48 protein-coding genes, 1 pseudogene and 1 riboswitch (2 of these 50 only partly in view) are annotated in these 57,671 nt (G+C 63.4%); of the genes and pseudogenes, 12 read left to right on the forward strand and 37 right to left on the reverse strand.

The annotated features are described in order from the left end of the window. From V7R84_RS04315 to V7R84_RS04330, 4 genes are all read left to right on the forward strand, one after another. Nucleotides 1-632: the end of a phospho-sugar mutase gene (locus V7R84_RS04315; RefSeq protein WP_338572398.1), read on the forward strand. Its footprint begins 1,015 nt before the window's first position; only the last 632 of its 1,647 coding nucleotides appear in the window; the start codon falls outside the window, past its left edge; the stop codon is at nucleotides 630-632. A gap of 61 nt (nucleotides 633-693) precedes the next feature. Then, complete coding sequence (locus V7R84_RS04320) at nucleotides 694-2,535, forward strand: DUF2207 domain-containing protein (protein WP_338572400.1); 1,842 nt, start codon at nucleotides 694-696, stop codon at nucleotides 2,533-2,535. Between the two features lie 19 nt (nucleotides 2,536-2,554). Beyond that, nucleotides 2,555-4,414 carry a DUF2207 domain-containing protein gene (locus V7R84_RS04325; protein ID WP_338572401.1) on the forward strand — a complete coding sequence of 620 codons (1,860 nt, stop codon included), beginning with the start codon at nucleotides 2,555-2,557 and terminating at the stop codon, nucleotides 4,412-4,414. A gap of 99 nt (nucleotides 4,415-4,513) precedes the next feature. Next, nucleotides 4,514-6,388 (forward strand): DUF2207 domain-containing protein, encoded by a 1,875-nt coding sequence (locus V7R84_RS04330; protein WP_338572402.1) that lies wholly within the window; start codon nucleotides 4,514-4,516, stop codon nucleotides 6,386-6,388. Between the two features lie 113 nt (nucleotides 6,389-6,501). Here the strand turns inward: V7R84_RS04330 and metG are convergent, their stop codons facing one another. The 15 genes and pseudogenes from metG to purU all read right to left on the reverse strand — a co-directional run bounded on the left by metG (nucleotide 6,502) and on the right by purU (nucleotide 23,985). Next, a complete protein-coding gene (metG, locus tag V7R84_RS04335) occupies nucleotides 6,502-8,292 on the reverse strand; it encodes a methionine--tRNA ligase (protein ID WP_338572404.1) in 1,791 nt (596 codons plus the stop codon). Between the two features lie 41 nt (nucleotides 8,293-8,333). Next, a complete protein-coding gene (locus tag V7R84_RS04340) occupies nucleotides 8,334-8,933 on the reverse strand; it encodes a hypothetical protein (RefSeq protein WP_338572406.1) in 600 nt (199 codons plus the stop codon). A gap of 2 nt (nucleotides 8,934-8,935) precedes the next feature. Further along, nucleotides 8,936-9,802 (reverse strand): ATP-binding cassette domain-containing protein, encoded by an 867-nt coding sequence (locus V7R84_RS04345; protein ID WP_338572409.1) that lies wholly within the window; start codon nucleotides 9,800-9,802, stop codon nucleotides 8,936-8,938. Then, a complete protein-coding gene (locus V7R84_RS04350) occupies nucleotides 9,792-11,852 on the reverse strand; it encodes a S9 family peptidase (RefSeq protein ID WP_338572410.1) in 2,061 nt (686 codons plus the stop codon). The genes V7R84_RS04345 and V7R84_RS04350 overlap by 11 nt, the downstream gene beginning before the upstream one ends. Before the next feature lie 17 nt (nucleotides 11,853-11,869). Continuing rightward, complete coding sequence (locus V7R84_RS04355) at nucleotides 11,870-13,186, reverse strand: threonine/serine ThrE exporter family protein (protein ID WP_338572411.1); 1,317 nt, start codon at nucleotides 13,184-13,186, stop codon at nucleotides 11,870-11,872. Further along, a pseudogene (locus V7R84_RS04360) lies at nucleotides 13,186-13,731 on the reverse strand (ribonuclease H family protein); the annotation flags it as partial. The gene V7R84_RS04355 and the pseudogene V7R84_RS04360, both read right to left, overlap by 1 nt. After that, nucleotides 13,728-14,819, reverse strand: a complete 1,092-nt coding sequence (locus V7R84_RS04365; protein ID WP_338572413.1) for an adenosine deaminase — start codon at nucleotides 14,817-14,819, stop codon at nucleotides 13,728-13,730. The gene V7R84_RS04365 and the pseudogene V7R84_RS04360, both read right to left, overlap by 4 nt. A gap of 28 nt (nucleotides 14,820-14,847) precedes the next feature. Continuing rightward, nucleotides 14,848-15,246, reverse strand: coding sequence for a cytidine deaminase (locus tag V7R84_RS04370; protein WP_338572414.1), 399 nt, complete (start codon nucleotides 15,244-15,246; stop codon nucleotides 14,848-14,850). Nucleotide 15,247: 1 nt separating this feature from the next. Further along, entirely contained in the window at nucleotides 15,248-16,573 is a 1,326-nt protein-coding gene (locus V7R84_RS04375) for an ABC transporter permease (protein ID WP_338572416.1), read from the reverse strand. Continuing rightward, nucleotides 16,570-17,748, reverse strand: a complete 1,179-nt coding sequence (locus V7R84_RS04380) for an ABC transporter permease (RefSeq protein ID WP_338572418.1) — start codon at nucleotides 17,746-17,748, stop codon at nucleotides 16,570-16,572. The genes V7R84_RS04375 and V7R84_RS04380 overlap by 4 nt, the downstream gene beginning before the upstream one ends. Beyond that, nucleotides 17,745-19,298 carry an ABC transporter ATP-binding protein gene (locus V7R84_RS04385; protein WP_338572421.1) on the reverse strand — a complete coding sequence of 518 codons (1,554 nt, stop codon included), beginning with the start codon at nucleotides 19,296-19,298 and terminating at the stop codon, nucleotides 17,745-17,747. Before V7R84_RS04385 ends, V7R84_RS04380 begins: the two co-directional genes overlap by 4 nt. A 102-nt stretch (nucleotides 19,299-19,400) precedes the next feature. Next, complete coding sequence (locus V7R84_RS04390; protein ID WP_338572424.1) at nucleotides 19,401-20,519, reverse strand: BMP family ABC transporter substrate-binding protein; 1,119 nt, start codon at nucleotides 20,517-20,519, stop codon at nucleotides 19,401-19,403. An 88-nt stretch (nucleotides 20,520-20,607) separates the two neighbouring features. Next, complete coding sequence (locus V7R84_RS04395) at nucleotides 20,608-21,813, reverse strand: phosphotransferase (RefSeq protein ID WP_412728085.1); 1,206 nt, start codon at nucleotides 21,811-21,813, stop codon at nucleotides 20,608-20,610. Next, nucleotides 21,806-23,140 carry a hemolysin family protein gene (locus tag V7R84_RS04400; protein ID WP_412728103.1) on the reverse strand — a complete coding sequence of 445 codons (1,335 nt, stop codon included), beginning with the start codon at nucleotides 23,138-23,140 and terminating at the stop codon, nucleotides 21,806-21,808. The genes V7R84_RS04395 and V7R84_RS04400 overlap by 8 nt, the downstream gene beginning before the upstream one ends. Then, on the reverse strand, nucleotides 23,137-23,985 hold the full coding sequence (gene purU, locus V7R84_RS04405) for a formyltetrahydrofolate deformylase (RefSeq protein ID WP_412728104.1): 849 nt from the start codon (nucleotides 23,983-23,985) through the stop codon (nucleotides 23,137-23,139). The genes V7R84_RS04400 and purU overlap by 4 nt, the downstream gene beginning before the upstream one ends. A gap of 43 nt (nucleotides 23,986-24,028) precedes the next feature. Continuing rightward, nucleotides 24,029-24,162, forward strand: a riboswitch (cobalamin riboswitch). A 27-nt stretch (nucleotides 24,163-24,189) separates the two neighbouring features. Here purU and cobN point away from each other — a divergent pair. Further along, nucleotides 24,190-27,855, forward strand: a complete 3,666-nt coding sequence (gene cobN, locus V7R84_RS04410) for a cobaltochelatase subunit CobN (protein WP_338572431.1) — start codon at nucleotides 24,190-24,192, stop codon at nucleotides 27,853-27,855. A 434-nt stretch (nucleotides 27,856-28,289) separates the two neighbouring features. On the opposite strand, the gene V7R84_RS04415 is transcribed toward cobN, so the two are convergent. The 14 genes from V7R84_RS04415 to rpsB all read right to left on the reverse strand — a co-directional run bounded on the left by V7R84_RS04415 (nucleotide 28,290) and on the right by rpsB (nucleotide 42,178). Beyond that, a complete protein-coding gene (locus tag V7R84_RS04415; protein WP_338572433.1) occupies nucleotides 28,290-29,723 on the reverse strand; it encodes a cobyric acid synthase in 1,434 nt (477 codons plus the stop codon). Continuing rightward, nucleotides 29,720-30,667, reverse strand: coding sequence for a cobalamin biosynthesis protein (locus V7R84_RS04420; protein ID WP_338572435.1), 948 nt, complete (start codon nucleotides 30,665-30,667; stop codon nucleotides 29,720-29,722). Before V7R84_RS04420 ends, V7R84_RS04415 begins: the two co-directional genes overlap by 4 nt. Continuing rightward, nucleotides 30,664-31,455, reverse strand: coding sequence for an adenosylcobinamide-GDP ribazoletransferase (locus V7R84_RS04425; protein WP_338572437.1), 792 nt, complete (start codon nucleotides 31,453-31,455; stop codon nucleotides 30,664-30,666). Before V7R84_RS04425 ends, V7R84_RS04420 begins: the two co-directional genes overlap by 4 nt. Further along, nucleotides 31,455-31,991, reverse strand: a complete 537-nt coding sequence (gene cobU, locus V7R84_RS04430; RefSeq protein ID WP_338572439.1) for a bifunctional adenosylcobinamide kinase/adenosylcobinamide-phosphate guanylyltransferase — start codon at nucleotides 31,989-31,991, stop codon at nucleotides 31,455-31,457. The genes V7R84_RS04425 and cobU overlap by 1 nt, the downstream gene beginning before the upstream one ends. Then, the gene (cobT, locus tag V7R84_RS04435) at nucleotides 31,988-33,058 is read right to left on the reverse strand and encodes a nicotinate-nucleotide--dimethylbenzimidazole phosphoribosyltransferase (RefSeq protein ID WP_338572441.1); all 1,071 of its coding nucleotides are present in this window, start codon (nucleotides 33,056-33,058) and stop codon (nucleotides 31,988-31,990) included. Before cobT ends, cobU begins: the two co-directional genes overlap by 4 nt. Nucleotides 33,059-33,151: 93 nt before the next feature. Continuing rightward, the gene (locus V7R84_RS04440; RefSeq protein WP_338572443.1) at nucleotides 33,152-34,438 is read right to left on the reverse strand and encodes a site-2 protease family protein; all 1,287 of its coding nucleotides are present in this window, start codon (nucleotides 34,436-34,438) and stop codon (nucleotides 33,152-33,154) included. Next, complete coding sequence (dxr, locus tag V7R84_RS04445; RefSeq protein WP_338572445.1) at nucleotides 34,435-35,610, reverse strand: 1-deoxy-D-xylulose-5-phosphate reductoisomerase; 1,176 nt, start codon at nucleotides 35,608-35,610, stop codon at nucleotides 34,435-34,437. Before dxr ends, V7R84_RS04440 begins: the two co-directional genes overlap by 4 nt. Before the next feature lie 82 nt (nucleotides 35,611-35,692). Further along, complete coding sequence (gdhA, locus tag V7R84_RS04450) at nucleotides 35,693-37,030, reverse strand: NADP-specific glutamate dehydrogenase (RefSeq protein ID WP_338572448.1); 1,338 nt, start codon at nucleotides 37,028-37,030, stop codon at nucleotides 35,693-35,695. Between the two features lie 89 nt (nucleotides 37,031-37,119). Further along, nucleotides 37,120-38,244, reverse strand: coding sequence for a 23S rRNA (adenine(2503)-C(2))-methyltransferase RlmN (gene rlmN, locus V7R84_RS04455; RefSeq protein WP_338572450.1), 1,125 nt, complete (start codon nucleotides 38,242-38,244; stop codon nucleotides 37,120-37,122). A 1-nt stretch (nucleotide 38,245) separates the two neighbouring features. Further along, nucleotides 38,246-39,115, reverse strand: a complete 870-nt coding sequence (locus V7R84_RS04460; RefSeq protein ID WP_412728105.1) for a phosphatidate cytidylyltransferase — start codon at nucleotides 39,113-39,115, stop codon at nucleotides 38,246-38,248. Beyond that, on the reverse strand, nucleotides 39,112-39,669 hold the full coding sequence (gene frr, locus V7R84_RS04465; RefSeq protein ID WP_412728086.1) for a ribosome recycling factor: 558 nt from the start codon (nucleotides 39,667-39,669) through the stop codon (nucleotides 39,112-39,114). Before frr ends, V7R84_RS04460 begins: the two co-directional genes overlap by 4 nt. Nucleotides 39,670-39,697: 28 nt before the next feature. After that, nucleotides 39,698-40,411: a UMP kinase gene (gene pyrH / locus V7R84_RS04470; RefSeq protein ID WP_338572455.1), complete on the reverse strand. Its 714-nt coding sequence runs from the start codon at nucleotides 40,409-40,411 to the stop codon at nucleotides 39,698-39,700. Nucleotides 40,412-40,516: 105 nt separating this feature from the next. After that, nucleotides 40,517-41,326, reverse strand: coding sequence for a translation elongation factor Ts (tsf, locus tag V7R84_RS04475; RefSeq protein ID WP_338572457.1), 810 nt, complete (start codon nucleotides 41,324-41,326; stop codon nucleotides 40,517-40,519). A 27-nt stretch (nucleotides 41,327-41,353) separates the two neighbouring features. Continuing rightward, nucleotides 41,354-42,178, reverse strand: a complete 825-nt coding sequence (rpsB, locus tag V7R84_RS04480) for a 30S ribosomal protein S2 (protein ID WP_412728106.1) — start codon at nucleotides 42,176-42,178, stop codon at nucleotides 41,354-41,356. Nucleotides 42,179-42,480: 302 nt separating this feature from the next. On the opposite strand from rpsB, the gene V7R84_RS04485 reads away from it, so the two are divergent. Further along, nucleotides 42,481-43,392 (forward strand): peptidoglycan DD-metalloendopeptidase family protein, encoded by a 912-nt coding sequence (locus V7R84_RS04485; protein WP_338572460.1) that lies wholly within the window; start codon nucleotides 42,481-42,483, stop codon nucleotides 43,390-43,392. 5 nt (nucleotides 43,393-43,397) lie between these two features. On the opposite strand, the gene V7R84_RS04490 is transcribed toward V7R84_RS04485, so the two are convergent. Beyond that, the gene (locus tag V7R84_RS04490) at nucleotides 43,398-44,288 is read right to left on the reverse strand and encodes a tyrosine recombinase XerC (RefSeq protein WP_338572462.1); all 891 of its coding nucleotides are present in this window, start codon (nucleotides 44,286-44,288) and stop codon (nucleotides 43,398-43,400) included. A gap of 64 nt (nucleotides 44,289-44,352) precedes the next feature. On the opposite strand from V7R84_RS04490, the gene def reads away from it, so the two are divergent. After that, entirely contained in the window at nucleotides 44,353-44,952 is a 600-nt protein-coding gene (gene def / locus V7R84_RS04495) for a peptide deformylase (protein ID WP_338572464.1), read from the forward strand. A 115-nt stretch (nucleotides 44,953-45,067) separates the two neighbouring features. Beyond that, complete coding sequence (locus V7R84_RS04500) at nucleotides 45,068-46,915, forward strand: ExeM/NucH family extracellular endonuclease (RefSeq protein ID WP_338572466.1); 1,848 nt, start codon at nucleotides 45,068-45,070, stop codon at nucleotides 46,913-46,915. Here V7R84_RS04500 and V7R84_RS04505 read toward each other — a convergent pair whose 3' ends face one another. The 3 genes from V7R84_RS04505 to V7R84_RS04515 all read right to left on the reverse strand — a co-directional run bounded on the left by V7R84_RS04505 (nucleotide 46,916) and on the right by V7R84_RS04515 (nucleotide 49,162). Continuing rightward, a complete protein-coding gene (locus tag V7R84_RS04505) occupies nucleotides 46,916-47,707 on the reverse strand; it encodes an RNA methyltransferase (protein ID WP_338572468.1) in 792 nt (263 codons plus the stop codon). A gap of 657 nt (nucleotides 47,708-48,364) precedes the next feature. After that, complete coding sequence (locus V7R84_RS04510) at nucleotides 48,365-48,910, reverse strand: hypothetical protein (protein ID WP_338572469.1); 546 nt, start codon at nucleotides 48,908-48,910, stop codon at nucleotides 48,365-48,367. 12 nt (nucleotides 48,911-48,922) lie between these two features. Continuing rightward, the gene (locus tag V7R84_RS04515) at nucleotides 48,923-49,162 is read right to left on the reverse strand and encodes a DUF6199 family natural product biosynthesis protein (RefSeq protein WP_338572471.1); all 240 of its coding nucleotides are present in this window, start codon (nucleotides 49,160-49,162) and stop codon (nucleotides 48,923-48,925) included. Between the two features lie 259 nt (nucleotides 49,163-49,421). Between V7R84_RS04515 and V7R84_RS04520 the strand changes: the two genes are divergently transcribed. Then, nucleotides 49,422-50,594, forward strand: coding sequence for a hypothetical protein (locus V7R84_RS04520; RefSeq protein WP_338572472.1), 1,173 nt, complete (start codon nucleotides 49,422-49,424; stop codon nucleotides 50,592-50,594). Between the two features lie 67 nt (nucleotides 50,595-50,661). Beyond that, nucleotides 50,662-51,627 carry a bile acid:sodium symporter family protein gene (locus V7R84_RS04525; protein ID WP_338572474.1) on the forward strand — a complete coding sequence of 322 codons (966 nt, stop codon included), beginning with the start codon at nucleotides 50,662-50,664 and terminating at the stop codon, nucleotides 51,625-51,627. Nucleotides 51,628-51,866: 239 nt separating this feature from the next. On the opposite strand, the gene fumC is transcribed toward V7R84_RS04525, so the two are convergent. The 4 genes from fumC to fabG form a co-directional block, all read right to left on the reverse strand. After that, nucleotides 51,867-53,279, reverse strand: coding sequence for a class II fumarate hydratase (gene fumC, locus V7R84_RS04530; RefSeq protein WP_338572476.1), 1,413 nt, complete (start codon nucleotides 53,277-53,279; stop codon nucleotides 51,867-51,869). A 96-nt stretch (nucleotides 53,280-53,375) separates the two neighbouring features. Beyond that, nucleotides 53,376-54,176: an ABC transporter ATP-binding protein gene (locus tag V7R84_RS04535; RefSeq protein WP_338572479.1), complete on the reverse strand. Its 801-nt coding sequence runs from the start codon at nucleotides 54,174-54,176 to the stop codon at nucleotides 53,376-53,378. A gap of 72 nt (nucleotides 54,177-54,248) precedes the next feature. Next, nucleotides 54,249-55,022 carry an enoyl-ACP reductase FabI gene (fabI, locus tag V7R84_RS04540; RefSeq protein ID WP_338572482.1) on the reverse strand — a complete coding sequence of 258 codons (774 nt, stop codon included), beginning with the start codon at nucleotides 55,020-55,022 and terminating at the stop codon, nucleotides 54,249-54,251. A gap of 21 nt (nucleotides 55,023-55,043) precedes the next feature. Further along, nucleotides 55,044-55,751 (reverse strand): 3-oxoacyl-ACP reductase FabG, encoded by a 708-nt coding sequence (gene fabG, locus V7R84_RS04545; RefSeq protein WP_338572483.1) that lies wholly within the window; start codon nucleotides 55,749-55,751, stop codon nucleotides 55,044-55,046. A 24-nt stretch (nucleotides 55,752-55,775) separates the two neighbouring features. Here fabG and V7R84_RS04550 point away from each other — a divergent pair, with 24 nt between their 5' ends. Continuing rightward, complete coding sequence (locus tag V7R84_RS04550; protein ID WP_338572486.1) at nucleotides 55,776-56,603, forward strand: putative RNA methyltransferase; 828 nt, start codon at nucleotides 55,776-55,778, stop codon at nucleotides 56,601-56,603. A 191-nt stretch (nucleotides 56,604-56,794) separates the two neighbouring features. Further along, nucleotides 56,795-57,671, forward strand: the 5' portion of a protein-coding gene (locus V7R84_RS04555) for an O-antigen ligase family protein (protein ID WP_338572489.1). The gene runs 521 nt beyond the window's last position; 877 of the gene's 1,398 nt are visible here — the first part of the coding sequence; the start codon lies at nucleotides 56,795-56,797; its stop codon lies off the right edge, out of view.

The raw sequence follows: 57,671 nt of genomic DNA on the forward strand, positions 1-57,671 counted from the left end.
TGCTGGCCAGTTCGGTGGTCTCCTCCGGTGCCCTCACCGCGCTGGCCGCCGCGAGAGGACGAGATCACGTCACCACCCTCACCGGTTTCAAGTGGATCGGAAGGGTTCCGGATCTGGCCTTCGGCTACGAGGAGGCCATCGGCTACTGCTGCGATCCCGGAACGGTCCCGGACAAGGACGGCCTGACCGCGGCTCTCATGGTTCTCGAACTTGCCGCCGGATTGCGGGCCGAGGGCCTCACCCTGGCTGACCGGTTGGATGAACTGACCGCCGAACTGGGGATCCACGCCACGTCCCAGATAGCGATCCGCGTCAGTGATCTCTCCCTGATCACCGATGCCATGGCCAGACTGCGCCAGAATCCACCCACATCCCTCCTGCATGCGCCCGTCACCTACCGCGACCTGGCTGAGGGCACATCCGGCCTTCCCCCGACCGACGCGGTGGAGCTGTCCGGTGACGAGGTGCACGTAGTGGTGCGTCCATCCGGGACCGAGCCGAAGCTGAAGTGCTACCTGGAGGTGCGGCTGACTCCCGAGAAGTCCCGGGTCGGCGCAACAGCAAGATTGGTTGTCGAACCCCGGTTGATGGCGCTTCGAGAACAGATGCAGTCCGTCCTCGGACTGGGCTGAAGGATTCCACGAAACTCGGGGCACGGTCCACCTGCACCTGACGACCTCTACCCTGGAAATCATGTGTAGGCTTTTCAAAGGGTTGTTCCTCGTCATCACGGTGGTTCTCGTGGGATTGGCGAACAGCCCACGAGCTTGGGCCGACGACGCCGCGCCCGTGAACCGGTGGAAAACCACCGTCAATCTTTCCAGCGACGGGATTGCCCACATCGAGTATGAGTTCGAGATGGATTTCTCCAAGGTCGAAGGACGTGGACCTGTCATCGCTTTCCCTGAAAGGCAACGAACCAACATTGAGCGAGAGTGGTTGAACTTTGGGATTTCCAACATTGACGTGAGTTCTCCCAGTGGCGCCAATTCCGAGACAAAGATCAGCCACGAGGACGGAAACGTCAGCATCCGAGTGGGAGAAAAGAACACGGTCTACCACGTCCCTCAGACCTATCGAATCAGCTATGACATCACTGGGTTGATCGCCACAAACAACTCCCAGAGCGGTTTGGATGAGTTCAGTTGGAACCCCATCGCAGGTGGAAAATCAGAAATCCGGAATTTCCAGGTGATAATCACCGGCCCAGCAGACATCTCGAAGACCGCCTGCTGGCGTACCAGAGACCTGAAAACCCCTTGCACGTCCAGCGCCAGCGGCACCACAGCGTCGTACTCCGTGGACACGATCCCGAGCGACGAGCCGATTCAAGTGGTGGCTGGCTTCCCGGCAGGCACCTTCCCCGGGGTTACCCAGAACGTGACGAAGGACCCCACTCTTGTGGAGCTTGCCTCAGAGGCTTATTCGCTGAATCCGGTGACGGGCGCCACCACTGCAGCGCTGGGAGCAGGGGCCGTGGCGGGGTTGTTGGCAATACGGAACCGGAAGGCCCGGGACGAGGTGTTCATTAATCTCACTCCAGGACTGGCCCCAGCCGATGGCGAGACAGCCCGAGTGGGGAAACGCCGGGGCAAGGCGAACGTGGCTGTCGCCTTCCAACCGCCCCAAGGTACCCGCCCCGGAGAGATCGGCACCCTGATGGACGCCACCGCCAACTCCGTGGACATCTCTGCAACCATCATCGACCTGGCCGTCCGTGGTTACCTCACGCTAGCCCCCCTCCCCAAGAAGGGCCACGTACTGAAACGCACCGACAAAAGCAGCACACACGAGCTGGCCGACTATGAACGGCGACTCCTCCGCAGCATCTTCAAAGCCGGGAAAAGCGTCACCCTCAAGGAGCTGAGAAGTGAGCAATACGGTGATGTGCAGAGCAGGACGAAGAAGAATCTCTACGCCCAGGTGATGTCGCTCGGATGGTTCCGCGATGATCCACGAAAGGCGCGCAACTCTGCGCTGGCCCTGGGGATTGTCCTGGCCGTTGCAGGCTTGGCTGGCAGCCTGTTCCTGGGGCTGGTATTCGGCTGGGGTCTGATTCCCCTACCGATCGCTTTGTTCGGCATCGGGTTGATTTTCCTTTCCCGCCGTTTCGGGAGCCGTACGGCCCAAGGATCGGCGGTGCTCGAGCAGGCGCGAGGTTTCGAGCTGTACCTGCGTACCGCGGAAAAGGACCAACTCAAATTCGAAGAAGGTATCGATGTCTTCAGCCGCTACCTGCCTTACGCCATGATCTTCGGCGTCACCGAACGCTGGACCAAACTATTCGCCCAGCTCGGCGCCGAGGGCTGCTACCAAGCTGACACTTCCTGGTACCACGGCACGGATCTTTACCACTCCACAGGCCTTTTCTACGCAGGCCTCAACAGCTTCTCCCAGGATTTCTCGCACTCACTGTCACAGGCCACAGCCGCTGCGGCCGCAGCGCAGGCAGCCTCAAGCAGTTCTTCCGGAGACTCGGGATTTTCCGGAGGAGGCGGATTTTCCGGCGGGGGTGCCAGCGTGGGTTCATGGTGATGGAAAGGAACAGTTACGGGTGAAACGACACGGACTGCAGGGACTACTGGCGCTGATCATCATCCTGTTGACCGCTTTCCTGGCCGCCCCTCGGGCGTGGGCCGACGAATCGGCTCCGATCAACCACTGGAACGTGGACGTCGACCTGTCTCGGGAGGGGGTGGCGCATGTGAACGCCGAACTCGAGATGGACTTCTCCGACACCCGAGGGCGAGGCCCGGTTTTCGTCCTGCCTACCCGGCAACCGGGCGGAGAGGATGGCCAGTTCTACCGCTACAAGATCTCCGGCATCCAGGTCAGCTCCTCCACAGCCCCGGACCAGACCCAGACCACCGAGGACAAGGAAGGCAACATCCAGGTTCGGGTCGGCGACGCGTCCCGATATCTCCATGAGAAACACACCTATCAGATCAGCTATACCGTGACCGGATTGATCGCTCCCGACCATCCGAAGAGCCACCTCGACGAGTTCAACTGGAACGTCATCGGCAACTGGCGGGGCAAAATCAACAATCTCACGGTGAAGGTCACCGGTCCCGAGAACATCTCAAAGACAGCCTGCTGGACTGGAAGCAACTACACGCAGTCCTGCGCATCCAACCGCAGCGGGAAAACAGCCACCTACCGCCTGCCCTCGATCAATCCCGGAACACCCGTTCAGGTAGTGGCGGGATTCTCTGCGGGTACCTTCCCCGGGGTGAAGCAAGATGTGGAATACCGGCGAACCCTCGGCAACTCTTTCTCCTTGACTCCGATCACGGGGGCAGCGACGCTGGTGACGACCGCTGGGGCTGCTTTCGCCATCGTCAAGTTCCGCAACCGGTACGCACGGGACGAGGCCTACCTCGGCGTGACCCCTGGTTTGAGCCCACGCGCCGGTCAAAAAGAACACATCGGTTTTCTCCCGGAAGACCTGAACATCGCGGTCCAATTCCATCCCCCAAAGAACGCCACCCCGGGTGAGATCGGCACCCTGATAGACGCGAATGCCGACTTCATTGATGTCTCCGCCTCGATCATCGACCTTGCTGTTCGCGGCTATTTGGTGATCACCGCCCAGAAGGACGGAGATCACCTGCTCACTCGAACCAAGAAGAACCAGGAGGAACTCGCCGACTACGAGAAGAAGCTGCTGTCAAAGCTCTTCCAGTCGGGCGATAAGGTCGCACTGAAGGAGCTTGGCGACGAGAAATACGACGGCCTGGATTCCGAGATCCGGGATATGCTCTATCTGCGGGTAGCGGAACTCGGTTGGTTTCGTGAAAGCCCGAGTTCCATGCGCTGGACCGGGAAAGCCATCGGCTTTTTCACCATCGTCATGGGAAGCTTGCTCTCTGGAGTCTTCGGGTACGGTCTCGGGTGGGGCTTAGTGTTCCTTCCCGTCGTGGCGGTCGGTATCGCGGTGCTCATGATGTCCGGCAAGTTCGGGAAACGCACGGCCAAAGGATCAGCTGCCCTGGTCCAGGCACGTGGTTTCGAACTCTATCTGCGCACCGCTGAAGCGGATAAATTGCGTTTCGAGGAAGGCATTGACATTTTCAGCCGCTATCTTCCCTACGCCATGATCTTCGGCGTGGCGCAGCGGTGGACAGAACTGTTCGCCCAGCTCAAACAGACGAACCGTTTCGAGGCCGACACGTCTTGGTATCGAGGGGTCAATCTCCATACCTCGAACAACGCTTTTTACACCAGGTTCAACAATTTCTGCTACGACTTCTCCGATGCCATGGTCACGGCCCATGAAGCAGCAAGAGCGAGCAGCTACAGTTCGAGTTCCTTCTCCTCATCCAGCTACACCTCCTCCGGATCCTCGGGAGGTTCCGGTTTTTCAGGTGGCGGCGGGTTCTCTGGAGGCGGTTTCAGCGGCGGATCGTGGTAAAGGAAACCGATCCGCGGATCCGGCCCCCGGGGGTCGGCGCGTTCCACCGGGATGCAGGCCGCTCCCCATCCGCCTTTGTGAGGTTCTACTCTGGGCACCATGCGCAGATTGTCCACAGGGCTGTTCGTCGCCATCATCGTGATGCTCGGCGGGTTGGCAAACAGCCCGCAAGCACGCGCGGACGACGCGGCTCCCGTCAATTGGTGGCGAACCACCGTCAAGCTCACCAGTGACGGGATGGCTCAGGTTGAGCACGAGTTCGAGATGGATTTCTCCAGGGTCGAAGGTCACGGACCCGTCATTGCACTACCTACGCGGCAACGAACCAAGAACGAGGATGAGTGGCTGAATTACGGAATCTCCAACATCCGCACGAGCTCACCCAGCAGCGCCCGGTCCGACACGAAAGTCATCGAGCAGAAAGAATACGGTACCATTTCTATCCAAGTGGGAAGCAATGGCGTCACGTATTCCACCCCGCAGACCTATAGAATCGGTTTTTACATAACCGGAGCGATCTCTCCCACCAATACCGAGAGTGGACTGGATGAATTCAACTGGAATCCGATCTCCCCCGGCACCAAATCAGAGATTGCAGACTTTCAAGCAACAATTACCGGCCCTGCAGATGTCTCGCAGGCTTCCTGCTGGCACACCAAGGAAATGAAAACCCCCTGCGATTCCGAGCTCAACGGTTCCAGCGCCTCCTACACCGTGGGCAGAATCCCAGCCGGAAACCCGGTCCAGGTGGCTGCTGGTTTCCCTGCCGGCACCTTCCCCGGGGTCACCCAGAACATCACGAAAAACCCAAAACCCCTCACCGGCGCGTATTCCTTGTCCCTCACTTCCGGGATCGCCATCGCTGTATTAGGCATGGGGGCAGTGGCAGGTTTGATCCTGATATGGCACCGGAGGACCCGTGACGAGGTGTTTCTCGGCCTTGCCCCCGGGCTGACGCCAACCACCGGGGCAACTGCCGCAGTGGGTAAGCGCCGGGGCAGGACGAACGTGACCGTCGCCTTCCAGCCACCCTCGGGCACCCGTCCCGGGGAGATCGGCACCCTGATGGACACCACCGCCGACTCCGTGAACATCTCCGCAACCATCATCGACCTGGCTGTCCGCGGATACCTCACCCTGGCCCCACTCCCCAACGGTGATCACCTATTGGCCCGTCGCCCCAGTCAGGACACAAAAGCGCTGGCCACCTACGAGTGGCAGCTTCTGTGCAGCATCTTCAGCGCAGGCGACGAGGTCACTCTCACACAATTACGTGACGAAAGGTACGGACAGCTACAGCGAAGATTCCGTGATGAACTCTACGACCAGACGGTCTCACTCGGCTGGTTTCACGGCAACTCGAGAGAAGCACGTAAAAAAGCGCACAGCATGGGGTGCACTCTCGCGATGTGCGGATTCCTGGGAAGCCTTCCGCTGGGAGTGATGATCGCTCTACTTCTCCAAGAAAAAGGCTGGGGGCTGGTTCCTCTGCCCATTGCACTGTTCGGCATCGGCTTGATCCTCCTGTCCCGCAGGTTTACAACTCGCACGGCACAAGGATCAGCAGTCCTCGAACAGGCAAAGGGTTTCGAACTGTACCTACGCACCGCAGAAAAAGATCAACTCAAATTCGAGGAGGGCACCGATATCTTCAGTCGCTACCTCCCCTATGCCATGATCTTCGGCGTCACCGAACACTGGACCAAACTATTCGCCCAACTCGGAGCAGAAGGCCGCTACCAACCCGACACCTCCTGGTACCACGGCGCAGACATCGATAACTCAGCGAGCCTGTTCACCACCACGTTTTCCAGCTTCTCCGGTGACTTCTCACTATCGCTGTCGCAGGCCACCTCCCAGGCCACAGCGGCCGCTGTGGAAGCTCAAGCGGCCTCGAGCGGATCCTCCGGAGATTCCGGCTTCTCCGGAGGCGGAGGATTCTCCGGCGGCAGTGCCAGCGTGAGCTCATGGTGACCGGGCCGGAAAGGCAACACACGAGCACAGGCTGCCCGGGTTGTCGGCATTGACCGCAATCCCGTCGTGGCACTGCCAGACGGATCACTTCCAGTCGGTGTGAGTTCTTTGTCTCACTCCTTCCGGATCGGAGCCCAGCTCGGACCCTCCGTCGCCAGCTTCTCGTCGAGTTTGCGGAACAACGGGCTGGGTTTCGCCAGCGGGGTGCCAGCGATGATGGGGCGGCGTTCCCACACCGCCTGCTGGGCCGCATAGTCGCCGGTCAGGATCGGATAGGTGACGTCGCCATCGGTGACCTCCCTGAGTTCCGGCTGGGCCGCCCACACCCCTCTGTTGCCGAGGGCCTCGAAGATGGCTTGGGCGGAGTGCGGCAGGTACGGAGTCAGCAGGGTGTTGCAGTCGGATACCACCTGCAGCGCAACGTGCAGCACGGTGTCGCGGCGGGCCGGGTCGTCCTTCAGCTTCCAGGGTTCCTGATCGGACAGGTACTTGTTCGCCAGGGAGACGATCCGCATCGCCTCGGTGATGCCGGCCTTGAAGCGACGGGCCGCGATGTGCTCCCCCACCGTCGCGAAGGCAGCGGCGGCAGCATCGAGCAATTCACGGTCCACATCGTTCAATTCCCCGGCATCCGGGATTGCGCCGTTGTTCTTGTGAGCCATGGAGATGGAGCGGTTGACCAGGTTGCCCCATTCGTTGGCCAACTCGAAGTTCACCCGGCGCACGAACTCCTCCCATGTGAAGTCCGTATCCTGGTTCTCGGGACCTGCCACCGCGATGAAATACCTGAGCGCATCGGGCCCGAACTCCTTCAGGAAGTCGCCGACGAAGATGGAGGCGCCCCGGGAGCTTGAGACTTTCGAGCCACGCATAGTCATGAACTCCGAAGACACAACCTCCGTGGGAAGTTTCAGCTCCCCCAAGACGGGTCTGATCTCACCGCCGACGGCTCCCTGCCCGTTGGCTCCCAGCAGAATGCCTGGCCAGATGACGGAGTGGAAGACAATGTTGTCCTTGCCCATGAAGTAGAAACTCTGGGCGGTTTCCTCGTTCCAGAACCGTCGCCAACCATCCGGGTCGCCGCTGCGCCTGGCCCATTCGATCGAGGCCGACAGGTAGCCGATGACCGCGTCAAACCACACGTAGATGCGCTTCATGGGCGCATCCACCCATCCTTCGAGGGGAACGGGAACCCCCCAGTCGAGGTCGCGGGTGATGGCCCTGGGACGGATCTTCTCCAGCAGGTTGTGACTGAACTTCAAGACGTTGGGCCGCCACTCCTCACGGGAGTCGAGCCATGTCGTCAGCTGCTCCGCGACCTTCGGTAGATCGAGGAAGAAATGCTCGGTCTCCACGAACCGCGGGGTTTCGCCATTGATGCGGGAAACCGGGTTGATCAGATCCGCCGGGTCGAGCTGGTTCCCGCAGTTGTCGCACTGGTCGCCGCGGGCCTCGGGGTAGTCGCAGATGGGGCAGGTGCCCTCGATGAACCGGTCGGGCAGAGTGCGCCCCGTGGACGGAGAAATGGCTCCCATCTGGGTCTGGGCGATGATGTAACCGTTGTCGTACAGCGCCGTGAACACTTCCTGCACCACCCGGTAGTGGTTGGGAGTGGTGGTGCGGGTGTACAGGTCGTAGGACAAGCCCAGCCCCTGCAGATCGGATGCGATCACCCGGTGGTATTTGTCTGCGCATTCGCGGGCCGTCAAACCTTCGGAGTCGGCCTTCACCTGGATTGCGGTGCCGTGTTCGTCCGATCCGGAGACCATCAGCACGTTGTGTCCTGCCATGCGCATGTAGCGCGCGAAAACGTCCGAGGGGACGCCGAAACCGGAGACATGACCGATGTGACGGGGGCCGTTGGCGTAGGGCCAGGCAACCGCCGCTAGAACGTCAGAACACATGGCCTGCATCCTATCGGGTGCTGCTCGGCCCCGTGTCCGGCTCAGGCCCGTGCGATGCGGAAACCTCCCCAGCCTCCCCAGGCGGCTCCAACCAGCATGAGGATCACCCAGCAGGTCCCGACGATGAACGCAACCAGATCGAACCCGACGAACAGGGGCCACAGCACCAGATAGAACAGAGCCACCGCTGCCCCCCATCCCAGGGCAGCAACAACCGCTCCGCGCCACCCGTACCCCAGCCAGAGCGCACACCCCAGCATCAACAGGGCAACGATGGGCAGGCCATAGAACAGGAACAGCCCCTCGGAGCGACCGCCATCACCCTGTCCCGCAGTCACCCGAGCGACGCTGCCGATGATCTGCCAAAGCATCGGCAAACCGACACTCAACGCGACAAGCATCGGAAACACTCGCCGCCTGTCATGTCCCAGCGCAACGGCGAAACGTGCTCCCCATAGCCACAGCAGCGGCACCGTCGCCAAACAGACCAGGAACAACACACCAGCTGGCTCCTGGGTGTTTTCCTGTCGGAACGTGGCGACCATTGCGACGTCTGCCAGCCACGGGACGGCGGGCCACCAGTAGCGCCATGCGAACCGCCCACCGATGGCGGACAGCACTGCGCCGACGTCTCCGTTCATCGTCACTTCCCTTTCTCAACGTCTACCTGAGCGTCACGTCTGGGGCCTATCAAGAGGTCGGCCAGTTCCCGAAGACTCACCGGTTTCCCCAACAGGTCACCCTCTGACCCTTTCTTCACCACAGCGCTGGCCCACGCTCCCTCCCGATCCAGCCGTCCAAGCCTGGGAAGTGCGTCCACCTCCACGATCGGCCCGCTCACCCGGGTGAACGAGGTGATCATTCCCCTCACCGTGTCGGCTGCTGTCACTCGCCCGCCCTCCATGAGGGCCACGTACTGAAATAGTGGTTCGGCCTCGTCGACAAGATGCGTGGAAAGCAGCAAGGTACGGGGAAACATACGTAACTCCTCCCGCAGAACCCTCGTGAACCGCTGCCGTGCTGGTACGTCGAGGCCGTTGTAGGGCTCATCCAGCAGGGTCAGTGGGGCGCGAGCCGCCAACGCCAGACTGAGGAAAGCAGCTGTACGCTGTCCCCGGCTGAGGGCCATGGGATGACGACTCTCGGGAACATCGAACCAGGCCAGCAGCTCTTTGACGCGTTCCATGTCGAAATTCGGATGCACCCGGGAGACATGGTGTGCGAGGTCACGCAGGCGCTGATCCCCCCCGAAGGGCCAGTGTTCCGCGGTCAGGTACACCGTTCCAGATGCCGCCTCGGGGAGCTTCCTACCGAAGACCTGTGCCTTACCGGTGTACCGGGCCTCACGGCCGGCGAGCAACCGCAACAATGTGGACTTGCCCGCTCCGTTCCGCCCGATCAGGCCTGTCACCGAACCGATGGGCGCTGACAGGTTCACCTGTTGTAACACCGCCCGTGTCCCCAATCCAACCTGCACATCCTTCAATTCGAAGGCTGCTTCACCTTCCACGTCGTGCCTCTTTCATCCGTACCGGGAGCTGTTCGGCCCACCAGTCGAGAATTGCTTCGAATCTTTGTCTTCTGTGCCATGGTGTCCCGGATCGTGAGAGCTCATGATTCTCACCGGGGAAAACCAACATCCTGGCGGTGACTTCATTGCGCCGCAGCGCGGTGAAGTAACGTTGCGCCTGTTCCAACGGGCACCGCAGGTCCCGTTCGGAATGAATGACCAGTGTCGGGGTCGCAACCTGCCCGACCCTCGCCATAGGCGACTGCTGCTCAATCCTATCCGGATCGACACCAACATAGCCGTCCGAGAAAAACCATCCGATATCGCTGGTACCGATGAACGCAGCAGGATCCAAGTAACCTCGCTCAACGACGGCAGCGGTGAACCTGTCGTCATGCGAGGTGATCCACGCGGTCAGATACCCCCCGTAAGAACCTCCCATGACTCCCACTCGGTCCTCGTCCAGACTCTTGAACTGCACACACGCCCCGTCAAGAAAGGCCAGCACATCGGCCATGTCAACCACACCCATGCGTTCCTTGACCGCCCGGCCATGGGCCTGCCCGTAGGATGCGGAGCCCCGAGGGTTGCACTGCACCACGGCATATCCCGCACGGACGTAGACCTGAGCCTCGTCGAAGAAGGCCCAGTTGAAATTCGAGAACGGGCCGCCATGAATGTTCAACAGAACCGGATGGGGGCCTCTCCCCTTGGGCACGAAAACCCAGCCATGAATGTCATTGCCGTCCTCGCCCTGCACAGTCAGTTCCCTCGGCTCCACCGGGGTCGCAGCAGCGATGAGAGGTCGTGCGAAATCAGTCAGCCGGACGAGTCTTCCCTCAGCGAGACGGGCAAGTTCCATGGGATGTGTGGCCTCGCTGACGACCGCCACGGTCACGCCTTCACGTTCCGCAGCGGCGCTGACCACTCTCGGTCCCCTGACGAGAACATCAATCCGTCCTTCAGGGGAGATCGCTTGCAGTTCCCCGCAACCCCGGACTCTGGCGGGGGCCATAACGGATCCCTGTCCAAAAGGCTCCAGGAAACCCCACGGAGCCTCGTAGTCGCTAGTGACCGGATCCGTGAGAATCCGGGGTTCGGTGCCGGGTTTCGCGTCAGCGTCCAGAGCAGCGATGGCCGTGGCGCGTCCAACGAAGTCGAGTCCGCTCTCGCCGAGGTGCTCCGTCAGCAGAAACAGGGTTCTGCCGTCACGGCTGAACCGGGGTCGCGACCAAGCCTGCGGCGATTCAGGACCACCAACCACGAGAACCGGCGCGCCGCCAGCAACGGGCACTTCGTAAACCATCGTTCGAAGATCCGAGTCCTCCCCGGCATGCAGTGCAGCAGTGAAATAGACACGTTCCCCATCCGGGGTGAACTCCGGTTGGTGGCAGTCGGCTTCCATCGGGGTGAGCAGCCGTGCCCGGGGAATTCCACGCCTCCCCCCAAGCAGCGTGTTGTCCCTGGGTTCCTCCTCGGTTCCCGTTGCCGCACGCCCCCGGGGTTCCAGCCAGGGTTCCTCATCGAGGGAGGGAACTTCCAGGAGGTAGATCCCCCGGGGACGGTCCCGGGTGTATCCGAGACCGTTGGCCTGGTACTTGTTTCCCACGATCAGCCTGGGATCCTCGCGGTCAGTGGGGACACCGTCGAGAGTCCCGTACCGCCCCTCCTCGGGCATCCTGGCAACGAAAGCCAGCTTCCTCGAGTCGCTGGACCACACGAATTCATCCACTCCAAGAGGAGCGTCCGTGATGATCCTGGGTTCCCCGCCCTCAGCGGCGACGATGGCAAGTTGCGGTTTGACATCGATGCCGCCCCGGAGGAAGGCCACCGTCTGCCCGTCAGGGCTCAGTTGTGGCGCCAGGTCCGATGTGCCCCGGGTCAGGGGCCTGGGACGTCCTCTTCCTGCCGTGGCCACGCTCCAGATTCTCCCGACGTAGTCATCGACGACGAAGGAAGGACGTCGCGCGGCAAAAACCGCCTGCTCGCCATCGGGGCTGAGACTCGGGGATGACAGGCTGACCAGCAGGTCCAGATGGCGTGGTTTCACATCCATACCGTAAAGCTTCATCGCTTCCAGACACCACGCGAACCCGGAGGACGGATGGGCCAGGGCAACTTTCGAATCGGAACCGACATCGGACGCGCCATGGCCGCTCCGGCAGCCACGCCAGCAGCCAGAATGATGCCCACCGCGGCTGCGGTCATCAGGTCTTGCTGACCTTCTAGGAAGGACGTCTCCCCGGTTCCGAGAGCCAACTTCAACACCCCGGACCATGTGACCAGACCAGGCAGGATCGGCACCACGGCAGATGCCGAGATGGAGTCCAGTTGTACCCGCAGCAGGCGCGCCGCAGCTGCGGATGCCGCCCCGACCAGCAGGGCGGCTGCTCCGGTGGCCGCCACCACGGGCCAGTGCTGCGCCAGCAACCACAGGAAGAACCACCAGCTGGCAGCGCCGATTATCCCCGCGCTGACGATCGCCCGCCGCGACGCTCGGGTGCAGAAAGCCCACGCCGCAGCCACAATCCCGGACCAGAACACCGAGACGGGCCCCAACAGGCCATCGATGCCAAACTGCGCAGTGATCCACACTGGAATACCCAACCAGCTGGCTCCCGCCACCACGATGCTGGCGCCGATCACCAGCCCGATGGTGACAATCAGCCCATGGATGGCATGGGCGGTACCGGTCACGTAGAGGCCAGAGATGGCATCCTCCGAGGCACCGAGAATGGCCAGGCCGGCGAGCATCGAGATGATGGCACCAATGACTATCAGCCCCGGTTCAATCCCGGCCAGCCCCGGGACATCCCACCCCTTGGCCAAAGCGACACCGACCGCGGCTGCCGCGGCCATCGCTCCACCGACGCACTGCTGGAAGAACACTGAGACCCGTCGCCTCGCCAACCACACCTGGGTCCGGTGGATGCTCCAGGCGACGATCAGCGCCAAGAGGCCGACGATCCACCGGGCCCCGAACATGAGCGCTGCCGCGCTGGAAACCGCCCCGAAACCCAGGGAGACATCGAGGCCTCCCCAGCGTCCCTGGCGCCCGAGGATGGCCTCGATCCGAGCCCGAGAGTCCGGGATGCTTTTGCCCCGGGCTTCGGAGGCGACCTGCTGCAGCATCGTTATGAGCTCAAAGTCCTGATGACCGACGGGAACGACCCGCATGGCGGTCAGGGGTTCGCCATCGGGCTTCCCCCTGACTGAGACGATGATCATGTTCCCGGTGACGTCGGTGTGGTATTCCGCCATTCCGAGATCCCGCATGGCATGCCGGGAGGCCCGAATCGCCGAGGACACGGAGGCGCCGTGGGCCAGCATCCCGCACCCAATCTCCAACCCCAGGTCCAGCACCTTCCGGGGATCGGCGGTCATGCCTGCTCGCTGGGAAGCTCGAACAGCGCGAGCTGCTCGGGCGCATCATCGTGCGGCGGCTCCATTCGTTCCGGCTTTCTCTCCGTTTCCGGGAAACCGGGGCCCCGAGTCACGGGGACACCGTCCCGGTGGGCAGTGGCGGCGGCACGTGCTCGTTCATCGGCTGCCTCGTTCAGGGGGTGGCCTGCATGTCCTTTGACCCATTCAAAACGCACCCGTCTGCCCTGCAGGGCACGGTCGAGTTGCTTCATCAGGTCGGCATTCAGGACAGGTTTGCCGTCGCCCTTCTTCCAGCCACGACGTTTCCAGCCCGGAAGCCATGTGGTCAGGGAGTTGATGACGTACTGCGAATCGCACAGGATCAGCAGTTCCTCATCCATGCCCGTAGTGGAGTTCAACAGGTCCAGCACCGCCATCAATTCCCCCATGTTGTTGGTCCCGTGCGGCCAGCCCCCACAGTCCCAGTGGTCGTCATCGATGTACCAGGCCCAGCCGGCCGGACCGGGATTTGCCAGCGAGGAGCCGTCCGCGGCCGCCGTGATCACGCCCGCGCCTCGCAGCGGGCGGCGCGGAAGGCCGGACGGATCAGCCCCGTGACGAGGGCCTCTCGTTCGTCGTGGTGCAGGAAGGCTGCACGCATGGCCGCCACGGTCACGGCCTCCACCTCGGTGAGTCCCCATCCGAAGGTCTCGGAGAGCTTCGCGAACTCCTCGGACAATGCGGTGCCACTCATCAGGCGGTTGTCGCAATGGATGGTGACGTTGAAACCAAGCTCGGCGAGTCGCCCGACGGGATGCCGGTCGAGAGACTTGGCCACACCGGTTTGAAGGTTCGATGTCGGGCACACCTCGAGCGGAATCTGCTGGTCCCGCACGAAGGCCGCGAAGCGGCCGAGCCTGGGCCGATCCCCCCAGAAGTCGTCGATGTCCTCGCAGATCCGCACACCGTGGCCGATGCGCTGGGCGCCGCAGAGTTGGACGGCCTCCCACATCGACTCCGGTCCGTCGGCCTCGCCTGCATGGATGGTGAAGTGCGCGTTATTGCGTCGCAGCAGGTCGAAGGAAGCCTGGAAACGGGTGGGAGGGAATCCCAGCTCGGCACCGGCGATGTCGTATCCGACGACAGAGTCGTCGCGGTGGACCAGAGCAAGTTCAGCGATCGCGGTGGTGGGTTCATCGACGTGCCGCATCGCCGTGACGATCTGGGTGGCGACGATGGCCCGTCCCGCGGTCTCGGCCTGCGCCATGCCCTCGGCCAGGCCGTCACGGACCGCCTCCACAGCCGCCTCCAACGTCAGCCCTTTCTGCAGGTGCTGTTCGGGAGCCCAGCGGGCCTCGGCGTAGACGACGCCGTCGGCGGCTTGGTCCAGCACGAACTCTCGTGCCACTCGCACCAGCTGATCGCGAGTTTGCATGGCGGCTGTGGTGTGGGCGAAACCCTCCAGGTAGCGCACCAGGGAACCGGAGTCGGCGGATTCGAAGAACCACCTGCCCAGTTTCTCCGGGTCGGTGGTGGGTAGCTCGTGCCTGTTCTCGGCGCAGTGCTCGATCACGGTCGAGGGGCGCAGCCCACCATCGAGATGATCGTGAAGGGCGACCTTGGGCAGGGCACGTAGTTCTTCCAGGCTCAGCATAAAAACATCCTAGAGTTGTGGGTAAGGGTCAGCGGACATGGTTCAGATCGGCGGGTCCGAAAGCCTGCGGCAGCACCTCCGACATCGGCAGCACCCCGGTCGGGGTGTCCACGAGAAGCACATTCCCGCCGAACTCGAACAGCAGCTGCCGGCACCGCCCGCAAGGCAGGATCCTCTCCCCCAGTTTGTTGCAGCATGTGAACGCCACCAGCCGTCCACCTCCCGTGGCATTCAGCTGTGAGACCAGCCCGCACTCGGCGCAGAGCCCCACCCCGTAGGATGCGTTCTCCACATTGCAGCCAACCACGATGCGACCGTCGTCCACCAGGGCAGCCGCCCCCACCTGGTAGTCGGAGTAGGGCGCATAGGCTCTTTCCGTGACCTCCCGCGCCGCGGCCCGCAGCCGTTCCCAATCGATTCCGGTCATGTCAGTGGGTCTTCACGAAGTGGACACCATCAGCGGCGGGCGGACGGACGCGACCGACCAATCCAGCGACGGCAATGATTGTGGCGACATAGGGCAGCATCTCGATGAACTCACTGGGAATCGGGAGGCTCATCAGTTTGATGGACTGCGCCAAGGCCCGGGTGAACCCGAAGAACAGAGCCGTTCCCGCTCCCCAGACAGGATGCCAGCGACCCATGATCACCGCGGCCAGGGCAATAAAACCGTTTCCTGCCGTGATGTTGTTGTCCTGGAAGGCCCCGCCGAAACCGACCGTGAAATAGGCCCCACCCAGACCCGCGAAGATCCCGCCCAGCAGCACAGCCTGGGTCTTGGTGGAGATCACCTTGATCCCGACGGTGTCCGCTGCCTGCGGGTGCTCACCGACCGCCCGGACCCGCAGCCCCCACTTGGTGCGGTGGAGCAGGAACCACACCAGCGCAACAGCAAGCAGGGCCATGAAGGTCAGGGGGCGTTGGGTGAACAGGATCGGCCCGATGAAAGGGATGTCGCTCAGCGCGGGAACGGCGAACACCGGCATGGGGCTGACCATATCGAAGGTCTTGGGATCGCGGGCGACGAGCTGCTGGAAGATGAAACCCGTCAACCCTGTCGCCAGCAGGTTCACGACCACCCCGACGATGACGTGATCCACCAGATATTTCAGCGTGAACAGGGCCAGCACGCCCCCCATCAGGAGGCCGGCGACGGCCGCCGCCATCAGGGACGCCAGGAAGGACTGGGCCACCGAAAACCCCAAGGACTGGGTGCTGGAGAACATCACAGAGGCTGCGAAGGCCGCCGCCAGGAACTGGCCCTCAATCGCGATGTTCACCACGCCGGCACGCTCCGACAAAACACCGGCCAGCACCCCGAACAGCAGCGGGGTTGAATACGCCAATGTGAGGTTCAGCTGGCTCGTCAGGACGAACGGGACCGTGGAGGACGCAGCGGCCCAGACAATGAAACCGGAGAGGATGCTGAGCCCGGCGACCACTCCCGCCGCGGTACGCAAACCCTTCGGGAGCTCGCCGATCAGGAACACGGCCCCCGCAGCAAGGGTGAACAGGGCGAAGACCATCAGCAACGGCGGGCCCGGCACCTCAATGGTCGGCAACTGCACATCCGCGAAGGCGTCCGACAAGGCGATGTTCCCGGTCGGATTGGCGGTGAACGCCATCACCACCAGCAGCACCCCGAGCAGGGCGAGGAGAATCCCCGTCGCGATGCGCGTGGAACGCCCCTCCGGTGATTCGATGACCTTCCTTTCCGGAGCGTCGATGCCAGGAACGATGATGTCGGTGCTCATGCCTTGGCCTCCTTAGGGGTGGTCCGGGCGACACCGCATCTGCGTTCCTTGAGGAAGGGCAGCAGCCAGGTGACAAAAGCGGGCGCCGCGACGAGCAGAACGATCAGGGCCTGGATGAGGTCCACCAACTGTTTGGGGGTGTCGGCGATCGTGACCATGGCGGTGCGACTGGCCTTCAACGCGCCGAACAGCAACCCTGCCAGCACCACACCGATGGGACGGGAACGCCCCAACAGGGCCACCGTGATGGCGTCGAACCCGAGGGTTCCGATGATGCTGACGGTCAGCTGCGGCGGGTAGCTCGTCAGAATCACGGGGGCGGTGACGGTGATCAGGCCACCGAGACCCGCCAGGCCACCGGCCAGGGCCATCGTCGTGAAGGTGACCCGCCCCACGGAGGTTCCCGTGGTTGCCGCAGCATCCGGGTTCAACCCGACCGCCTGCAGCTGAAGACCGAACCTGGTGCGTTCCAGGAGCCACCAGCATCCCAGAGCCGCCAGCAGCGCCAAACCGAACCCCAGGTGCAGACGGGTCCCGGCGATCCGGGGCAGGGTGGCGCTCCACTCCAACACCGGTGCGATCGGGTTGGAAGCCCCCGGTTGCCGCATGAATGGTTGCTTCAACAGATAGGAGAGGATGTTCGCGGCGACGTAGTTCATCATGATCGTGAGGATCACCTCGTGGGCCCCTGTGCGGGCCTTGATGAGACCGACCACACCACCCCAGAGCGCCCCCATGAGGACGCCCGCGAGGATCACCAGCGGAAGGTGCAGGAGGAGGGGAAGCCCCTTGACGCTGAAACCGAGATAGGCCCCAAGCAGCGCCCCCATCACGGCCTGACCCTGGGCGCCGATGTTGAACAACCCGGCCCGGAAAGCCAGTGCCACCCCGAGGCCGGCCGCTATGAGAGGAGCCGCCTCCGCGGTGGTTTCGGTGAGGGCGGTCACCGACCCGAGGGAACCCACGTACATGGCCTCGAAAGTAAGGGCGATCTTGCCGAAGGTGGCGTCCAGGGCGTCGCTGGGCCGGGCGATGAAGTAGGCGTATTTCGCCATAATCCCCGCATCGGTGACCACCATGATGACCATCGCGACGACGAAGGCCAGGATCAGGGAGGCCGTGGTCACCAGGGCCGTGGTGATCCAGGCCGGGCGGCCACGGTTTCCGGTGCTCATGCCTGGTCCTCCTGCTCCGTGATGGCGACGGCATCCTCGTGGTCAATCCCCGCCATCATGAGCCCCAGCACGTCACGGGAGGTGTCCGGGCCGACGACACCGACGATGCGTCCCCGATACATGACCGCAATGCGATCAGCCAGGGACTCCACCTCGTCGAGTTCCGTGGAGATGATGAGCACCGCGGTTCCCCTGTCCCGTTCGTCGACGATCCGGGTATGAAGGAATTCTATCGCACCCACGTCGACACCCCGGGTGGGCTGGTTCGCCAGCAGCAGCGACAGCGGACGCGACAGCTCCCGGGCCAGCACCACCTTCTGCTGGTTGCCTCCCGACAGCGACCGAGCCGGCTGCGCGTAAGAGTCGGTGCGGATGTCGAACTCCTCAACGAGCTTCATGGCGTGCTGGTTGATCTTCCCCAGCTTGAGGTTTCCACCCACACTGAAATGGTCGAGGTTGTCCAGCACCAGGTTCTGGGCGATCGAGAAATCCCCGATCAGGCCGTCCTTGTTTCGGTCCTCCGGCACGTAGCCGAGGCCCGCGCCAAGGGTTTTGACGGGACTGAATCGCGTGACATCGACACCGTCAAGAATGATCGTTCCGCTGACCGGGGTCATTGTGCCGAGCAGCGCCTCGGCCAGTTCACTCTGCCCGTTGCCTTGCACCCCCGCTATGACGATGATCTCACCGCCTCGCACTGTCAGATCGAGGTGGTCGACGGCCACCGCCCCGGATGCGCTGGCCACCGTCAGGTCGGAGATCACCAGGCGTTCCTCCCCGATGTGCGGCGCCTGTTTGGCCACTTTCAGCTCGACGGAACGTCCGACCATCATGGCGGCCAGTTCGGCCTCGGTACTCGTGGGTTCGGCGCGTCCGATAACCTCGCCGCGCCGGATGACCGTGATGTCATCGGCCACCTCCAGCACTTCACGGAGTTTGTGGGTGATGAACACAATCGCACGTCCCTCGTCACGCAACGCACGCATCACGTCCATCAACTCGCTGATCTCCTGCGGGGTCAGCACCGCCGTCGGCTCGTCGAAAATCAGGTAGCGGGCGTCATGGGCCAATGACTTCAGGATCTCAACCCGCTGCTGGATGCCAACAGGCAGGTCCTCCACGAGCGCATCCGGATCGACTTCCAAGCGGTACCGTCTCGAGAGTTCCCGGACCCGCCTCCTGGCCTGGCTGATGTCGAGGAGCCCCACAGAGCCGGGTTCGTGACCTAGCACCATGTTCTCCGCGACCGTGAACGGGGGAATCAACATGAAGTGCTGGTGCACCATGCCGATGCCGGCAGCCATGGCCTGGCGAGGATCCCCCAGCCTGAGTTTTTCCTCCCCCAGCCAGACTTCACCTTCGTCGGGGGCCAGCAGCCCGAAGAGGATGTTCATTAGGGTGGATTTTCCCGCGCCGTTCTCCCCGAGCAGGCAATGGATGCGCCCCGGAACGATATCGATACTGATGTCGTTGTTGGCCGTGAGGGGACCGAAACGTTTCGTGATGCCTTCCAACGACAACACGGGAGCTTCCGAGAGCGACGAAGTCACTGTTGTTACTCCTTCCTCAGGCGCCCACTCTGCGAGTGCTCAGTGGAGCGGGGACATCCACGTGACGTCCCTGCTCCACATGTCACTGCATCTTCTTCAGCATCACCTGACGGTGGTCTCGACTGTGATCTTCCCGGAGATGATGTCGGCGCGGATCTGTTCCAACTCCGACTTGGTCTCAGCCGGAACTTTGGAGTCGAAGTCGTGGAACTCGGAAAGATCGACTCCCTTGTTCTTGAGGGTTCCGACATACGGATCGGAGGAGAAGGAACCCTCCTTGGCGGCCTTGATGGCATCGAGGACGGCCACATCCATGCTCTTCACCACCGAGGTGATGATCACGTCCTTGTATTCGGGTGCGGAGCCGTAACCGTCGGTGTCCACCCAGATGGCGTTCACCTTGCCATTGGTTTCCTTCACGGCATCCAGCGCCCCCAGCCCAGAGGGACCGGCGATCGGAAGGATGATGTCGGCGCCCTGTGAGATGAGCGTGTTGGCGGTGTGCTTGCCACCGGCGTTGTCGTCAAACGGGCTGGCACCGCCGATGAACTGCCCGTCCTTGGTGGCACGATCCCAGCCGAGCACCTGAACGGTCTTGCCTTTGGCCTGGTTGTAGTACTCAACACCTTGGGCGAAGCCGTCCATGAAGATCGACACGGTCGGGTACTTGGCCCCGCCGAAGGTGCCGACTTTCCCGGTCTGGGACAGCGAGGCGGCGACATAACCCGCCATGAAGGCAGGCTGGGCGGTGTCGAACATCAGTCCCTTCGCATTGTCCACCCCGTCGAAGGATTCATTGTCGACGATCGCGAACTTGACGTTCGGGTTCTGTTTCGCGGCAGCTTCCGTGGCGTTCGCCAGGGCATACCCGACCGTCACGATGACACCGCACTTGGCGTCGATCATGGACTGGACGTTGCGCGCGTACTCGGATTCCTCCTTGGACTCGATCTGCGCGGTCTCGACGCGGAGCTGTTCCTTCGCCTGCAGCAGACCCTTATAGGAGGTCTCGTTGAAGGATTTGTCGTCGAAACCACCGAAATCGGAAACCATGCAGGCCTTGAAATCCCCTGCCCCAGCAGTGGCGCTGCCAGCGGCGCTGCTGGCTGGAAGGGAACCAGTCGGGGAGGAAGAGGTCGTCATCGGGGCCTCGGCGCAGGCGGACAGCAACAGAGAGCTGACGGCGGCGAGAGAGGCGAGTTTGAGCAGGGACTTGGTCACTTCGAGCTCCAAACTTCGGAAGATTTCCTGGGTGCCATGACCATATCGCGCACACCTCACCAAGGCGCGGTACCCCGCCGAATCGTTATCAGCCCGCAACCTGCCTGACCAGGGCCAGGGCGGATCGAACCATATGCCTGGTGGATTCCTGCCAATTCGGTTCCTGGCTGCGGTAAGGACCGGTTGCCAAGGAGATGACGACGGCCGCCGCCCGCAGTCTCAGCTCCACCGGGTCCACGCGTCTGTCGAAGACCGGCACCCACCGCGCCAGCAGGTCTCGCACCTTGGCTTCCTGAGCAGGATTCATGCGCTGGATGGTGGACAGGTGAGCGATCAGACAGGCCAGGTCGTCGGCGCGCCGACCGGGCCCAATCGTGTCCACATCAAGGATCCCAACCACCCGCCCCGCGGCCACGTGCACCTGTCCCTCGTGGAAGTCACCATGGGTGGGTTCGTTGCCGAGCGGGATCCCCGCGAGGCCGCTCTGGATCCGCTGCGCGGCCCAACCGAGATCACCGCGCACATCGGGCAAGGCTGAAGAAACGATTTCCGCGTAATGCTGAACGGCATCGCTCCAGGGTGGGCGGCGTTCCAGCTGCGTGACGCTCGCGGGCATGGAGTCGAGCACCTCGATCAGCTGCTCGGGGGTACAGGGATCCCCGGGCTCGAAGAGCGCACGTGCCAAAGGCCTTCCCTGCAAGGCATCGAGGATCATCAACTGATCATCAGTGGTATGAGCAACGTGGGGCGCCGGCACCCCTGCGCTGGTCAACATCCGATGCCTGAAAAGCACGTCGTCGAAGAGTTTGGCACGAATCGCCTTGATGTAGAAGGTGTTTCCTCCCGTGGTGAATCGCACAACCGCGCGGCGGCGAGGCCGATAACCGATGATCTTCAGCTCGAGCTCATCCCCGGTCACGAGATACGGCAACAACCGGGCATCATTGACCAGTTCGGCCAACAACTCGGGGTAGGCAGCCCGTTTCAAACCCGGCAAATCTGGATCGGCCGGGTAGATCCAGACCGCCACCTCGCGGTTGCCGTCACCGAAGACCTCGGCCCCCCTGTCGGTCTCGGACAATTCCCCGCTGCGGGCTGAGACTCCCAGCAGTTCCGTGCGCTCCCCATAGGGCCAGGACACTTTCGCCAGATAGGTGGCGGTGGTGGACTGGTTGGGGTTGGCGTCCACATGCTCCAGCGTCCAGCTGAGCAGCTCCCCGCCGGCGTGACGAACCGCAGCGCTGAGCACGGGGCCGGCTCCGGGCCCCGTCAACAACCTCGATCCATCATCCATCGCCAACTCCTGAAACCGGGCGAGCAGAAATCCAGGAGGCGCGCCGCCCATCCATCTCCTCGACCCTGAACACCCAGGTCGATACTGCCGTGTCCTCCTCCGCCGGTTCACACGGGGAGAGTTCCACGCCCACCTCGTCCCCGACCGTGGGCAGGCGCCCGAGCCGGGCCATCACGTATCCTGCCACGGTGTCGTAGGGACCTTCGGGAATGACGTACCCAGAAAGTCCCGCGAATTCCTCGATGGTGGTCAGCCCGTCCAATCGGGCCAGGGGGTCGATCCGCGTCGGTGACGTGCCCTCCACAACGTCATACTCATCCGTGATGTCTCCGATCAGTTCCTCCACCAGATCCTCCAGCGTGACGATTCCCGATGTGCCGCCATACTCGTCCCGGACTATGGCCATGTGGGCTTTCGCAGCACGCATCGCAGACAGGGCACGCAGCAGCTTCACCGTTTCTGGGAGGTTCAGCACGGGCCGCACTATTCCGGACAGCTGACCGCCACGTTCCCTGGCGTCGAGGTCCATCAGGTCCCGAACGTGGCAGAAACCAATCACCTTGTCCACGGAGCCCTCCGTTACCGGATAGCGGGAATGGGGTGCCCCTCGCACTTCCTTGTAAGCCAGCTGGATGGGCATGTCGGAAGGAAGGAATTCCACTTCGGTGCGGGGTACCATCACCTCGCGGAGACTGAGCTGGCCCGCGGCGAAGACCTCATCGACAATGCTGCGTTCCTCCTGACCCAGGGTCGTCGATCCCGAGACCATCTCCCGCAGTTCCTCGTCGCTCACCGCATCCTTTGACAGCTTCGGGTCACCACCGAAGACCCGCACCACCATGTCGGTGGAGACTCCCAGGAACCAGATGACGGGCCGGGCCAGGGAAGCAATGCCGGACACCAGCGGAGCCAGCGCCAGCGCGAACCCCTCAGCTCGTTGCATGGCGAGGCGTTTCGCGCTCAGCTCCCCGATCACGATGGAGAAGTAGGAGATCACGATTGTGATGATCACCAAGGCGAGTGGATCGGCCACTGACGCCGGTATCCCCCAATCCTTGAAGACGGGGGCAAGCCCCGACGCCAGGGTTGCCCCGCCGAACGCCGCGGAAAGAAACCCGGAAAGCGTCACGCCGATCTGAACAGCAGACAGGAAACGGTTGGGATCGCTCGTCAAGCGTTCGATAGCCCGGCCCCGTTTGCCCTTGGCGGCGAGCTGCCTGATCTGCGACTCACGCAGCGTCACCAAGGCCATCTCGGCAGCCGCGAAGGTGCCGCCGATCAGGATGAACAGCGCGATCAGCGCAATGTCAGAGACCGCCGACATCAGCGGAAGATCACCGTCCTGTTCCCGTCCATCAGCACCCGGTGTTCGGCGAACAGGCGCACAGCTTCCGCCAGGGTCTCCGATTCCTGCCCCCGCCCCTTGCTGACCAGTTTGTCGACCCCCATGGTGTGATCCACCCTGACCACGTTCTGCTCGATAATTGGCCCCTCGTCGAGATCGCTCGTAACGAAATGGGCGGTTGCTCCGATGAGTTTCACCCCCCGGTTGTGTGCCTGCCGGTAGGGATTGGCCCCTTTGAAGCCGGGAAGGAAGGAATGGTGGATGTTGATGACGCGCCCGGCAAGGTGATCACACAGCTCAGCGCTGAGGACCTGCATGTAGCGGGCCAAAACCACCAGGTCCACGTTTTTCTCCTCAACCACGCGGAGAAGCTCGTCCTCGAAATCGGCTTTCGTCTCGGGAATAACCACCCGGTGCGTGAATGGCACTCCGTAGAAATCAGCCAGCGACCTCAGGACGTCATGATTGGCCATGACACCGACGACATCGATGGGAAGAGTTCCCGCGCGCCATTGGAACAGAAGCTCGTTGATGCAGTGCCCGGTCCTGGACGCGAGCAGCAGGACACGTGTGGGGTGTTGCTGCTCGTAGATGTCGAACTCCGCCTCGAGTCTTTCAGCCACGGGGTACAGAACGTTCATCAGATCGTCACGCGTGGGTCCGGTCAGGGCGATACGCGTGAAGAAACGCCCCGTGTCGGCGGAAGCGAACTGCTGACATTCAGTGATGTTGCCCCCCAAGGAGACGACGGTTCCGGTGAGGGAATGCACGATGCCAGGACCATCCGGGCATCGCAACGTAATGACGAGGTCCTGCATGAGCCCCAGCGTAGGCCATGCACACCGAGCGTTTCGCTCCCATACCGTTGGGAAACACCCACTCAGCTGCAGGAACGCTAGGCTTGGCTCGCCTTCGGGCTCTGGAACCCGGTGCGACTCCGGGACGGTCCCGCCACTGTGACGCATCCGCGAAGTCAGGAACACCCCGCAGGCACCTCAACCACCCGGACGTGGATCCTGACGGAGGACACCTTGACCAGAATCGCACTGCTCACCACCACCGAGACCGACCTGCTCAGCGCACGCGCAAGCCAGGCCGACTACGTGTATGGCAATCCCGCGAAACTCGACGTCAACGCAGTAAAGAAACTGATCGACGGCGCGGACCTAATCGTGTTCCGTTTCCTCGGTGGCAAGGAACAACTGCCCGAAACCTTCACCACGTGCGTCGAGTCGGGCCTGCCGCTGGTAGTTCTCGGTGGCCAGCACACCCCCGACGCCGCGTTGATGGAACTCTCTACCGTTCCGATGGGAGTCGCGGCACAGGCCCATTCCTATTTCGTGCAGGGCGGTCTCGACAACCTCCGCAACGCGCACGCCTTCCTCGCCGACACCGTCCTGCTGACGGGCGATGCCTTTGAGCCCGTCTCGATGATGCCAGTCTGGAGTGAGCTTCCCCGACCGGATGCTCCCACCGACGAGCCCGCCGGGCATCGCCGTCCCCGGATCGGCATCATTTTCTACCGGGCCCACTACGCGGCAGGAAACATCGCGCACATCATCGCCTTGGCCGATGCCATTGATGCGGCGGGTGGATTGGCGGTTCCGATCCAGACCGCATCGCTGCGTGACCCCGATCCGGGGTTGATCGAGTACCTGGGAACCTGCGACGCCATCATCACCACGGTGCAGGCCTCGGGCGGTCTCACTCCGGCAGACGCCTCGGCAGGCGGCGACGAGGGCGCCTGGGACGTGGAACAACTCGCCAAACTGGACGTCCCGATCCTGCAGGGGCTGACTGTGACGTGGAACCGAGAGACCTGGGAGTCCACCGATGACGGCATGGGCCCCTATGACGTCGCCAACCAGGTGGCGGTTCCCGAGTTTGACGGACGGTTGATCACCGTCTCCTTCTCCTTCAAAGAGATTGATGCCGATGGCCTGCCCCACTACGTCCCCGACCTGGAACGCTGCGCCCGGGTTGCGGGGCTGGCCGTGAACCACGCGAGGCTGCGGCTGATCCCACCCGCCGAACGGAAGGTCGCCATCGTCCTGTCGGCCTACCCCACCAAGCACGCCCGAATCGGCAACGCGGTTGGCCTCGACACCCCCGTCTCGATCATCCGGTTGCTGCGGGCCATGCGGGAGGCCGGCTACGACCTGGGTGCGCCCGGCGAGATTCCCGGCACCGGTGAGCTGGAGCCTATAGAGGGCGAACATCCCGATACTACTGCTGGAAACGCCTTGATACATGCCATCATCGCAGCCGGCGGGCAGGACGAGGAATGGCTGACCAGCGAGCAGCTGAGCGGTCAGCCCGTCCGCATCGACGCCGCGACCTATCGTCGCTGGTTCGCGGAGTTCCCCACCGAACTGCAGGAGCAGGTGACACAGACCTGGGGTGATGCCCCCGGCAACCTGTTCGTGGATCGCGCCACCAACCCTGACGGCGAGATCGTGGCCGCGACCCTTCAGGCAGGCAACATCGTGATCCTCGTGCAGCCGCCCCGTGGTTTCGGAGAGAACCCGATCGCGATCTATCACGATCCCGACCTGGCACCCACCCACCACTACCTGGCCACCTACCGCTGGTTGGAGAAGGAATTCGGGGCGCACGCCATCGTCCACGTCGGCAAACACGGCAACCTCGAATGGCTGCCCGGCAAAACCCTGGCCCTCGATGCCGTCTCGGGTCCTGATGCGGCCCTGGGAAGCCTGCCGTTGATCTACCCGTTCCTCGTCAACGATCCTGGCGAAGGTACCCAGGCCAAGCGACGCGCCCACGCCACGATCGTCGACCACCTGATCCCGCCGATGGCGCGCGCCGAGTCATACGGTGACATCTCCCGGCTGGAGCAGCTACTGGACGAATACGGCAACGTCTCCGTGATGGACCCGGCGAAGGCCCCCGCCCTACAGGGAGAGATCTGGCAGCTCATCAAGGCAGCCCAGATGCACCAAGACCTCGGACTCGAGGAACGCCCCGACGAGGAGGAGTTCGACGAGTTCGTGATGCACGTTGACGGTTGGCTGTGCGAGATCAAGGACGTCCAGATCCGCGACGGTCTCCATGTGCTCTCGCAGGTTCCCGAGGACGAGGGCATGGTCAACCTGGTGTTGGCGATTCTGCGTTCCAACCAGGTCTTCGGAGGTCGCACCGATGGGGTACCCGGCCTGCGGGTTGCCCTGGGCCTACCGGAGGACCAGCAGGACGTCTCCATCACACGGGAGGAAACCGACACGGTGGAAGCCGAAGCCCGCTCCCTTGTGGAACAGCTCGCCGCAGCTAGCTGGGACCCGGAGGCCATCGAGAGCATCGTCGCCCCGCTCTCCAGGCGCGACGGGATCGATGTCGCTGGAGTGCGTGCTGCTCTAGAGTTCGGGGCCACCGAGGTGGTGCCACGTCTGAGGGCCACTGAGGGCGAGATCCCCGCCGTCCTCCACGCCCTGGATGGCGGCTACATTCCGGCCGGACCCTCGGGTTCGCCGCTGCGCGGCCTGGTGAACGTGCTGCCGACCGGTCGCAATTTCTACTCGGTCGATCCGAAAGCGATTCCGTCGAAACTGGCCTGGCAAACCGGTCAAGCCGCAGCCGAGAACCTCGTGGCCCGCTATCTGGCAGAGACCGGGGAATATCCGAGTTCCGTCGGGTTGTCGGTGTGGGGAACCTCGGCGATGCGCACCTCCGGTGACGACATCGCGGAGGTGTTCGCCCTGCTTGGCATCCGCCCCGTCTGGGAGGAGCAGTCACGCCGGGTGGTCGGTCTGGAGGCCATGACCCTGGAGGAGCTCGGTCGGCCCCGTATTGACGTGACCGTCCGCATCTCCGGTTTCTTCCGCGACGCCTTCCCACACGTGGTCGCTCTTCTCGACGACGCCGTGGCACTCGCCGCGGCGCAGGAGGAGCCGGTCGAGACCAACTTCGTGCGCGCCCACGTGTCAGCCGACCTGGAAACCCACGGAGATGAGCGTCGCGCCCGCACCCGCATCTTCGGTTCCAAACCCGGTACCTACGGCGCCGGGATGCTGGAACTGATCGAGTCCGGGAACTGGCGATCCGACGAGGACCTGGCCGAGGTCTACGCAGCCTGGGGTGGTTTCGCCTACGGACGCGACCTCGACGGCACCCCCGCCCGCGACGACATGGAGAACAACTACCGCCGCATCAAAGTGGCCGCGAAGAACGTCGACTCCCGCGAGCACGACATCATCGACTCCGACGACTACTTCCAGTACCACGGCGGTATGGTGGCGACGGTCCGGGCCCTGACCGGTAACGCTCCGAAGGCCTACGTCGGTGACACCAGCATCCCCGACGCAGTGCGCACCCGGTCCCTCGCGGAGGAGACCGCCCGCGTATTCCGGGCACGCGTGGTCAACCCGAAGTGGCTGGCGGCGATGCGCCGCCACGGCTACAAGGGAGCCTTCGAGATGGCCGCCAGCGTCGACTACCTGTTCGGTTTCGACGCCACCGCACAGGTAGTGGGTGACTGGATGTATGAGTCGGTGGCGAACACCTACCTGCTCGACGAACAAAACCAGGAATTCCTGCGCCAGGCCAACCCGTGGGCACTGCGCAGCATGGTCGAACGGCTCCAGGAGTCAGTGGACCGTGGAATGTGGGAGAACCCGGATCCCGAGCTGATCAACCAGCTCCACGAGCTCTACCTGGAGGTGGAGGGAGACCTGGAGGAGTGAGCCTGCCGGCCAGGTATCCCCTTGGGCTCGGGGAGTACGCGTCCCGAACCTTGGACGACGATCTCGATGAGCTGCTGTCGTACTTGCCGGCAGCAGCTCATCGAGGTGTCGGGAAGACATCAACGACTGTGCAGCAATGAGCAACCCCACATCCCCTCCCGCTGGGCCGACGGCATTGAGAGGTTCGGCTTGCTTTCCTGGCTCACTGACGGCCCCGTTCCCATCACGGTGGTGTTGCGGTTCTCACCGGTCAATGGCTGATAAAAGAAGCTGCGGCTTCACGTGGTCTGTCAGTGGGCGCGAACAAATAACCCGCCTAAGTTCAGCGCAAAGGACCTGTTACTTCCCGCTTCACGGAAGGGCAAAGGCGTAAGCATCCATCACCCATCCGTGGTCCCGAAGCGCCTTTGCGCCGATACCGACGATTCCCGCCTTCAGCTTGCCGCTTCGAGTAGCGCCGTCACGTCCAGGTTGTCCTCACAAGCATCTGCGAGTCTGTCGATCATGGCTTCTCGTTGCTCAGCGTAGCCGGGCGCCCCCTCGCTGGGCCGCCAGTCGCTACCGGTCAGCCGCGCGATCTCTTCGAGGAAGGCCCGGCGAAAACCGTCGGACTCGAAGGCCCCGTGCCACATGGTCCCGAACGTGGAGCCGACCTGTTGGCCCTCGCAGAACTCCTCCCCTCCTGCGGCGTGAACCCGCCCGTGGTGGATGGTGTAGCCCTCGACCGGTTCTCCCTGCCACGTCCCAGATGGTCTGCCGAGAACCTTCACCTCGCCGAAACGCACCTCACCGGGAAGCAAGCCCAGGCCGGGGATGTCTCCGTCACCGGATTCAAGATCATCGAGGATACGGTCGGTGAGCATCTGGTAACCACCACAGATGCCGAGCACGGGCCGCTGCTGCTGGGCGCGGTTCCGGATCGCCTCCGCCAGGCCCTTGTCCCTGAGCCAGGCCAGGTCCGTGACAGTGGCCCGCGACCCGGGCAGCACCACAAGGTCTGCCTGGGCGATCTGATCGGGTGATGCGGTGACGACCACCTGAACACCCGGTTCCGCGGCGAGAGCATCCACGTCGGTGGCGTTCGAGGTGCGGGGGAAGTGAACGACGGCGACGTGGAGCACCCCGGTGCCGGGACGCAAAACCCGCGACCCAATGGTCAGGGCATCCTCCCCGTCCAGCCACACATCCGCTAGCCAGGGAAGCACACCGTAGCTCCTGAGACCGGTGCGCCGAGTCAGCTCGTCCAGACCCGGGTCAAGCACCGCCTGGTCACCGCGGAACTTGTTGATGAGGTATCCCACCAGCCGCCCACGATCCTGTTCGGAGACGATGCCGTGGGTGCCGAAGATCGCCGCCAGAGCGCCCCCACGGTCGATGTCTGCGACCAGCACCACAGGCAGCCCGAAACGTTCCGCCAGGCCGAAGTTGACGTAGTCGCCCCGACGCAGGTTGATCTCGGCGGGCGATCCGGCTCCCTCACACAGCACCAGGTCGTGGCCGGCTGCGAGCTCTTCGTAGGCGTCGAAGGCAGCCTCGGCCAGGTGTTTGCGCCCGCTGGCGTACTCCCCTGCACCGAGCTCCCCCGCGGGACGGCCACGGAGCACGACGAAACTGCGCCGATCGCTGCCCGGTTTCAGCAGCACAGGATTCAACAGGCAGCTCGGCTCCACCCCGGCTGCCTGCGCCTGCAGGTACTGGGCGCGCCCGATCTCGGTGCCATCCGAGCAGACCATCGAGTTGTTGGACATGTTCTGCGACTTGAACGGGGCCACCTTGATCCCGCGGCGCCGGAACGCACGCGCCAGGCCGGTCACAATCAACGACTTGCCCGCATCCGATGCGGTTCCAGCGATCAACAACCCGGTCATTTCCTCCCACCTCCGAACACGATCAGCGCCCCCGCCAGCAGTCCCGTGGCGGCGGCGGTGACGACCGTCACCAGTGTCGCGGCGCGGCGCACCTGCGACCCTGCGGGGCGGGGGCCGTCACCGAGGGTGGGGCGGGACTCCACCCGATCGCCGTAGCGGTTCTCCCCGCCCAGCTGCACACCGAGCGCGCCAGCCCATGCGGATTCGCACCAACCGCCGTTCGGGCTGGGATGGTTGGCCCCATCGCGCCGCATGATGCGCCAGGCCCGGGAGACGTCTCCTCCGACCAGTGGGGCACACACGCACGCCAGGGCCCCGGTGAGTCGCGCCGGTATCCAGGCCGCGGCATCATCAGTGCGTGCCGATGTCGTGCCGAAACGCCCGTAGCGCTGGTTGCGGTAACCGACCATGGCGTCGAGGGTGTTGAGGGCGCGGTGAGTCAGGATTCCGGGAACCCCCGCGAGCGCCCCCCAGAAAATCGTGCACACCCCGGCGTCGTTGGTGTTCTCCGCCATTGACTCGACGGTGGCGCGTCTCAGATCCTCGGCGTCGAGGCAACGCGGATCGCGACCGCAGAGGTTCGGCAGTTGTTCCCGGGCCGCCTCGAGGTCGCCGTCCTCGAGGCGGTCGGCCATGGTCCTTCCCTCGTCAGCGAGCCGCCTGGCCCCGAGCGTCGCCCAGGTCGCGACCGCGGTGGCCGCGACCTGCATCCACCTATGCCGCACGGAAATCCGTTCCACCAGCAGCCCACCCACCAGAACGGGGGCGACTGCGAGCGCAGCAAACATGGTTCCTGCGGCACGGTTGTCTGCGTGGGTAGTTTCCTCCACCCGGGTGGCCCAGGAACCGAACCAGGCGACGGGATGGTGCTTCTGCGGGTCTGCGAACACCTGGTCCGCCGCCATTCCGATGGCGAGCCCCAGGCCGCGATGTCTCAGTGTCATGCCACTCCGATCAGCTTCACGGTGAGCGCGATTCCCAGCCAGACGGCCAGCTGGGTCAGTTCGATCAGAGAACCGTAGCAGTCGCCGTTCAGGCGCCCCAGACGCCGCAAGAGGTGTCGCTGCCAGCAGGTCGAAAACACCCAGGCGGTCACGACCACACCCGACCAGCAGGCCGCTGCCAGCCAACCCAGCAGCCACCAAGTGACCGCGCCACCTGTCACCAGCACTGCCCCCCGGCTGGCCCACAGCCCGGTCTCCCCGATCTTGCCAGCCACCAGCGAGGACAAGGTACCCGGGACCGGTTCTTCACCCCGGCCCGGCAGCGTGGCGGCCAGCGGAACCACCCGTCCCGCAGCCATGCCGAAGGCCATCAGCAACGGCCAAGCGCCGGGAGGTGCGACGCCGAGGCAAGCCACCTCCAACAGCAACACAACTAGCAGCGACACCACCCCCATCGGGCCGATGTCGGACTGCTTCATGATCGCCCGCGCCTGCTCCGCGGGTTTCCGGGAACCCAGCGCGTCCGCGACGTCCGCGGTGCCGTCCAGGTGCATGGCGCCCGTGGCGTAGGCCACCGCTCCGACGGCCATCAACGCCCCGAGGAACCACGATCCGGATGCAACCGCGCTCCCCCAGCCCAGCAGACCGGCGGCTACCCCGAGCACCATCCCCAGCCAGGGAAGGGCAACGAGCCCGTCGGGGAAATCACGGTCAGCCCAGTCGTGTTTGCGCACCGGCAACCAGGTGTACATGGCGACTGCGCTGTGAAAGGCGCGCAGTGGGCGCATCAAGACCCCTTGACCGGCACAAGAATACCGGCCACACACAACCAGACCCGGTCAACAACCGCTGCAACGCGCATGTTCAGGAGCCCCAACTGGTCGGTGAACAACCTGCCGGAGCTGGTGGCCGGGACCACGCCGAGTCCCACCTCGTTGCTGACACACACCACCGGCCTGCGGGTGGCTCGCAGTGCAACCAGGAACTCCTCCAGCCGGCCCTCCAGTCGGTCCAGGGCCTCCGGGTCCCGGTCCCAGCAACCATCGTCGAGCAGCCTCGTCAACCACACTCCCAGGCAGTCGACCAACATGGGAGTGGTGTCGTTACGGCTGAGCTCAGCGGCCAGATCGATGGTTTCGACAGTCTCCCAGTGGGAGGGGCGGCGGTCTCGGTGGATCCGGAGCCGCTCCACCCATTCGGGGTCGTCGGGACGCACCTCAGAGGTGGCCACGTAGGAAACCCCAGGTTCGTCGGCGAGCAGTGACTCCGCGAAGGTCGATTTCCCGGAGCGGGTTCCACCCAGGATCAGCGCGGAACCTTTCACGGCTTCGACACTCCCTGACCGCTGAAGGTGCCCATCTCGTTCATTATCAGCGCAGCGGCCTTGACCAGCGGCAGCGCCAGGGCGCCGCCGGAACCTTCACCGAGCCGCAGGCCAAGATCGACCAGCCCGCGCAGGCCGAGGGCCTCGTGGGCAGCGGTGATGGCGGGTTCCACACCGGTGTGCCCAGCGATCAGGTAGCCGACAACGTCCGGGCAGATGGCGCGGGCGACCAGGGCCGCGGAGCAGGAAACCACCCCGTCGAGAACAACAGGAACGCGTCTGGCAGCGGCGGCCAGCATGAGTCCGGTCATGGCGGCGTGCTCGAAACCTCCTACGGTGGCCAACACGCCGACCGCATCTCCCGTGGCGAGCAGATCCACGACCCCGCCGACCTCCAGTCCCTTCTCGATGACCGCCACCTTGTGAGCAAGCATCGCGTCATCGATTCCGGTTCCCCTGCCGGTGACCTCAGATACGGCCTTCCCGGTGAACGCGGCCGTCAAAGCCGCAGCGGGCGTAGTGTTGGCGAGCCCGACCTCACCGGGCACCAGCAGGTCGGCCCCGGCGTCGATGGCGGCGTTGGCGGCCTCGACCCCGACACCGATCGCTTCCAAGGCCTGTTCCACAGCCATCGCGGGCCCTTGGGTGAAGTCGGCGGTGCCAGCTGCGATGCGGCGGTCCACGGTGCCCTCCGCGTGCTGCAACAAACCGACGTCGAACACCTCGGTTGCAGCCCCGAAGGCCCGGGAGATCACACTCACCCCGGCGAATCCGATGGCGATCCCGGCGGCCATTTGGACGCTGACCTCCTGCGGCCACGGAGTAACTGCCTGCGCGTAGACCCCATGATCGGCGGCGAAGACGATCACCTTCGGGTGTGAAGGCACCGGTGGCGGGCACTGGGCGGCGATTCCACAAAGCCGCACCCCGATGGTTTCAAGTTCCCCGAGGGAACCCGGAGGTTTCGTCAGGTCGTCCTGCCGAGCGCGGCCCGCCTGGAGCCAGGCATCCTCGACAGGAGCGATACGGGCAGCGAGCTCGGACAGCTCGGCTGGGGTGAGGGCCATGTGGTCACGTCCTTAGCTTGATTGCCGATGCGGCTGGCCGGTCCGGGTCGTTGAAAACCGACCGGAGCGCACCGCCGAGGCTAGCATCCCCGCTCAGAACAGCTTGATGGGGCTGATGATGTCAGCCAAGATCAGCACCACGCCGCCGATGAGCAGGAATCCACCAACCACGTAGGCCACCGGCAGCATCTTCGCGGTGTCGACAGGTCCCGGGTCGCTCCTGCCTCGCAGCCTTGCCATGCCGCGCCGCAGGGCCTCGTAGACCGCCCCGGCGATGTGGCCGCCGTCGAGAGGAAGCAGTGGTACCAGGTTCAGCAGCGCGACGAACAGGTTGACACTACCCAGCAGCGACAACCAGGTGACCGCGCGGTCCTGGATCGGCAGCGAATCCGCCACTGCGATCTCCCCCGCCACCCGGCTGGCGCCGACCACGGAGATCGGGCTGTTGATGTCACGTTCGGCCCCGGTGGCGAGCCCGACCCCGACGTTCCAGACCCGCACGGGGAAGGAGGCCAGGGCAACCAACGACATCCGTGTCGTGTTCCACATCTGTCCCGCCGTCTCGATCACGCCGCCGCGGACCAGTTCCCGCCCGGGCGAGACGCCGAGGAAACCTGCCTCCACCGTGGAGGTTGGGTCGAGTTTGTCGGGCACCGACTGGATGATGGTGTTCACGGTGGGCAGCTCGATGGTTGTGCCACCACGTTCGACCGTGATGGCTGCGGCGCCGTCGCGGTTCGCGCGGATCAGGTTGGTCAGCTCATCCCAGTTGCTGACTCGGTGGCCATTGAAGGCAACCACCTTGTCCCCGACCATGACACCTGCCTGTTTCGCGGGGGTCTGAGGATCACCCTCTTGGCAGACGGCAGGGGTGCGGCCCGCAGGAATGACGCAGTCGTTGACCACCGTCACATTCAGCGTTGACTGCCAGGTGCCGTGGAAGAGGTTGATTCCCAGGAAGATCAAGAAGGCCAGCAGAAGGTTCATGGCTGGCCCGCCGAGCATGACGATGACCTTCTGCCACACCGGTTTCTGGTGGAACAACCGTCCGTCGTCGGCGGGGGTGATCTCCTCGTACTCGTAGCTGCGAGCCCGGTCGGCCAGTCGGGTGAGCCAGCCCTTGGGCTTATCCGACTGCTTCTCAGGCGGATACATCCCAACCAGCCTGACGTAGCCGCCGAGCGGGAACATCTTGAAACCGTACTCGGTCTCGCCCCGTTTCCGGGACCAGATGGTCCGGCCGAATCCGACGAAGTACTGGGTCACCTTGACCCCGAAAATCTTGGCCGGCACGAGGTGTCCAATCTCGTGCAGGGCTATGGAGGCCATGATCAGGGCGAAGAACAGCAACGCCAGACCAATCAGTACAAGGGTGTTCAAGAAAGTTCCTCCACGAGTTCACGGGCACGTTGGCGTGCCGCGGCGTCCGCCGCCAGCACCGCGTCCACGGTCAGTTCGGAATCCGGGACATGCCCGGTCTCAAGGTGTTCTGCCAGGCATCGGGAAATCAGGTCCGTTATTCCCAAGAACCCGATCCTGTGGTCGCAGAAGGCGTCCACCAGCACCTCATTGGCCGCGTTGTAAACGGCTGGGGCCGTACCGGCGGCCTTCCCTGCGCTGCGGGCCAGCTCAACGGCAGGGAAGGTCGAGTCATCCAAGGGTTCGAAGGTCCAGGTCGCAGGTCTCGTCCAGTCACAGGCAGCCGCGGCCCCTGGAAGCCTGTCCGGCCAGGTCAACGCCAACCCGATGGGCAATCGCATATCCGGCGGTGAGGCCTGTGCCAGGGTTGAGCCGTCGGTGAACTCCACCATGGAGTGGACGACCGATTGAGGATGCACCGCCACGACGATGTCGTCAAGGCCGATGCCGTAGAGCAGGGCTGCCTCGATCAGTTCGAGCCCCTTGTTGACAAGGGTGGATGAGTTGATGGTGATGACCCGGCCCATTTTCCAGGTGGGATGGGCCATGGCCTCCTCGGGTGTCACGTCCACGAGTCCCGCACGACTGCGCCCTCGAAATGGCCCCCCAGATGCGGTCAAAATGAGCCGGGCCACCTCGTGGCGGCGTCCCCCGCGCAGAGCCTGGGCGAAGGCGGAGTGCTCGGAGTCGACGGCCACCAGCTGTTCCGGCGCAGCCAGATCGGTGACAAGTCTCCCGCCAATCACGAGAGATTCCTTGTTCGCCAGCGCCAGGGTGCGACCTGCCCCCAGCGCAGCGAGGGTGGGTTCCAGTCCCGCAGCCCCCGTGATGGCATTAACCACCACGTCGCAGTCCAAGGTGGCCAGCTCAGTCGCCGCCCCGGGCCCAGTCAATAGTTGAGGCACCCCGACCCCGAAGGCCGCGAGCTCACGCTCCAAGTCCGCTGCTCTCTCCGTCCGCGCCAGGGCCACGTACGCGGGTCGGAAGCACTTCACCTGCTCGGCCAGAAGGTCGATGTTGCCCCCCGATGCAGCCAGCGCCACCACATCGAATCGGTCGCGTCGGGAACCGATCACGTCAAGCGTCTGGGTGCCTATGGATCCGGTGGAGCCGAGTAGGACGATTCTTCGCACCAAGACAGTGTGTCACGACGCACCAACCGTGTCCCAGAACGACGTCGCCGGGCCCAATGCAGCCCGGCGGCGTCGCGATGTCTCAGACGAGCCCGAAGGCCTGCATGGCGTTCGCCACCTTGATGAAACCAGTGATATTGGCGCCGACCACGTAGTCGCCGGGGACTCCGTACTCTTCAGCGGTGGCAGCACACATGTCGTGGATGTTGCGCATGATGCCGGTCAGGCGTTCCTCGGTGTACTCGAAGCTCCACGAGTCGCGCATGGCGTTTTGCTGCATTTCCAGACCCGAGGTGGCCACACCGCCAGCATTCGCAGCCTTGCCTGGGGCGAACAGCACCCCGGCACCCTGGAAGGCATGGATGCCCTCGGGAGTGGTGGGCATGTTGGCGCCCTCGGCCACGGCTTTGACGCCGTTGCGGATCAGGATGGCGGCGTGTTCCCCGTTCAGCTCGTTCTGGGTGGCGCAGGGCAGGGCGACGTCCACGGGGACGTCCCAGATCGAACCGCCACTGCCCAGTTCGGCACCGTCGCGGCGGGAGGCGTAGTCGGCGATACGACCACGTTCCACCTCCTTGACCTGCTTCAGCAACCCGACATCGATGCCCGCCTCGTCGACGACGTAGCCGGAGGAATCGGAGCAGGCGACGACCTTCCCGCCGAGCTGCTGAACCTTCTCGATGGCGTAGATGGCCACGTTCCCGGAACCCGAAACCGCGACGCGCTTGCCGTCGAAGGTGTCGCCTCGGGTCTTCAGCATTTCCTGTGTGAATGCCACGACGCCGTAGCCGGTGGCCTCGGTGCGAACCAGCGAGCCACCCCAGTCGAGGCCCTTGCCGGTCAGAACACCAGACTCATAGCGGTTGGTGATCCGTTTGTATTGGCCGAACATGTAGCCGATCTCGCGGCCACCGACGCCGATGTCACCAGCGGGCACGTCCGTGTATTCACCCAGGTGGCGGTACAGCTCAGTCATAAAGGACTGGCAGAAACGCATCACCTCGGCATCGGACCTGCCGTGCGGGTTGAAATCGGAGCCGCCCTTGCCGCCTCCGATGGGCAGACCGGTCAGGGAGTTCTTGAAGATCTGCTCAAATCCCAGGAATTTGATGATGCCCAGATAGACGGAGGGATGGAACCGCAGACCGCCCTTGTAGGGGCCGAGAGCCGAGTTGAATTCGACGCGGAAGCCACGGTTGACCTGCACCGTTCCTCGGTCATCCACCCAGGGCACGCGGAAGATGATCTGGCGCTCGGGCTCGCAGATGCGCTCCAGGATTTTGTCCTCGAGGTAGTCCGGGTTCTTCTTGACAACGGGCTCGAGGCTCTCGAAGACCTCCCGGACGGCCTGGTGGAACTCTGCCTCACCGGGGTTACGAGCAACCACGGATTCGAAGATGGACTGCAGCTGCTGATCCATTCGGACTCCTCGCTAGTCGATTTTCAGGTTTTGACTTGCGGAAGCCTAGCCCCGGTTTGTGAACACGACGTTTCAGTCCAGAAACGGACTCACGCCCCGGTGATCTCGCGAGCCGCAAGCTGTCCGCAGGCCCCATCGATCTCGGACCCACGGGTGTCCCGCAGCGTCACGGGCACCCCGCGTCCTTGGAGCGTGGCCACGAAAGCGGCTTCATCTTCAAGCCTGGAAGCCGTCCACCGCGACCCCGGAGTCGGGTTGAGGGGAATCAGGTTGACGTGCACCCACCCCCAGTTTCCGCGCCGTTTCAGGACGTCCGCGAGCAGGTTCGCGCGGGAGACGGAGTCGTTGATGTCGCGCATCAAGGCGTACTCGATGCTGACGCGGCGCCTTGTGATCCGAGCGTATTCCCAGGCTGCGTCGACCACCTCAGCGACACTCCACCGGTTGTTCACCGGGACAATCTCATTGCGCAGGTCGTCATCGGGAGCGTGCAGGGACACCGCGAGGGTCACGGGAAACCCCTCCCCAGCCAGGCGTCCGATCTGGGGCACCAGACCAACGGTGGAAACTGTGATGCCTCGGGCACTCATTCCGAAGCCTCCGGGCACGGGAGCGGTGAGGGTACGGATAGTCCCCACTACCGCCTTATAGTTGGCCAGCGGCTCCCCCATTCCCATGAAGACGATGTTGTTGAGCCGACCGGTGACCCCCGGGACCTCGCCCGCAGCGAGCATCCGGTTGGCCGCGAAGGCCTGAACGGTGATCTCGGCCCGTGACAGGTTACGCTTCAGCCCACCCTGTCCGGTGGCGCAGAAGGGGCACGCCATTCCGCAGCCCGCCTGGGAACTGATGCACAGGGTGGAACGGTTCGGATACCGCATGAGCACGGATTCCAGAAGGGATCCGTCGTGCAATCGCCACAGAGTCTTGACGGTGCGTCCTTGGTCGGCGGTCAGCCGACGCACCTGGGTGAGCAGGGGTGGGAAGAGCTGCTCAGCCAGGTCTTCCCGAATCGCTGCAGGCAGGTCCGTCCAGGCCGTGACCTCATCACTCAGACCATCAAAGACGTGCCGGGAAATCTGGTCGGCTCGGAAAGCGGGCAGGCCGAATGACTCCATGGCGTCACGGCGTTCGGGGATGTCGAAGTCGAGCCAGTGCTTCGGAGCTTTGCCACGGCCGGGAGCGTCGAAGACCAACGGAAGACGCGTCGGCATGTCATCCCCCCAGGCTCAGGCGCAGGACGAGCCAGCCCACCGGTATCGCCACCAACATCGAATCCAGTCGATCCATGAACCCGCCATGTCCGGGAAGAAAGTTTGACATGTCCTTCAACCCGACGTCCCGTTTGATCAGGGATTCGACGAGATCACCCAGCGTCGCGGCAGGAGCAACGCACAACCCAAGGACCAGGCCGAGCACCCAGGACGCACCCAGGCACCAGACCGTCGCCACCGCCCCGATAATCGCGGCGGTAATCATGGAACCCGCGAATCCCTCCCACGTCTTGGAGGGTGAGATGTGCGGAGCCATTTTGTGCTTTCCCAGCAGGCTACCGACGGCGTACGCACCGGTATCGGAGGCCACCACGCAGGCCACCACCGCGATGATCCGCCGGGTGCCGCCTGGTTCGGCCATCATCAATGGTATGAAAACCCCCATCAACGGGATGTAGGCGATGATCAACGCGCTGGCGGCAATGTCACGGATAAAGCCTTCCCGCGCCAGCAACAATCGCGCCACCAGACATGCGATCACCGTCCCACAGACACAGATCACAGCGAAAGTGGTGGGCGGTAGTCCCAGATTCCATCGGAACATCGCGTAGGCGCCGAGGACACTGACGAGGGTGCCCGCGACTATGGTTTTCACCTGCGCGTGCATTCCCTTGCGAAGCAACGCCTGGTGGATCTCAACGACGGCCATGCTCAGCGACGCGGCAGAGATCAGCACGAAGAACCACGGGGCCCACAGCAGACCAACAGCCAGAGCAGCCAGGAGACCGAGCCCGACGCCGATGGCCATCGGGAGATCCCGACCAACCCTCGGCGCCGGTATTGCCTGGGCTGACTCCTGAGACGACATCAGACCTCGCTGAGCTCAGCTTCCTTGCCTTTGAGCAGCTCGTCAACCGCATCCACGTATTTCTTGGTGGTCACATCCATAGCCTTTTCCGCCCGAGCCAGTTCATCCTCACTGATCTCAGAGCTCTTCTCGAGCTTCTTCAGCGCATCAATGGCGTGTCGGCGAATGTTGCGCACAGCGATGCGCGCGTCCTCGGCCTTGGCCTTGGCGAGTTTGATGTACTCCTTGCGGCGCTCCTCCGTGAGCTGCGGCATGACGACCCGGATGGCATTGCCGTCGTTGCTCGGATTGACTCCGAGATCCGCTTCCCGGATGGCCTTCTCAATGGCCGCGATGGCACTTCGGTCGAAGGGGGTGATCAGCATGGTCCGAGGATCGGGCGAGTTGAATGTCGCAAGCTGCTGCAGGGGCGTCGGCGCCCCGTAATAGTCGGCGTTAAGCCGGCTGAACATGGCAGGATGGGCCCTGCCCGTACGAATGGTCGACAGATCCTCGCGGGCGTGGTCTACTGCCTGCTGCATCTTGGACTGGGTTTCCTTTTCGACGTCGGCGATCATTGCCGCTCTCCTTTGCCTGTGTGGGTTGTCAGCGGGAAACGAACGTCCCGATGGGTTCACCCTGTACGACGCGGCCAATGTTGCCTCGCTCGGACAGGTTGAAGAAAATGATGTTGAGGGCGTTGTCCCGGGCCAACGCGATGGCGGTGGCGTCGGCAACTTTGAGATCCCGGGACAGGAATTCGTCATGGGTCAAGCGCTCATACCGCTTCGCCTCCGGGTTGGTGCGTGGATCCGAGTCATAGACCCCATCCACTCCCTGCTTGCCCATGAGCAGCACCTCGGCACCGATCTCGAGGGCTCGCTGAGCGGCGACGGTGTCGGTGGAGAAGTAGGGCATCCCCGAGCCGGCACCAAAGATGACCAAACGCCCCTTCTCGAGATGACGTTCTGCACGGCGCGGGATGTAAGGTTCAGCGACCTGAGCCATGTTGATGGCCGACTGGACGCGGGTGTGGATTCCTTCCTTCTCCAGGAAGTCCTGAAGCGCGATGGCATTCATGACGGTCCCGAGCATGCCCATGTAGTCGGCCCGGTCCCGCGCCATGCCGTTGTTGCTCAGCTCAGCTCCACGGAAATAGTTGCCACCACCCACCACCACGGCCACCTGAGTGCCGCCGGAAACCACCGCAGCTATCTCCTTGGCGATGCTCGAGATGACGACAGGGTCAACCCCCAGCTTCCCTCCGCCGAAAACTTCTCCCGAGAGCTTCAGCAGCACGCGCTGATGCGGCTTGTTCATGGGACCTACCTTCCTGGTGGGTGACGCGTCACGGCACACAATATCGTCCCAAGCGAAACAAGCGCGCCCCCTGTCAAGGGACACGCTTGTTTCAATTGATCCGGTTCAGGAGCCCACGGCCAGTCGCGCGAAGCGCTTGATCTCGACCCCTGCGGCTTTCAGGACGTCACCAACGGTCTTCTTGTCCTCCCAGACAGCGGGCTGGTCCAGCAGCACAACGTCCTTGTAGAACCCACCGAGACGACCTTCGATGATGCGCGGGAGCGCACCCTCGGGCTTGCCTTCCTCGCGGGCGGTGGCCTCGGCGATACGGCGCTCGTTCTCAACCACCTCGGCAGGAACCTCCTCACGGGAGACGTAGACCGGGCTCATGGCGGCGATGTGCATCGCGACCTGGTGGACGAGGGTCTCGTCGCCACCGGCGTACTCGACCAGAACACCGACCTGGGGCGGCAGGTCAGAGGCACGGCGGTGCAGGTACAGGTGGGTGTCGCCGTCGTAGTTGGCCACATTGACCAGGGACAGGTTCTCGCCAATCGTGGCGGCCAGCGACTGCACGGCCTCCTGGACGGTCGCAGAACCCAAGGGCGCAACCTTGGTGGCCTCGAGGTCCTTGGCTCCGGAGGAAGCAATAGCCTCGACGATCTGGTCGGCCAGCCCGACGAACTCAGCATTCTTGGCCACGAAATCGGTCTCGGCGGCGAACTGGATGAGGATTCCGTCCCTACCAGCGACGATGCCGTTGGTCGCTTCGCGGTCGGTGCGCTTGGCAGCCTTCGCGAGCCCGGAGATGCGGAGCAGCTCGATGGCCTTCTCGTGATCTCCCTCGGCCTCGGTGAGGGCCTTCTTGGCGTCCATCATGCCTGCGCCAGTGGCGTCTCGCAGCTTCTTGACGTCAGCAGCAGTGATTGCCATGTCAGTTTCCCGTCTTGTCGTGTGGAATTACTCGGACTCGGTCTTGGCAGGGGCCTCGGTGGTTTCCGACGCCTCCGCGGCGGCGTTCTCGCCCTGAGCCAGGAGCTCGCGCTCCCAATCGGGCATGGGCTCTGCCTCGGTCTCCTCGCCGCTGCGACCAGAGGAGCGCTGGATCAAGCCCTCGGCGACGGCATCGGCGATGACCCGGGTCAGCAAGGCGACCGATCGAATGGCGTCGTCATTGCCGGGGACCGCGTAGTCAACCTCATCGGGGTCGCAGTTGGTGTCGAGGATCCCGACGATGGGGATACGAAGCTTGCGAGCCTCGTCCACGGCGAGGTGTTCCTTCTTGGTATCAACCACCCAGACAGCCTGCGGAGTGCGGACCATGTCTCGGATGCCACCGAGGGTCTTGCTCAGCTTGTTCTTCTCACGCTCGAGGTGCAGCAGTTCCTTCTTGGTCAGGCCGCTGCTGGCGGAGTCAGTCAGGTCCATGCCTTCGAGTTCCTTGAGGCGCTGGATCCGTTTCGTGACGGTGTGGAAGTTGGTGAGCATGCCGCCCAGCCAGCGCTGGTTGACATACGGCATACCAACCCGGGTGGCCTGTTCAGCGATGGCTTCCTGGGCCTGCTTCTTGGTCCCAACGAAGAGCACTTGTCCGCCACGGGCGACGGTAGATTTGACGAACGAGAAAGCGCTGTCGATGTAGCTGAGCGACAGCTGGAGGTCGATGATGTAGATCCCGTTGCGCTCGGTGAAGATGAACCGCTTCATCTTCGGGTTCCAGCGGCGGGTCTGGTGCCCGAAGTGAACTCCGGACTCGAGAAGCTGACGGGCGGTCACGACGGCCATGGCCGTTCCTTTCACGATGGGCGCGGTCACGCCCATCCTTGTCAATGGCGAGTGGGGCTCGCGCGGGTGGTTGTTCTACTGACCCCGCTGGGGTCTTCCTGATACGCCCGGCGGCGGCACCCACGACGCGAAATCCCGGGACCACACCACCACCGACGGTTCCCGTTACGGCGCATGCGATGTCAATCGGGCCAGCCGATTGCGCGGCCAATCCTATTCCCGGCTGAGCAAGGTTTTCAACACAAGACACAACATTCGCTGGCCCCGGAGGCCGTCCCGTCCCGTCTTCCAGAGTGCATGACATGAGGAAGGCACTGCTCACACTGACGCTTCTGACGCTGGCCAGTTTCCCCGCGTTGGCGCACGCGGACGCAGGTTTGGTTCTCTCGGCTCCCGTCCCGGGCGCGCTGTTGCGCCCCTTCGACGGCGGCACATCCCCTTATTCCGCGGGGCACCGTGGTGTTGACCTGGCTGCCGACGAGGGGGCGGAGGTGCGTTCCGCGGCAGTTGGAAAGATTTACTTCAACGGGGAAGTCGCAGGACGACCATCAGTTTCTGTTGAACACGGCAACGGATTGCGCACCACCTACACTCCCGTCATCGGGTCCCTGCCCAAAGGAACGCAGGTCAAAGCCGGTGATGTGATTGGGCATCTGGCGGGACCACCACACTGCGATCCCCGGTACTGCTTGCACTGGGGTCTGACTGACGGCACCACGTACTACGACCCAATGCTCTACCTGAAGTCCCCACCCATCCGATTGCTGCCGCATGGTACGAACCCGCCGCCAGTTGCCTGGCTTCCGCCCGCCCAGACTCCAGGACCGGCGCCCGAACCCGGTTCCCTGCCTGTGGCCGGCCCAATCACCAGCCCGTTCGGGATGCGGGTGCATCCGGTCACCGGGGTCCTGAAACTCCACGACGGGGCGGACATCGGGGCGGCCTGCGGCACCGCAATTCACCTTCCCTGGGCTGGGACGGTGGTCTCTGCCGGCTACGACGGCGGATACGGCTACCGGGTGGTGGTGGAACACTCCGGGATCCGCACCGGATACGCCCACATGCCGGGGATCGAGGTTGCGGCGGGTCAAACCCTGGAGGCAGGAGCCGTGGTGGGGCACGTCGGCAGCACGGGTTACTCCACGGGCTGTCACCTGCACTGGATGGCCTGGCGGAACGGCCAAGTGATTGACCCCCTCACCCTGGTTCGCTGATTCCCTCAGGCCCGGGGATGAGCCTGCAGGAAGGCTGCCCGGAGCCGTTCGTTGGTGACATGAGTGTAGCGCTGGGTAGTCGCCACGGATGCGTGTCCCAACAGTTCCTGAACGCTGCGCAGGTCCGCTCCCCCGGCCAGCAGATGAGTGGCCATGGCGTGCCGCAGTGCGTGAGGACCAACGGATACCCCACCCGCCGCGGTGGCGGCGTGGACCACGCGGCGAGCAACCCTGGGGTCGAGGCCACCGCCTCGGGCACCGAGGAACACCCGGGGCGGACTGCCCGGTCCCGCCACACGGTCTCGGACCGCCAACCACGCGTCGAGGGCACGCCGAGCCGGGGCACCCATGGGCACTGTGCGCTCCTTGTCTCCCTTACCCAGCACACGCACCGTCGAGTTCTCGAAATCAACATCGCGCAATCCCAGCCCACAGGCCTCCGAGATACGCAGCCCGCTGGCGTAGAGCAACTCGACCAGTGCCACATCGCGCAGCGCTATCGGATCACTCTCGGCGGCTGCCGCGGCCAAGAACGCGATGGAATCACTCACCTGAGTTTCGGTAGGCACCTCAGGCAGGGTACGTGGCCGCCGTGGGGCACGAAGCCGGATCGCCGGATCCGATGCGATGAAACCTTCTCTGCGCGCCCAAGCGAAGAAACCTCGAGCGCAGGAGACACGGCGCTGTAGGGTTGCCGGTTCGGCGCCGGAATCGACCTGTTCAGCCAGCCAGGAACGTAGGTGCGCAAGGGTGATACGACTCGGCGGAACCGGAACTGACGAAGCCATACTCACCAAGTCTGCCTGGTAGGCGCGGACCGTGTTCTGGGACAGACCCCGTTCGCTCTCCAGATGGCGCCGGTACTCGGCGGTCAACGTAGTCCAGAGCCCTTCCATAGCGTCAAGTGTTGCAGCGGGGATACTGTTGCTCTGCACGACGAACCGGAGAACAGGAAGATCGATGCCCGAGGACCTCACCACCGGCGGCCGCATCCGTCCCATCACCCGCTGGGACACCCCTGTGATGCACGCAACCACCACGCCCGTCACCGAGTTCGGAAATGAACTGCACGAGCTCATTCGTGACATGTTCGCAACGATGCGAGCGGCCGAGGGGGTCGGCCTGGCCGCTACTCAAGTGGGGGTCGGGATATCCGTTTTCATCTACGAGTGCCCAGACGCCGACGACCGCATCCAGCGCGGGGTGGTCTGCAATCCGGTAGTGGAGCTTCCCACGGGCAAGGACCGCAACCTCGACGTCACCGAGGAGGGTTGCCTGTCATGGCCCGGCGGCTACTCCGGGGTTCCTCGCCCCGACAAGGTCATCTGTCGGGGTCAGGACGCCTACGGCAAGGAGATCGAACTGCTCGGCACGGGGCTGCTTGCCCGCTGTTTCCAGCACGAGACCGACCACCTGAACGGCACCGTGTTCGGGGATCGCATCTCGGACCGCTCTCGCAGGAAACTCGATGCTCAGGTGGCTGACCTGGCGTGGCGTTACCCCGAGGACTGGCCAGTTTCCCCGAAACGGGATTCCGCACCACGCCCCGGCGAGGAGTGAGCCGGACCGGCGGCAGCCACGATCCGGAATGCGGGACACATTTCGCCGCGACCAGCTGAAAGAATCAGCACTGATGGTGAACCACGGTGGTATCACCCAATAGTGAAAGCGAAACATGAGCATCCGACCCCGTTTGCTGGCCCTTGCCTCGGTCTCGGCACTTCTCCCTGCATTCCTTGGAACCTCCGCCCTGCCTTCCTGGGCAATTCCTACCCTCACCGATGCCCACCCGATACCGATCGGCGCTGTGCAGGGCGCCAGTACAACCAGCCCGTACGCGGGGCGCACCGTGGTCGTCGAGGGTGTGGTAACTGGCGATTTCCAGGGTGAAAACCAGCTAGAAGGTGTCTTCATTCAAGACACAGGTGACGGGGACGAGGACACCAGCGATGGAATCTTCATCCACGACAAGGGTACGAACGACCTGGAGGTCGGGGACCGGGTGCAGGTCAAGGGGAAGGTGAGCGAGTACAAGGACCAGACCCAGATCACCCCCACCGCTGTGGAGAAACTGGGTGGCGGCGACGCGGTGGCTCCGCTCGAGCTGAACCTTCCGGTCAGCGACTGGGAGCGATACGAAGGCATGCTTCTCAGATTCCCTCAGTCCCTGAGCATCCTCGACTCCCACAATTTCGATCGCTACGGGGAACTCATCTACGGCACGGACCGGCAGTGGGCCCCAACCGGCATCGTCGATCCGGGGCAGCCCGCCATCGACCTGCTGGCCAGCAACAACGCGAACCGCCTGACGGTCGATGACGGACGCACATCCCAGAATCCCACTCCCGCCATCCACCCGAACGGGAAACCGATGGCCAAGGACAACTACTTCCGCAGCGGCGATCAGGTTGCGAACCTGACCGGCGTGCTGAGCTACAGCTTCGGTTCCTACCGGCTGCAGCCAACCACAGGTGCCGAGCACACCGCCAGCAACCCCCGTCCTCCCGTCCCGGAGAAGCAGGGGAACTTGCGGGTCGCGTCATTCAATGTGCTGAACTACTTCACCACCCTCACCTCGGATGACTCCCGGGCTCGGGGGGCGGACACCCCGGAGGAGTTCCAGCGGCAGCAGGCGAAGATCGTCGCGGCCATGACGGCACTTGACGCCGATGTCTTCGGGTTGATGGAGATCGAGAACAACGGCACCGCTGTCGACGATTTGGTGGCGGCCCTCAACGCTAGGGCCGGGGAGGGCACCTACCTCGCGGTGAGAACGGGAAAGGTCGGCAGCGACGCCATTTTCCAGGCTTTAATCTACAAACCGACGACGGTGGAACCGGTTGGTTCCGCCGAAACCCTGAGTTTCGGCAGCACAGGGAACCGGCCCTCGCTGCTTCAGACCTTCCGTCACAAGGACTCCGGCGAGCTGGTCAACGTGTCGGTCAACCACCTCAAGTCAAAAGGTTCGGCCTGCAAGAGCGATCCCGACACGGGAGACGGCCAAGGAAACTGCAACCAGACCCGCAACAAGGCTGCGGAGGACCTCGTTTCCTGGCTCCAGGACGACCCGACCGGCCAGGGCGCCGCGCGCACAGTGATCATCGGCGACCTCAACTCCTACGACCACGAAGATCCGGTGAAAACCCTCGTCGAGGGGGGCTACGCCGACATGGAGAAGAAATTCACCGGCGAACAGGCCTATTCCTACGTCTTCGACGGCATGTCCGGCTACCTGGATCACGCGCTCGCGAACCAGGCCGCGGAAACCAGCATCGTGGACGCCAGAGCCTGGCACATCAACGCGGATGAGGCGGACATCTTCGACTACGACATGACCTACAAGAAGGCGGCGGAGCAGGAGCTCTACAGCCCCGATCCGTATCGTTCCTCCGACCATGACCCGGTAGTGGTGAGCCTCCAGTTCGGGAACCCTGAAAGCCCGATGCCCTCATCGCCGACCCCTGCCGAGCCCACACCGTCGAGATCTATCCTGCACCCCGGCCTACCGAAAACCAGTAGTTGATCACAGCCGCAGCCAGTGGGCGAAAATGGCTGCAGCGGTGGCGACGTTCAACGAATCAACCCCCACCGCCATCTCGATTCCAAGACGGACATCCGCGGCCTCCAACCAGTCGTCACTGAGCCCATGCCCCTCGGATCCGAGCAACAGGGCCAGTTTCTCCGGGGCCCGGTAATCGGTCAGTGGCGTGGCCTCCGGTGAGAGGGTGGTGGCGGCCAGTTCGAACCCGGCGGCCCGGAACCGAGCGAGGTCCGTGACGGAATCAGTCATGCGACGCCACCCGACCTGGAAGCAGGTCCCCATGGAGGCCTTGATGGCCCGCCGGTAGAGGGGATCCGCTCCGCCCGGGGAGATCACCACAGCATCCCACCCAAGGGCGGCGGCGACGCGGATGATGGATCCGACGTTCGCGTGGTCGACGAGGTCTTCGCACACCAGGACGCGACGGGCGCCGAGGATGACCTCCCAGGGCGTCTCATCGGGTCGTTCGAAGCTCGCGAGGGCCCCACGGTGCACGTGGAAGCCACTCACCTGCTCGATCAGCCGGTCGTCGGCCACCAGGCACGGCACGTCGGGCCGTGCCGCGAGCACATCCCCCAAGCTGGGCAGCCATTTCGCAGCCAACAGGAAGGACCTAGGACGGCATCCGGCCTCGGCAGCCCGCCGGATGATCTTGTCGCCCTCCGCGATGAAGATTCCCCGCTCCCCCTCCAGACTGCGTCGAAGCTGCGAGTCCCGCAGCGAGACATAGTCACCCATCCGGGGGTCGTTAGGGTCGGTGATGTCGAGGCGCATGCCCGCGAGGCTAATGGGTGAGGTCGTGTGATTTAAAACCTCGACGCCCTAGATTAGATCGCTATCACGACGAACATCCATGATTTCATGCGGATCGATACGCCACCCATCCGATGGTGAGCATCAAACAAAATCCTTGTCCCAGAAACCTGCACGATGGTTTCGATACGGGCTACTCGCCCAGAGGGACCATGGTTCGACTCAACCAACCTACCCCTCTCCGAAGCTGGTTGAGCTTGCACATGAGCGCCAGCGAAGGACTGATTCGAAACTACATCGCTGGATGCCAGGGAAACTGGCTGGACTGACAGGCCAGACGGGCCCACCCCGCCGCCGGGTCAGTTCTCTACAGCATCGTGACATCGGGCGAGGTGTGGTCGAAAGTATCGCTGTACTTGCCCAGACAGAATCACGACTCTGTAGCACTCAACCCAATTTAACATGGACCTTAGGTAATTATGGGTTTCGAGCGTTACGCAAACAGGCAAGATCACTCATAAAGCTTATTCACAGATGATGAGGTCTATTCACGGCCCTTCTCAAGTGTGCGCTGACTAGGGGTTCTCCTGGCTGGCGCGCCGTCTGTGAATAAGCCTTGATATATCAACCAGCGATACCCCTACCCAGAGCACCCGTGATGACGACTATAGGCAAACCTCATGTTTTGAGCTGAGGAATTTCAGCACCATCCGGCCCTACAACCCTTCGATCCCCCACAGGTTTTTGTAGATCTATGTCCAGCAAAATGACATTTGATGAAGCTATTAAACAAGAACCTGGACTCGAACTTTTCGCACTCCCCTCAGAGAGAGGGCTTATTGACAATTGAATTTCGCCTTCCGTTTCAGTCACCGCATATACTATGATTTCACATCTATAGAGCCAACTAGATGGTAGTTGCGCCACGAGGTCAGTGCTCCCTCCGGGCTGCCAGCGCAGTTCTCTACCTACTACGCCATAGGTGCCCCTCAGATTCCTAAGGAATCCAGGCTCGAGATGTTCGTTGTCATAAGGAAGCCATCCTGCTGGCGCCTGGCCGTGCTTGATTCCTTTCAGATCTCCTCTTCGCAAAAATCCCTCATGCGGGTATCCGATTACGGCAGTGGTGCCAGGGACCCCGAAGACCTTGCGAGCTTGCATGGCGAACACTGAAAGCTGCACCTCTTCAACCTCATACTTCTCCCTGTCTGCCCTTTCCTGCACGGCCCTACTTCGCTAACCCTCCCTTTGCTTAGAAGTCATATTCTGATTGGAGACGAGAGCAAGCATCGCAACTATAATCACCACGATCGCCACGATAGAACTTATGCGCCACATTGCATAGGCGGCATCACTAGGTTCATTCGCCTCGGGATTTTTGTATTGCCACCCTTGCGTGATTCGCCACATCTTGCGCGGCACCACGGCCCAAGCGAGACCAAAACCAATTACGACAATCAAAAATACCCACATCATGGCCAGATTCTCCCAACAACCCTTATTACATGTCCACCCACCCAAAGGCCCTGCTGTCGCAGCGGCGAAACATGACTGAGGATGAGTTTATTCTATCATTCCATGGTTCATTCTCTGTTGATCGCTCTAGATACCGAAAGCCGCTGGCCGTATCGGAGAGGTCACACGAATTTCCGGTTTCGCGGCTGAGAATCAGCTTTTTCAGAGTCCTCAAGGAGCCGCAGGCATCCGCTCCCCTCCTGCGGGCTACCCTCGGGACGTGATGCGAAAAATCCTGGCAGCCGCGTTGGCGTTGATCTCCCTGCTATCGCTGGTCCACCTGGGCCGCGCCGCCCTGCCCGGGCTGCGCGGCCCGGATGTGGTCGCCTCCCAACTCTCCTGGCTGGCCGGAAAGGCGCCATCGGCCGCATCCGAGATGCAAGCGCTGTTCCCCGAGGGCGAGTTCTTCACCTGGGCTTTGACCGGCCTGGCAGCCGGGAATCTGGCCCGTTCGGGTCACGATCCCCGACACCATCTCGCGCTCCTGGAACGGGCCATCGCCGAAACCGGAAACCCAGTGGTCGCCGGTCGCTTCGGCACCAATGACCTGCTGCAGCACGGAACCTTCTACCACGGCTGGCGACTGCTCCTGCTGGTGGACCGCGCCGCCCTGACCGGGGATGCGACGTACCTGGCCGAGGTCTCCTCAGAGGCCCGCGCCATCGCGGCGGCACTGGATGAGAATCCCCTGCCGTCGTCCTACCCCGGTGCGGCGTGGCCCTGTGACGTCGTCGTGGCGCTCGCCGCCGTGCACCGGGCCAGCCAGCTCGTCGAAGTTCCCGGACTGGCCGGCGTCACGAAACGCTGGTTTGAGGCGATGGATGCGCACCGGGATTCGAGCAACGGGCTGCTGGTTCACCAGCGTGGGGAGTCTCGGGCACGCGGCGCATCGCAGTCGCTCATCCAAGTGTTCCTGCCCGACATCGATCCGGAGCGGGCAGCCCGCGAGTGGGCGATCTACAAGCAAGCCTTCCTGTCCCCGACACTGGGGCTGGTGGGGATCCGGGAACACGCTCACGGCATCGACGCCCCCGGGGACGTGGATTCCGGGCCACTCATCAACGGGGTTTCGGCCAGCGCCTCCGCGGTGACACTGGCGGCTGCCCGTCGCCACGGGGACGCCGAACTCGCCACGGTCCTGGACCAGGAGGCCGACCTGCTCGGCATGCCGCTGCCGACCGGATCGGGAACGGCCTTCGTCCTCGGATTCCTGCCTGTCGGGGACGCCTTCGTCGCATGGGCACGTTCAGTCCCGCTCGGGGAGGCCACCGGTGATCCCGCTCCCCAACCCTGGTGGTGGCTCATGTGGCTGACAGCCCTCCTTCCCGCCGCTGCTGGAGGGGCTTTGTGGTTTGGGAGGAAGAGGTCCCCCGGGAAACCGTCCTCGCCATGATCCGCTCGCCTTCCCTGCGGAAAGGCTTCACGGAAGAACTGTAGGCTCTTCTCTCGTGTGGTCGAAGATGAAGGACCCGTTCCTGCTCTACATCCTGCTCTCCGCTCTGATCGGGTTCCTACTACCGGCCTCCGGAGCAGCCACCGATGTCCTCGACTGGGCGACGAAAATCGCGATCTTCCTGCTGTTCCTCGGCTACGGAGCACGCCTGTCGACAGCCGAGGCGTGGGCCGGTCTGAAGCACTGGCGGCTGCACCTGACGATCTTCGCCTGCACCTTCGTGGTGTTCCCGATCATCGGTCTGGGTCTATTGCACCTGCCCTGGTACTCCCCCGGTCTGGCGCTGGGGCTGGCTTTCCTGACGCTGGTGCCATCCACGGTGCAGTCGTCGATCACGTTCACGTCCATAGCCGGCGGCAATATCGCGGGGGCCATCGTCTCGGCCACCACATCGAACCTGCTCGGGGTGATCCTGACGCCATTGCTGATGATGGCTCTGCTGCCCACCACGGGCTCCGCCCCCATCGGGTGGGGTTCCTTCGGCGCCGTGATGGTCCAATTGTTGCTGCCCTTCATCCTCGGGCAGTTCTCACGCCCCTGGACCGCGGACTTCATGGCGCGCAACCGCAAGAACCTCAAGTGGCTGGACCAGGGCGTGATCTGCCTGGTGGTCTACGGCGCCTTCGGAGACCTCCGCCGCAATGGCATCACCGCAACCAGCACGGAGCTGCTGATCATGCTGGCGCTGTGCCTTGTCACCCTGGCGTTCATGTTGTGTTTCACCCGGCAACTCGCCCGGTTCCTCGGGTTCGGTCGCGCCGACGAGATCGCCATCGTCTTCTGCGGCACGAAGAAATCCCTAGCGACGGGGGTGCCGATGGCGACGGTGCTGTTCGCAGGCCAGGCCGTGGGGTTGATTGTCTTCCCGCTGATGGTCTTCCATACCCTCCAGCTCATAGCCTGCACCATCATTGCGCAGCGCTACGCGACAGCCGATGGCGCAGAGAACCGGCAGCGTGACCAGGATTCCTGACCGTGGAAGCGGCCGCGCCGGTCAGCTTATGACAACTTTGAGCGCGATGGCTGAGAGCCGTCACCACCGGGACCAGGAGCAACTCCACCAGGAGACCAGCAGTACTCGATCGCGTCACGGAGCGCTGTCTGCCACATCACGGCCTCCGGATACCCGACGAATGCAGCGCCCGTCCTCCTTTCCGGAGAGCGGGCGCCCCATTCATCAATACAGCCAACAGCCTCGGTGATATCCCAGCATCATTCGTCGGCGGCGCTCGGGTGGGTCATGTCGGCGGGAACCACCCACTGGTCGAACTGTTCGTCGGTCAGGAAACCGAGCTCCAGAGCCGACTCGCGAAGCGACAGGCCCTTATGGTGGGCGTTCTTCGCGATCTTCGAGGCCTTGTCGTAGCCGATGTGTCGGTTGAGCGCGGTGACCTGCATCAGATTGGTGTCCAGGTTGGCCTGGATCCGTTCCGTGTTCGGTTCGATGCCGTAGGCACAGTTGGAATCGAAGGAGACGCAGGCGTCACCGAGCAACTGGATGGACTCGAGCACGCACCAGGCCATGACCGGCTTGAACACGTTGAGCTGGAAGTTGCCCTGGGAACCCGCGAAACCGACGGTGGCATCGTTGCCGAAGACCTTCGTCGCCACCATGGTCATGGCCTCACACTGGGTGGGGTTCACCTTGCCGGGCATGATGGAGGATCCGGGCTCGTTCTCGGGGATGAGCAGCTCGCCGATGCCGTTGCGAGGTCCGGACGCGTACCAGCGCACGTCGTTGGCGATCTTCATCAGGGCGTCACCCAGGACCCGCAGCGCACCGGAGACCAGCACCAGCGCGTCGTGGGCACCCAGCGCCGCGAAAAGGTTAGCGGCCTGCTTGAACTCGATGCCAGTCTCCTCGGAGATCTTCTCGGCGGTGAGCGCCCCGAACTTGGGATGGGCATTCAGGCCGGTGCCGACGGCGGTGCCGCCGATCGCCAGTTCACGGGCACGCGAGTCGGCGTACTCGATGCCTTCCAGGGCAAAGTCAATTTGGGCCACCCAGCCGGAGAACACCTGGCCGAGGCGGATCGGGGTGGCGTCCTGCAGGTGGGTGCGCCCGACCATGATCACGTCGTCGTACTGCTTGGCCTTCGCGTCCAGGGTGTCGCGCAGTTTCCGGACCCGCGGGTACATGGCCGCCAGCTCATTGACCACGGCGATATGCATGGCCGTCGGGAAGGTGTCGTTGGACGACTGGCCGCGGTTGACGTGGTCGTTGGGATGGACGGGGGTCTTGGTGCCGAGTTCCCCTCCGGCCAGTTCGATGGCGCGGTTGGAGATGACCTCGTTGACGTTCATGTTGGACTGGGTGCCGGATCCGGTCTGGAATACCACCAGCGGAAAGTGGTCATCCAGTTTGCCTTCGATGACCTCATCACCGGCCTTGGCAATGAGATCGGCGATGTCGCGCGGAAGCTCTCCGAGCTCCGCATTCGCCAGCGCCGCGGATTTCTTCAGAATGCCGAGCGCCTTGACCATCGGCCGACCCCACACGAAGGTCTCGCGCCCGATGTCGAAGTTGTGAAGCGACCTTTCGGTCTGGGCACCCCAGTACCGGTCGGAGGCCACATCAATGGTGCCCATCGAGTCGGATTCGGTGCGGGTGTTCGGTGTTGCCATGGGAACTCCTTTGCTCTGTCGCCAACGCATCCAAGGTTATCGTCAACGAACCGGCACCGGGCCAGCGGGTGTTGCGCGCGTTTCCCGCTTGTTCTCTCAGTTGTGGGATGCGGGACGGGAACGGGCACTCCACCGACCGTCATCGGTGCGCGTGACCACCAGGTCCATGCCGAATGTGGCGCTCAGGTTGGCGTCGGTGAGTGTTTCCTCCAAAGGCCCGGCGGCGGTCACCCGTCCCCCGGAGAGCAGTAGGCAGTGAGTGACCCCATCGGGGATCTCCTCGACGTGGTGGGTCACCAGGACGCTGGCCGGGGAACCGGGATCCTGGAAGAGGCTGGTCAGGGTGCCGACGAGTGCCTCGCGGCCTGCCAGGTCAAGCCCGCCAGCGGGCTCGTCCAAAAGCAATAGTTCCGGATCGGTCATCAGCGCCCGTGCAATCTGCACGCGTTTGCGTTCTCCCTCGCTGAGGGTCCCGAAGGTGCGATCCGCGAGATGCTCCACATACAAGGAATAGAGCAGGCCGCGGGCACGTCCCTCGTCGCCACTGTCGTATTCCTCGCGCCAACGTCCTATCACTGCCCAAGCTGCCGAGATCACCACATCGAGGACCCGTTCCCCCGCAGGAATACGCTCAGCCAAGGAGGAAGAGGTCAACCCGATACGGGGCCGCAACTCGAACACGTCGACCCGCCCCAGCACCTCGTCGAGCAGGCGAACCGTCCCCGAGGTCGGAAACATATTTGCGGAAAGCACGGACAGCAGTGTGGTCTTGCCAGCTCCGTTGGGACCTAGCAGCACCCATCTTTCATCATCTCCGATGCTCAGGTTCACCGTATCCAACAGAGTCGAGGTCCCACGCCTGACCGTCACATCTTCGAGTGCTGCCACCATTGCCATGGGGTCAACGTTACTCGTACCGGAAGTTTCGCGGGCAAGGACCTGCCCCACCCGCGAAACCTCCGGATATTGTCAGGCCCCGGTCGAGTGGAGACCACCGTCGACGTGAATCATTTCACCGGTGGTGGCGGGGAACCAGTCGGAAAGCAGCGCCACAACAGCCTTGGCGGTAGCCGTGGTGTCGGTGGGATCCCACCCGAGCGGCGCACGCTGTCCCCAAATGTCGTTGAATTCCTCGGCTCCAGGAATGGCCTTCTTCGCGATGGTGTCGATGGGCCCTGCCGCGACCAGGTTGGACCGGATGCCCTCGGAACCCAGGTACCGAGCCAGGTAGCGACTGGCCGATTCGAGCCCTGCCTTGGCCACCCCCATCCAGTCGTAGTTCGGCCATGTGACCCGAGCGTCGAAGGTGAGACCGACGATGGAGGAACCACGGTGAAGCAGCTCCCGGCAGGCCACCGCAAGCGAGACGTAGGAGTAGGTGGAGGTGTTCAGGGAGATCCCGACGTCCTTCCACTCGGTGTTCAGGAAGGCCCCACCGAGAGCCCGCTCGGGATTGGCGAAGGCGATGGAGTGAACGATGCCGTCCACGCGGTCACCGAAGTGTTCTCCAAGCTGCCCGGGCAACGCCGCGAGGTGTTCGGGATCGGTGACGTCGAGTTCCAGCACAGGCGGAACGGTCTCCAGCCGCCCGACGACACGCCGGGTAAGTCCGACGGCCCGACCAAGGTTACTGACGACCACGTTGGCACCTTCGGCCTGTGCGATCTCGGTGACGCGGTAGGCGATGGATGTATGCATGGTCACTCCGGTGACCAGGATGTTCTTGCCGTCGAGGATTCCCATGTAGATGCTCCTTGTAGTTTTTCAGTGGCCCATTCCGAGGCCGCCATCGACCGGTATGACGGCGCCCGAGACATATCCTGCCCCCGCGAGGAACAACGCCGCACCCGCAACATCCTCGGCCTGCCCGAGGCGTGCAACCGGGATGCGTTCTTGATATCCCTTGATGACCTTCTCGTCCAGGGCCGCGGTCATGTCGGTCTCGATGAATCCGGGGGTGATCACATTGGCTGTGATATTTCGACCTCCCAGTTCGCGGGCGATGCTGCGGGCCATCCCCATCAGCGCCGACTTGGAGGCCGCGTAATTGACCTGTCCGGGCGATCCGAGCAACCCAACCACTGAGGAGATCAAAATGATTCTCCCGAACCGGGCGCGCGTCATGGGGCGGGCCGCCCGCCGCACCACGCGGAAGGTGCCGGTCAGGTTGGTGTCGATCACCGCGTCCCAATCCGCGTCCGACATCCGCGCCAACAGGGTGTCCTTCGTGACACCCGCATTTGCGACGAGAACCCCTACGTTCCCCAGTTCGGCCTCGACCTTCTCGAAGGCCGCATCCACCAGGGCTTGGTCCGTGATGTCGCATTCAATGGGCAGCACACCCTCGGGAACCTCACCCCCGGCGCGGTGGGTGCCCGCGACGCGGTACCCCGCATCGCGGAATTTTTCGGCGATGACACGGCCAATGCCACGCGTCGCCCCAGTAACGAGAACAACAGGCTTGTCTTGCACAAACCACACACTATCGTGGGCGCCATGATGGTCGGTCGCCCCATTCCCGCGGGACTCTCTCGCGTGGTTTCCTGGCTCCGCTGCCCAGTCTGCGCTGTGCCTCTGGAATTGACCGGCAGAACGCTCGGCTGCGAGAACCACCATTGCTTTGATGTCGCCCGGCAAGGACACCTGAACCTGTTGCTGCGGGCAGCCCCGAAGAACGCCGACACCCCCGAGATGATTGCCGCACGCGACCGTTTCCTGTCCACAGGCTGGTATGAACCACTGACCCGTACAGTGGTCACCGCCCTGGACGGCGCCTGTCGGGTGCTCGAAGCGGGAGCAGGAACTGGCCACCACATCGCGGCCTTCCTGGACGCGACCCCCGGGGCGACCTGTCTGGCGGTGGATGTCTCCCCAGCTGCCTGCCGCCACGCAGCCAGACGCAGCCCACGGCTGGGAGCCGTCGTCACCGACATCTGGCGTCGCCTACCCATTGCTACGGGAAGCCTGGATGCCGTGCTCTGCGTGTTCGCGCCCCGCAACCCGGCAGAGTTCGCCCGGGTGCTCACCCCAGGCGGGCGACTCGTGGTGGTGACCCCGGGCCGGGAACACCTCGTGGAATTGCGCAACTCGCTCGGGCTGCTGGGAATCGAATCCGAGAAACTGGAACGACTCGATCGTTCGATGACCGGTTTCAAACTCGTGGACCGCCAGGAACTGACCCACTCGTTACATCTCCCGGCCGAAGCAACCCGAGATCTCATCGCGATGGGTCCCAACGCTTTTCACCCCCACGCCGCCGTTCCTGACACAACAAAAACAACCGCAGCCTTCGTGCTCAGCACGTTTCACGCGCGAGACCACTGAGCGAAGTGCTACGGCACGGAACATGACCAGCGCGCGCGACGCGGAGAGAACTCCGTTGCGACCCAGGACGGTTTCATCGCATGAAAATTTTCAGGGCGCAGTGATGGTCGGCAGGGGGCAACCACAGCCAGCCTGCCCTCGGCGGGGACAAGACCAGCAACCATCATCCAAGGAACCTCTAGACTGACATCGTGCTACATTCTGTCCCAGGTTCCCCGCAGGCCGACAAGGCGCGCCTGCGACTGGATCTTTGGGCACTGGCGGCCGTTGTCGTGTGCGCCTGCATGTTGCTTTTCACATCAGCGGAAGTGACCGAAAACGAGGTGGGTAAAACCGGGATCAGTCAGCTGCAACTTTTCCTGGTCCCAGCCGTTGCGTTCCTAGCCTTTGCTACAGGCATCAGGATGCGCTTCGATCCATATCATGGCCGCCCACCACGCTCCCTCGTCATGGCGACGACAGCTTTTCTCGGGCTTCTCCTGCTCGCTGCTTTGTCGCTGCCCTTGGCGAATCACGTGGCCAGTGTTCAGTACGACATTCCGTCGGCCACGATCCCCGTACCGCTGGTCTACCTAGCCAGTCCCCTGGCATCGGCCGGATTGACCTGCCTACTGGCTGTCCTGGCTGTGGGCCTGGCTCCCCCCGATCAGTTGTTCCGCATCCTGTGGTGGTTCGCCGTGATCAGTGCTGCGGCCACGCCCGTAGCACTGGTCTGGAACGCCATCCACGAGGATTTGTTTGGTCGCTTGGAGACGAGGCTCGGGGGAGCAGCAGTCATTCACACCGTTTTCCTGTTGGGGATTTCCGTGTGCCTGGGAGCTGCGCTTCAAGGACATCGCAGGATCCTCTCGTCCTTGGCAGCTCTCGCCCATCTGCTGTGGTTCATAGCATCGGGTGCCCGAGCTGGGCTTGTCTCCTTGGGGGTTTTCCTGCTCCTGATGGCACTCCCGCCCCTCATCAACTCGGTGAGACGGCGTCCCGCACGTCTGCCTTTCGTTGCCGCGACAACCCTCGTTGCCCTGGCGGCATTTCTGTTGACCGCCAGACATGTTCTGGGCAATCGAGGAG

The sequence above is a fragment of the Arachnia propionica genome, assembly GCF_037055325.1.
Classification (GTDB): domain Bacteria; phylum Actinomycetota; class Actinomycetes; order Propionibacteriales; family Propionibacteriaceae; genus Arachnia.

Coding starts and splice junctions, on each gene's coding strand:
- V7R84_RS04320 (WP_338572400.1), top strand. CDS start 694: ATGTGTAGGCTTTTCAAAGGGTTGTTCCTCGTCATCACGGTGGTTCTC.
- V7R84_RS04330 (WP_338572402.1), top strand. CDS start 4,514: ATGCGCAGATTGTCCACAGGGCTGTTCGTCGCCATCATCGTGATGCTC.
- metG (WP_338572404.1), bottom strand. CDS start 8,292: ATGTGTTCTGACGTTCTAGCGGCGGTTGCCTGGCCCTACGCCAACGGC.
- V7R84_RS04340 (WP_338572406.1), bottom strand. CDS start 8,933: ATGAACGGAGACGTCGGCGCAGTGCTGTCCGCCATCGGTGGGCGGTTC.
- V7R84_RS04355 (WP_338572411.1), bottom strand. CDS start 13,186: ATGACCGCCGATCCCCGGAAGGTGCTGGACCTGGGGTTGGAGATTGGG.
- V7R84_RS04365 (WP_338572413.1), bottom strand. CDS start 14,819: ATGCTGAGCCTGGAAGAACTACGTGCCCTGCCCAAGGTCGCCCTTCAC.
- V7R84_RS04370 (WP_338572414.1), bottom strand. CDS start 15,246: ATGACCGGAATCGATTGGGAACGGCTGCGGGCCGCGGCGCGGGAGGTC.
- V7R84_RS04375 (WP_338572416.1), bottom strand. CDS start 16,573: ATGAGCACCGACATCATCGTTCCTGGCATCGACGCTCCGGAAAGGAAG.
- V7R84_RS04380 (WP_338572418.1), bottom strand. CDS start 17,748: ATGAGCACCGGAAACCGTGGCCGCCCGGCCTGGATCACCACGGCCCTG.
- V7R84_RS04395 (WP_412728085.1), bottom strand. CDS start 21,813: ATGGATGATGGATCGAGGTTGTTGACGGGGCCCGGAGCCGGCCCCGTG.
- V7R84_RS04415 (WP_338572433.1), bottom strand. CDS start 29,723: ATGACCGGGTTGTTGATCGCTGGAACCGCATCGGATGCGGGCAAGTCG.
- V7R84_RS04420 (WP_338572435.1), bottom strand. CDS start 30,667: ATGACACTGAGACATCGCGGCCTGGGGCTCGCCATCGGAATGGCGGCG.
- V7R84_RS04425 (WP_338572437.1), bottom strand. CDS start 31,455: ATGCGCCCACTGCGCGCCTTTCACAGCGCAGTCGCCATGTACACCTGG.
- cobT (WP_338572441.1), bottom strand. CDS start 33,058: ATGGCCCTCACCCCAGCCGAGCTGTCCGAGCTCGCTGCCCGTATCGCT.
- gdhA (WP_338572448.1), bottom strand. CDS start 37,030: ATGGATCAGCAGCTGCAGTCCATCTTCGAATCCGTGGTTGCTCGTAAC.
- rlmN (WP_338572450.1), bottom strand. CDS start 38,244: ATGCCGACGCGTCTTCCGTTGGTCTTCGACGCTCCCGGCCGTGGCAAA.
- frr (WP_412728086.1), bottom strand. CDS start 39,669: ATGATCGCCGACGTCGAAAAGGAAACCCAGTCCAAGATGCAGCAGGCA.
- pyrH (WP_338572455.1), bottom strand. CDS start 40,411: ATGAACAAGCCGCATCAGCGCGTGCTGCTGAAGCTCTCGGGAGAAGTT.
- tsf (WP_338572457.1), bottom strand. CDS start 41,326: ATGGCAATCACTGCTGCTGACGTCAAGAAGCTGCGAGACGCCACTGGC.
- rpsB (WP_412728106.1), bottom strand. CDS start 42,178: ATGGCCGTCGTGACCGCCCGTCAGCTTCTCGAGTCCGGAGTTCACTTC.
- V7R84_RS04485 (WP_338572460.1), top strand. CDS start 42,481: ATGAGGAAGGCACTGCTCACACTGACGCTTCTGACGCTGGCCAGTTTC.
- V7R84_RS04490 (WP_338572462.1), bottom strand. CDS start 44,288: ATGGAAGGGCTCTGGACTACGTTGACCGCCGAGTACCGGCGCCATCTG.
- def (WP_338572464.1), top strand. CDS start 44,353: ATGCCCGAGGACCTCACCACCGGCGGCCGCATCCGTCCCATCACCCGC.
- V7R84_RS04500 (WP_338572466.1), top strand. CDS start 45,068: ATGAGCATCCGACCCCGTTTGCTGGCCCTTGCCTCGGTCTCGGCACTT.
- V7R84_RS04505 (WP_338572468.1), bottom strand. CDS start 47,707: ATGCGCCTCGACATCACCGACCCTAACGACCCCCGGATGGGTGACTAT.
- V7R84_RS04515 (WP_338572471.1), bottom strand. CDS start 49,162: ATGATGTGGGTATTTTTGATTGTCGTAATTGGTTTTGGTCTCGCTTGG.
- V7R84_RS04525 (WP_338572474.1), top strand. CDS start 50,662: ATGAAGGACCCGTTCCTGCTCTACATCCTGCTCTCCGCTCTGATCGGG.
- fumC (WP_338572476.1), bottom strand. CDS start 53,279: ATGGCAACACCGAACACCCGCACCGAATCCGACTCGATGGGCACCATT.
- V7R84_RS04535 (WP_338572479.1), bottom strand. CDS start 54,176: ATGGCAATGGTGGCAGCACTCGAAGATGTGACGGTCAGGCGTGGGACC.
- fabI (WP_338572482.1), bottom strand. CDS start 55,022: ATGGGAATCCTCGACGGCAAGAACATCCTGGTCACCGGAGTGACCATG.
- V7R84_RS04550 (WP_338572486.1), top strand. CDS start 55,776: ATGATGGTCGGTCGCCCCATTCCCGCGGGACTCTCTCGCGTGGTTTCC.